We start from the raw sequence: 53,857 nt of genomic DNA, 5'->3' as shown, positions 1-53,857 counted from the left end.
TGCACAGGAGCGGGTTCGACAGATGCGTACGCACCGTGCGCGCGAGGGACTTGGGGTTCAGCGAGCCCGGCGTGAAGTGCCGGGGCGCGGGCAGCAGCGCGCGGAAGGCGACCGCGCACAGCACCGCGACGACGCCCACGACGGCGAGCGCCGCGCGCCAGCCCCAGGCCTGCGCGACCCAGCCCGTGACGATGCGCCCGCTCATGCCGCCGATGGAGTTGCCCGCCACGAACATGCCGATCGAGGCCACCAGCGCCTTGGGCCGCACCTCCTCGGCGAGGAACGCCATCGCCGACGCCGGGAGCCCCGCGAGGGCCGCGCCCTGCACGGCGCGCAGCGCGATGAGCACCTCGACGGAGGGGGCGAAGGGGACGAGAAGTCCGACCGCCACCGCGACGGTCAGGGACGCGGTCATCACCGCGCGCCGCCCGTAGCGCTCGCTGAGCGCGCTCAGCGGCAGGACGAAGAGTGCCAGTGCGCCCGTGGCCGCCGAGACCGTCCAGCTCGCCGTGCTCGCGCTCGCGCCGAAGTCGGCGGAGAGCAGGGGCAGCAGGGCCTGCGTGGAGTAGAGGAGGGCGAAGGCGGCGACGCCCGCGAGGAAGAGGGCGAAGCTCGTCCGGCGGTAGCCGGGACCGCCCGGTGTCAGACGGGAATCGGCGGCAGGGGACGACGGGGCGGGGGCGACCGCGTGGGTGGCGGACGCCCCGCTACTGGCAGGAGGCATGCCACGAACGTACGACCCCTTTTCTGATGCGTCCAATGCATGGAATCGCCATAATCGTTCCCATGCCGCATCAACAGAGGTCACAGCAGCGCCTGTCACACAACAGTGACGTGGAGGACATCGTGACGCTGCTCGCGCCACGCCTCGCGTACTTCGCGGGGGCCGCCCGCACCGAGCACGTCACGCGCGCCGCGCAGGAGATGCAGATCCCCCAGTCGACGCTCTCCCGCGCGCTCGTGCGGCTCGAACGCGACCTCGGCGTCGACCTGTTCGCGCGCCACGGCCGCACCGTCTCGCTCACCCCGTCCGGCCGCACCTTCCTCGCCTCGGTCGAGCGGGCCCTCGGCGAGGTGGAGCGCGCCGCCGAGTCGGTGCGCGCCGACGCCGACCCGGCCTCCGGCAAGGTGGCTTTCGGCTTCCTGCACACCATGGGCTCGGAGACCGTCCCCGGCCTCATCCGCGCCTTCCGCGCCGACCATCCGCGCGTCCGCTTCACCCTCGTACAGAACTACGGCGAGGCCATGATCGAACGCCTGCGCGCGGGCGAGCTGGACCTCTGCCTCACCTCACCCGTGCCCGACGCCCCCGACCTGGTCGCCCGCCGCCTCGACGAGCAGCGCCTGCGCCTGGTGGTGCCCGACGACCACCGCCTCGCCACCCGCAAACGGGTCCGCCTCGCCGAGGCCGCCGACGAGGCCTTCGTGACCCTGGAGCCCGGCTACGGCCTGCGCCGCATCACCGACGACCTCTGCCAGGAGGCGGGCTTCAAGCCCCGCGTCGCCTTCGAGGGCGAGGAGGCGGAGACCCTGCGCGGCCTGGTCGCGGCGGGCCTGGGCGTGGCCCTCCTGCCACCCCCGGCCGTACCCCGCCCGGGAGTGGTCGAACTGACGGTGACGGGCCAGCGGGCGGTACGAGAGATCGGCGTGGCCTGGCTGGACGGCCACCCGGACACACCGCCGGTGGCGGCGTTCAAGGAGTTCCTGCTGAGCAGAAAGGGAAAACTGCTGCCGGAAGTGGGCCATAGCCCGTCCGGCGATTGAGGATGAACCCGGCGAAGCCGGTGACCACCCGCATCCCACCGCCGGGCCCCCTCAGAGCGACCTCCCGAACCCGCAGGCAAGAGGCATACGCAACCCCAACGGCGGCGGCGCAGCCAACGCGTCCTCCAACGGCCGGGCGAAGTCCGCCCCGAAGAGCGCCCCCCGCACGAAATCCGAGGAGAGCGCCAGGACTTCGTCCTGGTACTGATGCAGCCGATGCCCATCGGAGTGCACCTCGAACCGGCACACATCACGGTTCGCCTTCTTCGCCCGCTCCGCCAGCCGGAACGACAGCTCGGGATCGGTCCGCTCGTCGTTCGTGCCGTGCACGATCAGGACGCGCCGCCCCGCGAGCTGCCTCACCGGCTCGGGCGCCGCCGCCACGTCGTCCTCGGGCAGCCAGGGGGCGAGCGCGAGCACCGCGTTGACCGCCGAGTGCCCGCCCGCGCGCAGCGCCGCCCGGCCGCCCATGTCCACTCCGGCCAGACAGACGGGGACATCGCCGTAGAGACGTACGATCTCGTCCGCCGCCCAGGCCGTGTCCTCGGCGAGCTGCGCCTGCGCGCCGTTCCAGCCCCGGCAGCGGTAGTGCACGACGTGTGCGGCGAGGCCCGCCGCGCGCCCGTCCTGGGCCAGTCTGCGCCCGAGCGCGCGCACCGCGCCCGCCGCCAGCGGCGAGGGTCTGCGGGCGGATGTCTCGCAGCCGCCGGGCAGCAGAAGGACCACGCCGCTCACCGCCGAAGGCGCCGTCCCGATCACGCGCCCGAGCCTGGGCGCGCCCGTGGGCCCCGCCGTCCCTTGCTGTGCCATGACAGAACAGTGTCAGAAGCCATGGTGTACGCCACCCGTCCGCAGGGTCACTGTTACGTATCGACCAGTGAGTTCTACGCGCGTAGGCGCTAGAGTGCCGAAATGACGAGCCAGACACACGCGACCGGTCACACGGACCGTGAGACGCCCAGCGCCGACCAGATCCGCCGCGCCCCCAAGGTGCTCCTCCACGACCACCTCGACGGCGGCCTGCGCCCCGGCACGGTCGTCGACCTCGCCCGCGAGTGCGGGTACGAGGGGCTGCCGGAGACCGACCCCGACAAGCTCGGGATCTGGTTCCGCGAGGCGGCCGACTCCGGCTCACTGGAGCGCTATCTGGAGACCTTCGCCCACACCTGCGCGGTGATGCAGACGAAGGACGCCCTCAAGCGCGTGGCCGCCGAGTGCGCCGAGGACCTCGCCGAGGACGGCGTGGTCTACGCCGAGATCCGGTACGCGCCCGAGCAGCACCTGGAGAGCGGCCTCACCCTCGAAGAGGTCGTCGAGGCGGTCAACGAAGGCTTCCGCGAGGGCGAGCGACGCGCGAAGGCCAATGGCCACCGCATCCGCGTCGGCGCCCTGCTCACCGCCATGCGGCACGCCGCCCGCGCCCTGGAGATCGCCGAACTCGCCAACCGCTACCGCGACCTGGGAGTGGTCGGCTTCGACATCGCGGGCGCCGAGGCGGGCTTCCCCCCCACCCGCCACCTCGACGCCTTCGAGTTCCTCAAGCGCGAGAACAACCACTTCACGATCCACGCGGGCGAGGCCTTCGGCCTGCCGTCGATCTGGCAGGCCCTGCAGTGGTGCGGCGCCGACCGCCTCGGCCACGGCGTGCGCATCACCGACGACATGGAGATCGCCGAGGACGGCACCGTGACGCTCGGCCGCCTCGCGTCCTACGTGCGGGACAAGCGCATCCCGCTGGAGCTGTGCCCCACGTCCAACCTCCAGACGGGCGCCGCCAGCTCCTACGCGGAGCACCCCATCGGTCTGCTGCGCAAGCTGCATTTCCGCGCCACGGTGAACACCGACAACCGCTTGATGTCGGGCACCAGCATGAGCCGCGAATTCGAGCACCTGGTCGACACGTTCGGCTACACGCTCGACGACATGCAGTGGTTCACAGTCAATGCGATGAAATCAGCGTTCATTCCTTTCGATGAACGGCTCGCCATGATCAATGACGTGGTCAAGCCCGGCTATGCCGAGCTGAAGTCCGAATGGCTGTTCCGCCAGACCGTCTCGACCAGCGCGTCCGTCGGCAGCTAGCGGGCACTGTCGCGTCCTCGCCCGACGCGTGGGCGGCCGGGTCTTCCGTCACCCGGCCGCTTTTCGCCGTCCGCTGCCCGTGATCCGGGGTGTACACGGTCGTTGAACCGTCAGATCCCCGTCATCGAATTCGCAAGGACGCATTGAAGATGAAGCAGTCTGCCGCCAAGACCCTCGGTGTCGCCGCCCTCGGTGCCGCTTTCGCCGCCGCCGGTGCCGGTGTCGCGAACGCCGCCCCCGCTCTCCCGGACGCGGCCTCGGCCCTGGGCCCGGTCGCCTCGGGCCTCCCCGTCGGGCAGGCCGCCAAGACGCTGCCCGCCGGCGCCCCCGAGGCGGTGGCCGCCGGTCAGAACGCCCTCGGCGGCGGCCTGGCCGCGACCGGACCCGCCCTCGACAAGGCCGCCCCTTCGGCCCTGCCGGCCGATGGCAAGGGCAAGGGCAAGAGCAAGGGCACCGGCAAGGGCAAGGGCGCCGCCAAGCCCGAGTCCCCGATCGCCGGCCTGCTCGGCGGCCTGCCCCTCGGCGGCAGCGGACTCAACGGCCTGCCGCTCGGCTGACCTCCCCCGCGCACACCGATGGGGCGCCCCTCCACCAGGAGGGGCGCCCCATCGCGCCGTCTCACCAGGCCTGACGGGCGGCCTTGTCCTCGGAGGGCAGCAGGAACCACAGGGCTATGTAGAGCAGGAACTGCGGGCCGGGGAGCAGGCACGAGGCCACGAAGATGACGCGCATCGTCGTCGCGGAGGTGCCGAAGCGCTTGGCCAGGGAGGCGCAGACTCCGCCGATCATCCGGCCGTGGGCGGGGCGGGCAAGGGCGGTCATGGCGGGCTCCTTCACGAACCGTAGGTGTGAGGCTCTCTGTGCCTCGATACTTCAAAGCTACGGTCAGCGAGCGGGCCGAGGCGTCGCTCTACGGTGCGATCCCGACCCTGGGAATCGTCGGGGTCGACCCCTGAGACCCCTGAGGGGCCTCCTCCCGCGGAAGGGCCGTGACGTGGTCGGGGCCGACCCGGCGGCGGAGCCTGGCCCTGGCCACGGGCACCAGGGCGATGTGCGCGAGGGCGACCCCGAGGGTGTTCAGAAGCAGCGAGTCGATGTCGACGACCTGCCCGGGGACCCCCGTCTGCAGCAGTTCGATGCCGAGCGAGAGCAGCGCCCCCGCGGCGACCGTGCGCACCAGGGAACCCCACGGCGACACGAGGAGCCGCCCGCCGGCCAGCGGCAGCAGCACGCCGAGCGGGGCGAGCAGCAGCAGGCCCTCACCGATGCGGCGGGCCGCCTGAAGGCCGCCGAGCGCCAGATCCGCCTTGATCCCGGCGAGCGGCCGCAGATTCGCGGCGCTCACCCAGGGGACGTCCAGTGGACGCAGCGTGATCCATCCGACGAGCAGAAGATGTGCGACGAGGAGGAATCCCCCCGCCGCACGGAAGCGGATGGCGGCAGTACGGCCGCCCGAGCCTTGACGCACGCCCCCCAAGACGCCGGAGGCGGCAGGATCGGTTCCGCGTACCCGCGCCGGTTACTCCACGGTCTTGGTGGGCAGCGCCACCGTGCCGGGCCGGGAGCGGACCTCGGGCGTGCACGCGTAGCGCCGCAGCGGGTCGTCCCCGGTGCCGCCCATGACGACCGTGCGGTCCTGTGCCGCGGCGGCGCTGTCGGCCAGCGTGCACACGATCTGCGCGAGCGCGAACGCGGACAGGTCCTGTGGCGGCGTACTGAAGCGGAGCGCTTCCTCGGGGTCACCGTCGGCGGGACCGGAGACCGTGGTGCCGCCGCGCACGTCCGTGGCGAGGCCCGCCTGCTTCTCGGACTCCGAGGGCGGCGACGCCAGCTCGTCGAGGAGTGCCTGCGCGATCCGCACCCGGTCGGTGGTCGCCTTGTCCTCGTGGACCCGCACGGTCCTGTCGACGCTCACCAGCTGCGCCGCGCACACCAGGAACACCTCCACCGGCACCCCGCTGCCCGACTGCGAGGCGATGCTGGAGCCCGACTGCACGCACGGCACCCGCGACGGCGCGGGCCCGAAGTCGGTGGGCACCTCCGTCGACCTGATCCCGCACCCGGCGAGCGCGGCGGCGAGCACGGCGGTGGCCGCCGCGGCGCGGATCCGTCGCCCCTTCATGCCTGGCCTCCCTCGGCGCGGTCCTCGGCGCCCTCACTGTCGGGATCGGCGTCGCTCTCGCTGTCGCACGGCAGCCACAGCGTGAAGACGGCGCCGCCCTTGGGACAGTTGGCCGCGGAGATCTCGCCGCCGTGGATGTGCGCGTTCTCCAGGGCGATGGACAGACCCAGGCCGCTGCCCTCGGACCGGGGCCGGGAGGCGCTCGCCTTGTAGAAGCGGTCGAAGACGTGCGGCAGCACGTCCTCGGGGATGCCGGGGCCGTGATCGCGTACGGAGATGACGAGCTTGGAGTCCTCCAGGCGCACGGAGACCTCCACAGGGGAACCGCCGTGCTTGAGGGCGTTGCCGATGAGGTTGGCCAGGATGACGTCCAGGCGGCGCGGGTCGAGGCGGGCGGTGATGCCGCGCTCGGCGTCCAGCTCGACCGCGTCCAGCCAGGCGCGCGCGTCGATGCACGCGGTGATCTGGTCGGCGATGTCGACGTCGTCCAGGACCAGACGCGCGGTGCCCGCGTCGAAGCGGGTGACCTCCATGAGGTTCTCCACGAGATCGTTCAGGCGGCGCGTCTCGCTCACCACGAGCCGTACGGCCGGCTCGATCATCGGGTCGACGGAGCCGGTCTCCGCGTCGAGCTCCTCCTCCAGGACCTCGGTCACGGCGGTGATCGCCGTCAACGGCGTACGCAGCTCGTGCGACATGTCGGCGACGAAGCGCCGGGACGCCTCGTCGCGGGCGCTCATGTCGGCGACCTTCTTCTCCAGGTTCTCCGCGGTCCTGTTGAACGTCCGTGACAGATCGGCCAGTTCATCGGTGCCGGACACGCGCAGCCGCGTGTCGAGCTTGCCCTCACCGAGCCTGCGCGCGGCCACACCCAGCCGGTGCACGGGTTTCAGTACGGTCGTCGCCGCGGCCTGCGCGAGCAGCGCGGAGCCGATCAGCGCGAGAGCCGTGGCGATGGCGAGGGACCAGCCGAGCGAACTGAGGTCCTTGGCCTCGGGCTCCAGGGACTTGAGCATGTAGCCGGTCGGGCCGCCGCCGATCACCGTGGCACCGCCGACCAGGTACGGCGTGCCGTGGTCCACGGTCCGCTGCCAGTACAGGTGGTACGGGCTGTCGTTGCCGGACGTCAGCTCCTGCTTCTTGGCCACGGCCTTCTGCAGCGAGTCCGGCACCTTGGCGAGCGTGAACGCGTCCAGGTCGGAGTAGCCGACGATCCGGCCGCCGCCCTTCTTCTCGGCGACCAGGAGCACGCTGTAGCGCTGGCTGCTGTTGGCCATCTGCCCGGCCGCCGACTGCAGTTCCTCCTGCGTCGCGTCGGCGCGCAGCGCGCCCGCGCGGGTCTGCATCTGCTGCCGGAAGTCCTTGAGCGCCGCGTCCTGGGCGCGCGTCAGCACGGCCTCGCGGTTGAGCCAGTACGCGATGCCGGACGCGGAGACGGCGGCGGTCAGCGCCACCAGGCCGAACACCACGACGAGCCGCAGCCGCAGACTGGTGAAGCGCAACCCCGCCAGGAGGGCCTTGCGCGCCGCGGGCAGGCCGCGGAGCTTGTCCTGCGGTTTGGTCACTGAGGAGTGTCCAGCCGGTATCCGACGCCGCGCACCGTGCGGATCAGCGTGGGCGACGACGGCACGTCCTCGACCTTGGCGCGCAGCCGCTGCACGCACGCGTCGACGAGCCGCGAGTCACCGAGGTAGTCGTGCTCCCACACCAGACGCAGCAACTGCTGGCGGGACAGGGCCTGTCCGGGCCTGCGGCTCAGCTCCAGGAGCAGCCGCAGCTCGGTCGGCGTGAGCTGGAGGTCCTCGCCGCTCTTCGTCACGGTCATCGCGGCCCGGTCGATGACGAGCGAACCGAACGTCGCCGCGTCATTGGCCTCCCGCTCGCCGCGACGTAGCACGGCCCGGATCCGGGCGTCGAGGACCCGCCCCTGCACGGGCTTGACCACGTAGTCGTCGGCGCCGGACTCCAGACCCACGACCACGTCGATGTCGTCGCTGCGGGCGGTCAGCAGAATGATCGGCAACTGGTCGGTGCGCCGGATGCGACGGCACACCTCGAACCCGTCGATGCCCGGCAGCATCACATCCAGCACGATCAGGTCCGGCCGCTGCTCACCGAGCAGTTTCAGGCCGTCCTCGCCGGTGGCAGCAGTGGCCACCCGGTGCCCCTGGCGCGTCAGCGAGAGCTCCAGGGCCGTCCGGATGGCGTCGTCGTCCTCGATCAGCAACAGGGAAGGCACGGACGTCATTCTGTCCCATGCTCGGCCCCAGTTCGACTGCTGGAGCGCTCCCACACCCAACCCCCACGACCGAAAGGTGTCTCCCGGCCCTGTGACAGGCCTGTGACAGTCGGCGGACACCGTCATGAAGTGGGTCCGGCAGAGTTCTGGTCACACGCAAGAAGCACGGAAGCAAGACGGAACAAGCCGGACTCCACCGATGGGGGGCGCGAGATGAATACGCTGCACAGCACCAGCTCAAGCGCAGTTGTCACGCGTCTCCACGACGTCGGACGGGGCTCTGAGAAGTCCGGTGCCGTGAGCGGGCGGGGGTGCGCTCGCGGCACCGGGCGTCAGCACACCACGTACATGACGGTGGTTGACGCGCCGCACGGGGGAAGCGCGTACGGGGAGGGCTCGGGGGAGCGGAAGACCTTGTCGGAGGCGGAGTTCACCGCCTACGTCCAGGAGCGCCGCGCCTCTCTGTACGCCACGGCCTATCACCTGACCGGCGACCGCTTCGAGGCCGAGGACCTGCTGCAGAGCGCCCTCTTCTCGACGTACCGCGCCTGGGACAGGATCAGCGACAAGGCGGCGGTCGGGGGCTACCTCCGCCGCACCATGACCAATCTGCACATCAGCGCGTGGCGCCGCCGCAAGCTGAACGAGTACCCGACCGAGGAGCTGCCGGAGACGGTGGGCGACACGGACGCGATGCGCGGCACCGAGCTGCGCGCGGTTCTCTGGCAGGCCCTGGCCCGCCTCCCCGAACTGCAGCGGACGATGCTCGTGCTCCGCTACTACGAGGGTCGAACCGACCCCGAGATCGCGGACATCCTCGACATCAGCGTGGGCACGGTGAAGTCCAGCATCTGGCGCTCCCTGCGCCGGCTGCGCGAGGACGAGGTCCTCAGCTTCGGCCGTGACCAGGAGGAGTCCTTCGGCGAGTTGGTCGCCTGAGGACCGGGGGGAACACGGGGGCCGCCGCTCCGGGGGGTGCGGCGGGAGCACGGGGGAGACAAGTAGCGGGACCGGAAGGCCGGGGGGGCCTTTCCGGTCCTTCTGCTTTTCCACAGGAGGTCGACGCGGGGCACTCAACGCGATGCCGCGACACACCGCCCGGCCGCGGCCGCGGCAACCCGGCCCAGCGCCTCGTCGGCCCCGCAGGGATACGCCCCAAGGGCGGCCTGCCGAGCCACGATCGCCCGCTCGGAGCGCATGAGCCGCCACCCCCTCCGCAGGAGAAACGGCACGGACTTGCGTCCCTCCCGCAGATCCCGGAGAAGCCGCCGCCGGAACGTGGTGGAGGGCCGCCCCCGAAGGCAGAGGGCGTCGGCGAGCACGCCGGCCTCCCGGCACCGCTCCACGATGTCCGCCGCGAAGATCCCCTCCGCGATGAACAAGGGCGTGCGCTCGATGTCGAGGGCCTCGTGACCGACGCGCGCGCTGGTCGCGATGTCGTACACAGGGACGCGCGTACGCCCCGTGCGGCACAGCTCCTCGATGGCGGCGAGCGCCACGTCCGCGTCCCAGGACGCGGGGGAGTCCCAGTCGATGTCCGAACTGCCCGGGACCTGGGGCAACGTAGGGTCGTCGCCCTCCTTGTAGAAGTCGTCCAGACACAGCACGGGCAGCCCGGAGCGGGCGGCGAAGGACGACTTGCCCGAGCCTGAGGGGCCGCAGAGCAGCACGACGCGGGTGGGTATCGGCGGATGGGAGCTCACGAGAGAACAGTGTGCGGCATCGCGCCGCGCCGGCGCTCCTCGCGGGTGGCCCTTTGCCGGTGCCGTCACGGCTCAACTACGCTGTGTGCTCGCACGATCACCCACAAATATGGGCGGTACTCATGGCACGACACGCGACACCCAGGTCACCCCGTCCCGGCTCCCGCGCGCTGCTGCGTGCGGGGCTCGCGCTCACCGCGGCGGGCGCCGCGCTCGGTGCGGGCGGTGCCGGCGCGAGTGCGGCGGAGCCGGTCGAGGGCAGCTCGGCGGTGTCGGCGCTCACGGGGGCGGTGGACAGCTCGGCGGCGGGTGGGCTCGGCCCGGTGAAGGACCTGCGCCTCGACCCGCTCGCGGGCACCGGCGTCGACCCGCTCGACAACTCGCTCGGCACACAGGTCGCGGATTTCGAGCCGGTCACCACGGCTGTCGCCACCGGCCCGATCGCCCGGGGCGGCTCTCTGGACGACATGCCGGTGGCGGGCCCCGCGACGGGGCTGCTGCCGGGCTGAGGCGCCCGGGTCAGGGCAGAGGTGGCGTGCCGAAGCCCCGGCCTCCTGGACGGAGGGGGCCGGGGCTTCGGTGCGGAGATGGCTGGTGGCCGGTGGCTAGTAGGCCGAGCCGGAGGCTCCCAGGGAGCCCGTGGGGTGCCAGACCGTCTTCGTCTCCAGGAAGGCGGTCAGGCGGCGCGTGCCGGGGTCGGCGGTCCAGTCCGTGTCCACAGGCTGTGGACGCAGGACGCGCTTGAGGTTGTCGGCGGCCGCGATCTGAAGGTCGCGCGCGAGGTCCGCGTCCGCGCCCGTCACGTCGATCGCGTTGACGTCCTGGTGCGCGGCGAGCGGAGCCGCGATCTCCGCGGTCCCGCCGGTGAGGATGTTGACCACCCCGCCGGGGACGTCGGAGGTCGCCAGGACCTCGCCCAGCGACAGCGCCGGGAGCGGGGCCTTCTCGGAGGCGATCACGACGGCCGTGTTGCCCGCCGCGATCACCGGGGCGAGCACCGACACCAGGCCGAGGAAGGACGACTCCTGCGGGGCGAGGACGGCGACCACGCCGGTCGGCTCGGGCGTCGACAGGTTGAGATACGGGCCCGCGACCGGGTTCGTCCCGCCCACGACCTGGGTGATCTTGTCGGTCCAGCCCGCGTACCAGACCCAGCGGTCGATCGCCGCGTCGACGACCGCGGCGGCCTTGGACTTCGACAGGCCCTCGGCGTCCGCGACCTCCCGTACGAACTGCTCGCGGCGGCCCTCCAGCATCTCGGCGATGCGGTAGAGGATCTGGCCGCGGTTGTACGCGGTCGCGCCCGACCAGCCGCCGAACGCCTTGCGCGCGGCGACGACCGCGTCACGGGCGTCCTTGCGGGAGGAGAGGGGCGCGTTGGCGAGCCACCTGCCCTTTGAGTCGTTCACCTCGTACACCCGGCCGCTCTCGGAGCGGGGGAACTTGCCCCCGACGTACAGCTTGTAGGTCTTGAAGACGCTCAGTCGGTCAGTGCGCTCAGACATCGAGGTACGCCTCCAGGCCGTGACGGCCGCCCTCGCGGCCGAAGCCCGACTCCTTGTAGCCGCCGAACGGCGAGGTCGGGTCGAACTTGTTGAATGTGTTGGCCCAGACGACGCCCGCCCGGAGCCTGTTCGCGACCGCGAGGATGCGCGAGCCCTTCTCCGTCCAGATGCCGGCGGAGAGGCCGTACTGCGTGTTGTTGGCCTTGGCGACGGCCTCGTCCGGCGTGCGGAAGGACAGCACCGACAGGACGGGGCCGAAGATCTCGTCGCGGGCGATGGTGTGCGCCTGCGTGACGTTCGTGAAGAGCGTCGGCGCGAACCAGTAGCCGGAGGTGGGCAGCTCGCACGCCGGCGACCAGCGCTCGGCGCCCTCCGCCTCGCCGGTCTCGGCGAGCGCGGTGATGCGGGCCAGCTGCTCGGCGGAGTTGATGGCGCCGATGTCGGTGTTCTTGTCCAGCGGGTCGCCGAGACGGAGGGTGGAGAGCCGCCGCTTGAGGCTGTCGAGCAGCTCCTCCTGGATCGACTCCTGTACGAGGAGACGCGACCCGGCGCAGCAGACCTGGCCCTGGTTGAAGAAGATGCCCGTGACGATGCCCTCGACGGCCTGGTCGATGGGGGCGTCGTCGAAGACGATGTTCGCGCCCTTGCCGCCCAGTTCGAGGGTGACCTTCTTGTCGGTGCCCGCGACCTGGCGGGCGATCGCCTTGCCGACGGCCGTGGAACCGGTGAAGGCGACCTTGTTCACGTCCGGGTGGGCGGTCAGGGCGGCGCCCGCGTCGCCGTACCCGGGAAGGATGTTGACGACGCCCTTGGGCAGGCCCGCCTGGCGGCAGATGTCCGCGAAGAACAGGGCGCTCAGGGGAGTGGTCTCGGCGGGCTTCAGGACGACCGTGTTGCCGGTCGCGAGGGCCGGGGCGATCTTCCAGGCCAGCATCAGGAGCGGGAAGTTCCAGGGGATGACCTGGCCCGCGACACCGAGCGGCGCGGGGTTACTGCCGTAGCCGGCGTGGTCGAGCTTGTCGGCCCAGCCCGCGTAGTAGAAGAAGTGCGCGGCGACCAGGGGGAGGTCCGCGTCGCGGGTCTCCTTGATGGGCTTGCCGTTGTCCAGGGTCTCCAGGACGGCCAGCTCGCGGCTGCGCTCCTGGATGATCCGGGCGATCCGGAAGAGGTACTTGGCGCGCTCGGCGCCCGGCAGCGCCGACCACTTCTCGAAGGCCTTGCGGGCGGCCCGCACCGCGCGGTCGACGTCTGCCTCGCCCGCCTGAGCGACTTCGGAGAGGACCTCCTCGGTGGACGGGGAGACCGTCTTGAAGACCTTGCCGTCGGCGGCCTCGGTGAACTCGCCGTCGATGAACAGGCCGTACGACGGGGCGATGTCGACGACCGAGCGGGACTCGGGCGCCGGGGCGTACTCGAAGGGGGAAGTCATCTGGATCAGTCCACCGTCACGTAGTCGGGGCCGGAGTAGCGGCCGGTCGCCAGCTTCTGGCGCTGCATCAGCAGGTCGTTGAGGAGCGACGAGGCGCCGAAGCGGAACCAGTGGTTGGACAGCCAGTCGGGGCCCGCCGTCTCGTTCACCAGGACGAGGAACTTCACCGCGTCCTTCGTCGTGCGGATGCCGCCCGCGGGCTTCACCCCGATCTGTACGCCGGTCTGCGCGCGGAAGTCGCGGACGGCCTCCAGCATCAGGAGGGTGTTGGCGGGGGTGGCGTTGACGCCGACCTTGCCGGTCGAGGTCTTGATGAAGTCGGCGCCGGCGATCATGCCGATCCAGCTGGCGCGCTTGATGTTGTCGTACGTCGAGAGTTCGCCGGTCTCGAAGATGACCTTCAGGCGGGCCGTGCCGCAGGCCTCCTTCACGGCGCGGATCTGCTCGAACACCGTCATGTAGTCACCGGAGAGGAAGGCTCCCCGGTCGATGACCATGTCGATCTCGTCGGCGCCGGCGGCCACGGCCTCGCGCACGTCGCCGAGCTTCACCTCGATCGCGGCGCGGCCCGCGGGGAAGGCGGTCGCGACGGAGGCGACCTGTACGCCGCTGCCCGCGACGGCCTCCTTGGCGGTGGCGACCATGTCCGGATAGACGCAGACGGCCGCGGTGCGCGGGGTCTCACGGTCGGTCGGGTCGGGATTGACGGCCTTCGCGCCGAGCGCCCGGACCTTGCCCGGGGTGTCGGCGCCCTCCAGGGTCGTCAGGTCGATCATCGAAATGGCCAGGTCGATGGCGTACGCCTTCGACGTGGTCTTGATCGAACGGGTCCCGAGCGAGGCGGCACGCGCCTCCAGGCCGACCGCGTCGACGCCGGTCAGCCCGTGAAGGAAGCGGCGGAGCGTGCTGTCGGACGCGGTCACGTCAGCGAATGCAGTGGGCATGGTCACGAGGGGAGCATATCTACGCGCGTAGCAGCTGTACAGGGGCGGGGTTCGCGCGGGGCGCGGCGGGGGCGGACAGGGGGGCCGGGGTGTTGGGGTTGCCGGAGGGCCGGGGTGCTGGGGTGCTGGGGTGTCGGAGGGCGGTGGCCCGTGGTGCCGGGGTGCTGGGGTGCCGGACGGCGGTGGTCCGGGGTGCTGGTGACGGCGGGTGGGCTCCCCCGCCTTGTCCCCTCGCCGTCCCACCGCCTCGCCTCACCCGACCATCCCGCGTCCCCGGGTCTCCGCGTCCCCGCGTCCCCGGGTCTCCGCGTCCCCGCGTCCCCGCGTCCCCGGGTCTCCGCGTCTCCGCGTCTCCGGGCCACCACCTTCCCGCCGTCGCACCACTCCACCCACCACCCGCGCGCCACTCCACCGGCGCCCTCGCCCCACCGCGCTGCCATCGGCCACCACCACAGGTGGTGGGTGGAGTGGCTCCGGGCGGGGGCGGGGTAGGCAGGGCCGGGGGCCGAGGTGGGCCGGGATGAGGGGGTGTGGTGGGCGTCAGGCAGAATCGGGGTATGAGCGACCCTCAGAACCCCGTGGCGGAGCCCGCATACAAGGACCGCGCCTTCCGGTCCCCCGCCGGCATCGCCGGTGGCGTCCTGCTGCTCGCCCTGGGCGCCTGGCTCGGCATCGACGCCGTCGTCCGCGGCGAGGGCCGCACCCCGTGGCTCGCGCTCGCGGGGCTGCTCCTCGCGGTGCCGCTGGTCGTCGCGTACACCGTGCGGCCCGCCGCCTTCGCGAACGACGACCGGCTGCGCGTACGCAACCCCTTCAGGACGATCATCCTGCCCTGGGGTTCCATCGCGACGCTCCGCTCCGGCTACTCCAACGAGGCCGTCACCAAGGCCGGCGCCAAGTACCAGCTCTGGGCCATTCCCGTCTCGCTGCGCGGCCGCAAGAAGGCGGCGCGCACGCAGTCGCGGGCCGCCGCCTCCGGGGACCCGACGGGCGGCCGCCCCTTCCTCGACCCGAACTCCCCGCCCTCGCGCTCCAGCGGCGACCAGGCCATGGACGAACTCCGCGAGCTCGCGGAGCAGCAGGCCGACGTCGAATCAGCGCAGGGCGAGCCCGTGGTCCGATGGGCCTACGAGATCCTCGCACCGGCCGCAGCGGGCGCGGTGCTGCTCGCGGTGCTGCTCGCGGTGACCTGAGGGACACGGGCGCGGGCGCGGGCCCGGTTCACGGTGGGCCGTGCCAGCCCAGGAGCATGTGGGCGTTGAGCACGGCCGAGGCGGATGCGGCTGTTGTCAGGAGTGTTGCCATTACCGGTGTTCTCGCGCGGGCCAGGGGCGCGGCCAGTGGCAGGAGCAGGGGGAAGCCGGGGAGCAGGAAGCGGGCCCGGGGGAAGTAGACGCCGCTGCTGCCCAGCACGATCAGCAGGAGCAGGCCCGTGAAGAGCAGGAGCGGGAGCGGTTGGCGGTCCGCTGCCGAGAGGGCGTAGAGGATGAGGGAGCCCAGGAGGACCGCCGTCACCATCACCAGGAACAGCGGCGGCCGCTCGACCACGAACAGTCCCTGCATACGGCGGACCGTCTCGACGCCGCCGTCCCACTTGTTGTGCCACAGCTTCTGTACGGCGAAGTAGCCGTCCCAGCGGCCGAGGCGCAGGCCCACCCAGGTCACGTACGCGAGCCAGCCCAGGGGAGCCAGGAGGGCGCCCAGGAGCGGCCGCGGCGCGAAACCGCGCCTCAGCGCGAGCAGCGCCGTCACGGAGACCGCCGCCGCCAGCGCCACCCCCGTGGGCCGGGTGAGGCCCGCCAGCGCGGCCAGGGACCCCGCCCACAGCCACCGGCCGCTCAGCACCGCGTACAGCGACCACGCGGTGAGCGCCGTGAAGAGGGACTCGGTGTAGCCCATCCACTGCACCAGCGCCACAGGCAGGCTGCCCCAGAGCACGGCGAGGACGGTCCCGGCCCGGCGGCCGTACAGCCGGTCGCCCACCGCGAAGATCCCCCACGCCGCGAGGAACGAGCAGAGCAGCGAGACGCCCAGGCCCACCGCGCCGCGCGGTAGGGCGGGGACGAGGGCGTCACCGGCCCGGACGAGCAGCGGGTACAGCGGGAAGAACGCCAGGTTGTTCGCGTCGTACGCGGTGCCCAGCGTGTGCGCGTACCCCTGCGAGGCGATCCGCAGGTACCAGTCGCAGTCCCAGGACTCCATCAGCAGATGCCGCACCCCGCGGCGCTCACTGTGCGCCCACGGAACGAAGACCAGCAGGCCGAGCACGCGTACGGCCGCGTACGCGAGCAGCGCCGGGGCGGCGTGACGCAGGGCGCGGGCCGCGCGTCGGCGGAGGCCGGGGGGCGGCGGTGCGGCGGTGAGGGGGCGCCGGGATGTCGGGACCGTGGGAGGCGCGGAGGCGGCGGTGGTCGAGGGGATCGGTCCGTACGGCACTGCGGCAGCTCCCGGAACGTGAACGTGCGCTACCGGTCGTCCCTTCCTGGGAGACCGGCAGCGCATCGTGTCGCTACGGCAACTGCGGTAGTGGAATCACCCGGATGGGGTGGGTGGCGTGGCCCGGCGGTGCCTTTTCAGTGCTTGGCGGTGCCTTTTTCAGTGCTTGTTGGGGCCATTGCCCGTTGGGTTCAGTGCCTGCCGGGTTCAGTGCCTGTTGAAGCAGGGCCTTGGCGTGGCTCAGATGCCCGCTGCCGCGGACAGGTCCCGCTTGATCGCTGCGAGGAGCTCCGTCGCCCTGGCGCGCGCCGCCGGGAGTTCCGGCTTCGACGACAGTGGAACGACCACTTCGAGGTAGCACTTGAGCTTCGGCTCCGTGCCGCTCGGGCGCACGATGACGCGGGCGCCGTCCAGCGTGTAGCGCAGACCGTCCGTCGGCGGCAGCGTGTCCGTGCCGCGCGTCAGGTCCTCCGCCTTCGTCACGGGCAGCCCCGCCAGCTCCGTCGGCGGCTGCTCGCGCAGGCGGCGCATCGCGTCCGCGATCAGGGACAGGTCCTCCACGCGGACCGACAGCTGGTCGGTGGCGTGCAGGCCGTGCTCCAGGGCGAGGTCGTCGAGGAGGTCCAGGAAGGTGCGGTTCTCTTCCTTGAGCTCGGACGCGAGTTCGGTCAGGAGGAGCGCGGCCGTGATGCCGTCCTTGTCGCGTACGCCCTCGGGGTCGACGCAGTAGCCGAGCGCCTCCTCGTAGCCGTAGCGCAGGCCGTCGACGCGGGCGATCCACTTGAAGCCGGTGAGCGTCTCCTCGTACGGGAGACCCGCCTTCTCGGCGATCCGGCCGAGGAGGGACGAGGAGACGATCGACTCGGCGAACGTGCCGTGGGCGCCGCGCTTCACCAGGTGCGCGGCGAGGAGGGCCCCGACCTCGTCGCCCCGGAGCATGCGCCAGTTCGCGCCGTCGCCGTCGCCGTCGCCGTCTCCGTCCCTGACCGCCGCGGCGCAGCGGTCCGCGTCCGGGTCGTTGGCGATGATCAGGTCGGGGGCGGGGGTCGTGCGGGCCGCCGTCGCGAAGGCCAGGTCCATCGCGCCCGGCTCCTCCGGGTTCGGGAACGCGACCGTCGGGAAGTCCGGGTCCGGCTCGGCCTGCTCGGCGACGAGGACCGGGGCGGGGAAACCGGCGCGGGCGAACGCCGCGAGAAGGGTGTCCTTGCCGACGCCGTGCATCGCCGTGTAGACGGCGCGGGCGGTGCGGGGGGAGCCGGGGGACAGGACGGCGTCCGTACGGGCCAGGTAGGCCTCCAGGACGTCGTCCGTGAGGGTCTCCCAGCCGGAGTCGGGGCGGGGGACGTCGTGGAGCGACGTGATCGCGTCGATCTCGGCTGCGATCTCCGCGTCCGCGGGCGGGACGATCTGGGAGCCGTCGCCGAGGTAGACCTTGTAGCCGTTGTCGCGCGGGGGGTTGTGGCTGGCCGTCACCTCTACGCCCGCGACCGCGCCGAGGTGCCTGATGGCGAAGGCGAGTACGGGGGTGGGGAGGGGGCGGGGCAGGACGGCCGCGCGGAGCCCGGCGCCGGTCATCACGGCGGCGGTGTCGCGGGCGAAGTCGGCGGACTTGTGGCGGGCGTCGTAGCCCACCACGACCAGTCCGTCGGGCTGACCGTTGGCCTTGAGGTACGCGGCGAGGCCGGCTGCCGCGCGGATGACCACGGAGCGGTTCATCCGCATGGGGCCCGCGCCCAGCTCGCCGCGGAGGCCCGCGGTGCCGAACTGGAGGGTGCCGGCGAAACGTGCGGTCAGCTCGGCGGTGTCCTCGGCGTCGATGAGCTTCGCCAGCTCTTCGCGGGTCTCGGGGTCCGGGTCCTCGGCCAGCCAGGACTGGGCTCGCGCGATGAGTTCGGAGTTGTCCTGCACGTGTCGTCAGCCTCTCGTTGCGGCGTCGCTTTAGCTGTTTTGCTGCGTCTGGCCCCGGGGCCGGGGGGCAGGTGCCCGAGGGTCAGGTGCTCCGGGGGCCAGGTGCCTAGGGCCAGGTGCCCGGGGGTATGCATACCCCCGGTTGGTCTTGGGGCGGGGCCGCGCCGGTATGTCCGTCCTCGCTATCTTGGCCTCGGCGCCCGTCTGCTTCGGCGCCCTGGGCTGTAGGCGACGTGCTCCGGGCGGACATACATACCGGCACGTCCCCTCGCGTCTCGATTCGGGCTGCGGGACGGTGGGCGGGTCCACCGTGGGGCGGGCGGTCGTGCCTCGCCCCCAATAGCGGCTTCAGCCGGAACGCGGGGCAAACGTGCCCTCATTCCCAGACACGGGTTTACCTCCTCCCTCACGTCTCTACCCCCCACTTGCCGACGCGGGGTAAACGTGCCCCCACCCCGGGACGCGGGTCTGGCCCCCGAGCCCCTACCCCCACCCGTCGACGCGGGGTAAACGGGTGGGTGGGTGGGAGACCCTGGCGCGGAGCGCCGGAGAACCTGGGCGGGACGCGGGGTACTGGAGGGGGACCGGTCCGAGACGTCCCCGTCAGAGCCCGTCAGATCCGGTTGAGGACCTTGCCCAGGAGTTCGCCCATGCGCGTAGCGCTGTCGCGGCCCGCCTGGAGGACTTCCTCGTGGTTCAGCGGCTCACCCGTCATGCCCGCGGCAAGGTTCGTGACCAGGGAGATGCCGAGCACCTCCGCACCCGCCTCGCGCGCGGCGATCGCCTCGAGGACGGTGGACATGCCCACCAGGTCCGCACCGATCGTGCGGGCCATGCGGATCTCCGCCGGCGTCTCGTAGTGCGGGCCGGGGAACTGCGCGTAGACGCCCTCTTCGAGGGAGGGGTCGATCTCCTTGCAGAGGGTGCGCAGGCGCGGGGAGTAGAGGTCCGTGAGGTCGACGAAGTTCGCGCCGACGATCGGCGACGTCGCCGTGAGGTTGAGGTGGTCGCTGATCAGCACCGGCTGCCCGGGACGCATGCCCTCGCGCAGACCACCGCAGCCGTTGGTCAGCACGATCGTCTTGCAGCCGGCGGCCACGGCGGTGCGGACGCCGTGCGAGACGGCGGCCACGCCACGGCCCTCGTAGTAGTGGGTGCGGCCCAGGAAGACCAGCACGCGCTTGTCGCCGATCTGGAAGGAGCGGATGCGGCCGCCGTGCCCCTCGACCGCCGGCGGCGGGAAGCCGGGCAGCTCGGTGACGGCGAAGTCCGCGTCGGGCTCGCCCAGCGCGTCGACGGCCGGCGCCCAGCCGGAGCCCATCACGAGGGCGACGTCATGGGTCTCGGCGCCCGTCAGCTCACGCAGGCGCGCGGCGGCGGCGTCGGCGGCGGCGTACGGGTCGCCCTGGATGTCGTCCGGAATAACTGAAGCGTTCACGCGGACGAGAGTAGCCGGTCGCGGCCTACGCGCGTAGATGACGATGCTCACGGGATTTTGATTGTTGTCTTGTCGTTTCCGACGAGAGACCCGTGAGGAGGCGCTCGGAGACTGCTAGCAGGGCCTTTTACGGAGTTCCATCACGTAGTCGTGCGGCGCGCCCGCCGACTCCGCCGCGTCCGCCAGCTCGCCCAGATAGCGAGCGGACGGAAGGCCACCCTCGTACCCGTTGAGGACGTACACCCATGCGGGCTCCTCACCCTCCAGGGTGTCCACGCGGACCCGCATGCGCCGGTAGATGTCCAGGCCCACGCCCTCCCACCGGTCCATGGAGTCCTCGTCCATGGGGGCGATGTCGTAGAGCGTGACGAAGACCTGGGAGCGTGGCGCCTCGACGAGCGTCGCGAGGGCGCCCTCCCACCCCATGTGCTCCCCGCCGAAGGTGAGCCGCCAGCCGGTCAGCCAGCCGGTCGCGCGCAGCGGTGAGTGCGGGGCGCGGCGTGACATGAGCCGCGGATCCAGATTGCCGGCGTACGCGGCGTAGAGCGACATGACGTCGAGGGTACGGCAGCAATCAAGGACGCAGGTCCTGTGGCGGGAGGACCGCCCGGACGGGAGCGCTCGCACGGACGGTGGGCCCCGGCGCGTCCGTACCTCCAAGCGTGCGGGACAATGGAGGACGTGACTCGGATCGTGATCATTGGCGGCGGACCCGGCGGATACGAGGCGGCCCTGGTGGCCGCCCAGCTCGGCGCGGAGGTGACCGTCGTCGACTGCGACGGTCTGGGCGGGGCGTCGGTGCTGACCGACTGCGTGCCGTCGAAGACCCTGATCGCCACGGCCGAGGTGATGACCACCTTCGACTCCTCGTACGAGGAGCTGGGGATCATCGTCGCGGACGACACCCCGCACATCGACAGCCCCGCGCGCGTGGTCGGCGTCGACCTGGGCAAGGTCAACCGCCGTGTGAAGCGCCTCGCGCTCGCGCAGTCCCACGACATCACCGCGTCCGTCACGCGTGCGGGCGCGCGCGTGCTGCGCGGCCGGGGCCGCCTGGAGGGCCAGCAGGACATCGACGGCTCGCGGAAGGTCGTGGTGCGGGCCGCCGACGGCAGCGAGGAGACCCTCGTCGCGGACGCCGTGCTCATCGCCACCGGCGGCCACCCGCGCGAGGTCCCGGACGCCCTGCCCGACGGCGAGCGCATCCTCAACTGGACCCAGGTGTACGACCTCGACGAGCTGCCCGAGGATCTCATCGTGGTCGGCTCGGGTGTCACGGGCGCCGAGTTCGCCGGTGCCTATCAGGCGCTCGGTTCGAACGTCACCCTGGTGTCCAGCCGTGACCGCGTGCTGCCCGGTGAGGACCCGGACGCCGCCGCCGTCCTGGAAGACGTCTTCCGGCGGCGCGGTATGAACGTCATGTCCCGCTCCCGCGCCGCCTCCGCCAAGCGCGTGGGCGACCGCGTCGAGGTCACGCTCGCCGACGGGCGCGTCATCTCCGGTACGCACTGTCTGATGGCCGTCGGCGCCATCCCGAACAGCAGTGGCATGGGCCTGGAGGAGGCCGGGGTCAAGCTCAAGGACTCCGGGCACATCTGGACCGACAAGGTGTCCAGGACGTCCGCTCCGGGTGTGTACGCCGCCGGTGACGTCACCGGGGTCTTCGCGCTCGCCTCCGTCGCCGCCATGCAGGGGCGCATCGCGATGTACCACTTCCTGGGCGACGCCGTGACGCCGCTGAACCTGAAGACCGTGTCGGCGAACGTCTTCACGGACCCGGAGATCGCGACCGTCGGCTACAGCCAGGCCGACGTCGACGGGGGCAAGATCGACGCGCGCGTGGTGAAGCTGCCGCTGCTGCGCAATCCCCGCGCGAAGATGCAGGGCATCCGTGACGGCTTCGTCAAGATCTTCTGCCGTCCGGGTACGGGCATCGTGGTCGGCGGCGTGGTCGTCGCGCCGCGCGCCTCGGAACTGATCCACCCCATCTCGATCGCGGTCGACAACAATCTGACGGTCGAGCAGATCGCGAAAGCGTTCACCGTCTACCCGTCCCTTTCGGGGTCGATCGCCGAGGTGGCGCGCCAACTCCACACCCGGAAGACGGCGGGCGAGGGCTGATCGGGGCGGCGGCCTGAATCAACACTTCGCAGGTCACGCACTGTTGTCGCCCATTCGCGCGGCATAGGCTGAGCGGATACGCATCTATACCACTCCCACCCCTGCCGTGCGAACAACTTCTGTAATTCGGCGCAAACTGCTGAAAGCAGACGGTCGTTGGGGTTACTGTCAGTTTCGTGTTCGCTGCAGAACGTCGCCAATTGATCCTCGAAATGGTGCGGGCCAACGGAGCGGTATCGCTCCGTGAGCTCGCCCGCGTCGTCCAGACCTCCGAAGTGACCGTACGGCGGGACGTGCGCGCGCTGGAGGCAGAAGGACTCCTCGACCGCAGACATGGCGGTGCGGTATTGCCGGGCGGATTCACGCGGGAGTCCGGCTTTCCGCAGAAATCACATCTCGCGACCGCCGAGAAGACGGCCATCGCCGATCTCGCGGCGGGTCTCGTCGAAGAAGGCGAAGCCATCGTCGTCGGGGCGGGTACGACCACGCAGGAGCTGGCCCGACGGCTCGCGCGGGTACCCGGTCTGACCGTCGTCACCAATTCCCTGCTGGTGGCACAGGCATTGGCCCACGCCAACCGGGTGGAAGTCGTCATGACCGGCGGCACCCTGCGCGGTTCCAACTACGCCCTCGTGGGCAGCGGGGCCGAGCAGTCCCTGCAAGGGCTGCGGGTGTCGCGCGCGTTCCTGTCGGGCAGTGGTCTGACCGCCGAGCGCGGCCTCTCCACGTCCAACATGCTCTCCGCGAGCGTGGACCGCGCGCTGGTGCAGGCGGCGGCCGAGGTCGTGGTCCTCGCCGACCACACCAAGCTCGGCACCGACACCATGTTCCAGACGGTGCCGACGGACGTCATCACCCGCCTGGTCACGGACGAGCCACCGGGGCACGACGACCGCGCGGCCACGGAACTGCAGGCCCTGGCCGACCAGGGCGTGCAGATCGCGGTGACGGGCGGCTCCGCCGGCCCTAGCGCGGGACCCGGTGTCGACTCCGTTCCGACGGGGCGCCAGCCGCGCCGGGACGTGCCCCTGCCGGGTCAGCGTCGCAACCACGGGGCGGGTCCTGGCCAGCAGCTGCGCAGCGCGCTCCTCGGGGAGCAGCCGCCGGGGGAGCGGACCGCGCGCGTCGCGGATCTGCGCCGCCGCTGAGGCCGCCGGGCGGGGCGGCAGGGGCGTTACGCCGCTGTCCGTCCGTCGGCCTTCAGGCCCCGCAGGGTCAGCGTGAGCAGGCGGTCGGCCAGCTCCGGGTCGTCCGGTGTCTCCTCGGCCGCCAGCGAGATCGCGTTGGTCAGCTGCAGCAGGTCGGAGATGGAGACGTCGGGCCGCACGGCCCCCGCCTCCTGCGCGCGGGCGAGCAGCGCCGCGCCCGCCTCGCGCATGGGCTTGCTGCACCGCGCCAGGTCCGAAGTGTCGTCGTGCGACGCCGACATGAGCGCGCTGGACAGGCCGCGGTATTCACCGGCGTGGGTGACGATGGCGCGCAGCCACGTCACCAGCGCCGAACAGGGCTGCGGGTCGTCGAGCAGTGCGCGTGAGCGCGCGAGGAGATCGCTCACCGCGTCCTCCCAGACCGCGCTCATCAGCGCGTGCCGGTTGGGGAAGTGCCGGTAGAGCGTGCCGATGCCGACGCCCGCGCGGCGCGCCACGTCCTCCAGGGACGTGCCCGTGCCGTGCTCGGCGAAGGCGGCGCGGGCCTCCGCGAGCAGCCGGTCGTAGTTCCTGCGTGCGTCGGCCCGCATGGCGCGCGCGGAGGGCTGTGCTCTGGCCTGGGGGTCCGTGCCGGTCGTCATGCCCGCGCCCTTCGTGAACGTACGCCTCTTCCCGGCGGTCACCGGCTTCGCCGCGTTCGTCCTCGAACGCCGGACGGGCGTTGATACCCGACCGGCGTTCGAGGAGCGAATCCGGGGCGGAGCCCCGGATCAGTCCTTGATCTCGCAGATCACCGCACCGGAGGTCAGGCTCGCGCCCACCTCCGCCGTGAGGCCCTTGATCGTGCCCGAGCGGTGCGCGTTCAGGGGCTGTTCCATCTTCATGGCCTCCAGGACGACGACGAGGTCGCCCTCGTTGACCTCCTGGCCCTCCTCGACCGCGACCTTGACGATCGTGCCCTGCATGGGCGAGGCGAGGGTGTCGCCCGAAGCGGCCGGGCCGGACTTCTTCGCCGCGCGGCGCTTGGGGCGGGCGCCGCCCGCCGCCGCCGTGCGCGCGATCGTCATGCCCAGGGAGGACGGCAGAGAGACCTCAAGACGCTTGCCGCCGACCTCGACGACGACCGTCTCGCGGCCCGGCTCCTCGTCGGCCTCGGCGTCCGCGGCGGGCGCGGTGAAGGCCGGGATCTCGTTGACGAACTCGGTCTCGATCCACCGGGTGTGGACCGTGAACGGGTCGGTGGAGCCGGTCAGTTCGGGCGCGAACGCCGGGTCCTTGACGACGGCGCGGTGGAACGGGATGGCCGTGGCCATGCCCTCGACGTTGAACTCCGCCAGAGCCCGCGCGGCACGCTGCAGCGCCTGCTCGCGCGTCGCCCCGGTCACGATCAGCTTGGCCAGGAGCGAGTCCCAGGCCGGGCCGATGACCGCGCCGGACTCGACGCCCGCGTCCAGGCGGACGCCGGGACCGGAGGGGGCCTCGAACTTCGTCACCGTGCCGGGCGCGGGCAGGAAGTTGCGGCCCGGGTCCTCGCCGTTGATGCGGAACTCGAAGGAGTGGCCGCGCAGTTGCGGATCGTCGTAGCCCAGTTCCTCGCCGTCGGCGATACGGAACATCTCGCGGACCAGGTCGATGCCGGCGACCTCTTCGGTGACCGGGTGCTCCACCTGGAGGCGGGTGTTGACCTCCAGGAAGGAGATGGTCCCGTCCGCGCCGACGAGGAACTCCACGGTGCCCGCGCCGACGTAGCCGGCCTCCTTCAGGATGGCCTTGGACGAGGCGTACAACTCCGCGACCTGGGCGTCGGACAGGAACGGCGCGGGCGCCTCCTCGACGAGCTTCTGGTGGCGGCGCTGCAGCGAGCAGTCACGGGTGGAGACGACCACCACGTTGCCGTGCTTGTCGGCGAGGCACTGGGTCTCCACGTGCCGCGGCTTGTCGAGGTAGCGCTCCACGAAGCACTCGCCGCGGCCGAAGGCCGCCACGGCCTCGCGCACCGCGGAGTCGTACAGCTCCGGGACCTCTTCGAGGGTGCGGGCGACCTTGAGGCCGCGCCCGCCACCGCCGAACGCCGCCTTGATGGCGATCGGCAGGCCGTTGGCCTCGGCGAAGGCGACGACCTCCTCGGCACCGGAGACCGGGTCGGGCGTGCCCGCGACCAGCGGGGCACCGGCGCGCTGCGCGATGTGCCGCGCGGCGACCTTGTCGCCGAGGTCACGGATGGCCTGCGGTGGCGGGCCGATCCAGATCAGGTCCGCGTCGATGACGGCCTGCGCGAAGTCGGCGTTCTCCGAAAGGAAGCCGTAACCGGGGTGGATCGCGTCCGCCCCTGAATCCTTGGCCGCCGCCAGCACCTTGGAGATGTCCAGGTAGCTGGTGGCCGGAGTGTCACCGCCCAGCGCGAACGCCTCATCGGCCGCCCGGACGTGCAGAGCGTCCCGGTCGGGGTCTGCGTAGACGGCTACGCTCGCGATCCCTGCATCCCGGCATGCCCGAGCAACGCGGACAGCGATTTCGCCACGGTTGGCGATGAGCACCTTGCGCACGATGGCTCCCTCCTTGAAACAAGCCGAGTTTAGGGACTGCCGACACGGCCTTACGACCCGTCCCCAAGGGTGAGCTTGCCCACACGGAGTGTGATGCGAGGCCCGCTCGGTCCGCGAAAACCCTTGTCGTACCACGGTACGCAAGGTCCCTGCCCGGAAGCCTAGCTCTCCGGTGTGGCCAAGGTCTCTGTGAGGCCGCGCTGCGGCGAAGCGGCATTCTTTGTCGAGTCCCTACGAATGGCCCAATGATTCTTTGCCTGCGGCAGGGCCCCTTGTCCCGTGTTTTACCCTCCCCCAAGCTCTGAACGAGCAGGGGGTGCCCCCATGTAGCCTTCGCGATGGCTCGACCGTACTAGGGGTAACAGCAGCGGAACGGAAAGAGGGTGGGCGCCGTGGCGCGCAGACCGGTGGCCTGGCTGGGCGCGATCGTTCTCCTCGCGGAGGCGGTCGGCATCGCGCTCCTCAACTGGTTCCTCGGTCTCGTCGTCGACAAGCAGGACATGTCCCTGGCCGGCCTCGACCCGCACGCGATGACCGTATCGACCTGGATCGCCGGGCTCCTCTTCGGCGGCTATCTCGCTCTGTGCGGCGCCATCCTGGCCCTCACCGGCGCCCGTGACCGCGCACCCGGCCGCTTCGGGCGCCTGCTGCTGATCAGCTGCGCCGTCGTGCACGGGGTGCTCGGCGCCTTCTGTGTCGGCCTGGTGGGCTGGCCCGCGTTCGCGTTCATGATGGTCGTACTCGGCCTGGTCGTCCTGCCGCTCGTGGCGTACGACAGGGCGGCCCGGACTACGCCCACAACTGCGTGATGCCCACGCCCAGTTGACCGAGCAGGCGGCGCAGCAGCGGCAGGGAGAGGCCGATGACGTTGCCGTGGTCGCCCTCGATGCCGTCGATGAACGGCGCCGAGCGGCCGTCCAGCGTGAACGCCCCCGCCACGTGCAGCGGCTCGCCGCTCGCGACGTACGCGGCGATCTCCTCGTCGGAGGGCTCGCCGAAGCGGACCACGGTCGACGCCGTCGCCGACGCGTACCTGCCGGAAGCGGTGTCATAGACGCAGTGGCCCGTCTGCAGGACGCCCGCGCGGCCGCGCATGGACTTCCAGCGGGCGGTCGCCTCCTCGGCGTCGGCGGGCTTGCCGAGCGCCCGGCCGTCCAGCTCCAGGACCGAGTCGCAGCCGATGACCAGGGCGCCCTTGGCCTCGGGCCGCGCGGCGACCACGGAGGCCTTGGCCTCGGCCAGGGCGAGGGCCAGCTCGGCGGGGGTCGGCGCGGAGACCTTGTCCTCGTCGACGCCGCTGACGATCACCTCGGGGGCGAGACCCGCCTGCCGGAGCAGGCCGAGACGGGCGGGGGACTGCGAGGCGAGCACGACACGGCGTGGCTGATCACTCATGCGGCCAGCCTAGCGAGCGCTTGACGCCGCGCGCCCGCGGCTCAGTGGATGCCGAGCACGAGCATCGCCACCACCATGGCCAGGGCGAGGACGAGGCCGGCACGGCGCATCTTCGCCTGCATGTCCCGCATGTCCTTGGGCGGGTTGTTCTCCGGGTCCGACCACAGCATGGCTCCGATCCTGCGGCCGGGCGGGCCGGGGGCGCCTGAGTACGCGTACTCAAGTTCCCCGGCCCGAGGCGGCTAGGCGGGCCAGTACGTGCGGCCCCACGTCGTGGGACCGGGCGCCGGCAGCCGGTGGCGGGCCACCCGCGCGGGGTCGGCCCACGCGTCGGGCGGCGCGAGCGCGCCGGACGGCTGGTTCGCCACCGCCGCGGCGCGCGCCTGGACCACCGCCAGTGCGGCGGCCAGCTCCTCCGGGGTCGGGTTGCCCCGTACGACCTTGATCATGACCGCTCCCTAGGGCTCGGGGCTAGAGGGGGATGTTGCCGTGCTTCTTCGGAGGGAGGGATTCCCGCTTCGTACGCAGCTGACGCAGCCCGCGCACGAGGTGCGACCGCGTCTCCGACGGCATGATCACGGCGTCGACGTAGCCGCGCTCGGCCGCGGTGTACGGGTTGAGCAGCGCGTCCTCGTACTCCTGGATCAGCTGCGCCCGCGCCGCCTCCTGGGCCTCCTCGTCGCCGGCCGCGGCGATGGTGCGGCGGTGCAGGACGTTGACCGCGCCCTGCGCGCCCATCACCGCGATCTGCGCGGTCGGCCAGGCGAGGTTCAGGTCGGCGCCCAGGTGCTTGGAGCCCATGACGTCGTACGCGCCGCCGAAGGCCTTGCGCGTGATGATCGTGATGAGCGGGACCGTCGCCTCGGCGTAGGCGTAGATGAGCTTCGCGCCGCGGCGGATGATGCCCGTGTGCTCCTGCTCGACGCCCGGCAGGAAGCCCGGCACGTCCACGAAGGTCAGGACCGGCACGTTGAAGGCGTCACAGGTGCGCACGAAGCGCGCGGCCTTCTCGGAGGCGTCGATGTCCAGGCAGCCGGCGAACTGCATCGGCTGGTTGGCGACGATGCCCACCGGGCGGCCCTCGACGCGGCCGAAGCCGGTGAGGATGTTCGGCGCGAACAGCGGCTGCGTCTCGAAGAACTCGCTGTCGTCCAGGACGTGTTCGAGCACGCCGTGCATGTCGTACGGCTGGTTCGCGCTGTCCGGGATCAGCGTGTCGAGGGCGCGGTCCTCGTCGGTGAGGTCCAGGTCCGCCTCCTCGGGGAACGCGGGCGGCTCGCTGAGGTTGTTCGACGGCAGGTACGACAGGAGGGACTTGACGTACTCGATGGCGTCCTTCTCGTCGCCCGCCATGTGGTGCGCCACGCCCGACGTCGCGTTGTGGGTGCGGGCGCCGCCGAGCTCCTCGAAGCCGACGTCCTCGCCGGTGACCGTCTTGATGACGTCGGGTCCGGTGATGAACATGTGCGAGGTCTGGTCGACCATCACCGTGAAGTCGGTGATGGCGGGGGAGTACACCGCGCCGCCCGCGCACGGGCCGACGACGAGGCTGATCTGCGGGATCACACCGGAGGCGTGCGTGTTGCGGCGGAAGATCTCGCCGTACATGCCGAGGGCCATCACGCCCTCCTGGATGCGGGCGCCGCCGGAGTCGTTGATGCCGATGACCGGGCAGCCGGTCTTCAGCGCGAAGTCCATGACCTTGACGATCTTCTGGCCGAAGACCTCGCCGAGCGCGCCGCCGAAGACCGTGAAGTCCTGCGAGAACACCGCCACGGGGCGGCCGTCGACGGTGCCGTAACCGGTCACCACGCCGTCGCCGTACGGCCTGTTCTTCTCCAGGCCGAACTGGGTCGAGCGGTGCTGGGCGAACTCGTCGAACTCGACGAAGGAGCCCTCGTCGAGCAGCAGCTCGACCCGCTCACGCGCCGTCAACTTCCCCTTGGCGTGCTGCTTCTCGACCGCGCGGGCCGATCCCGCGTGCGTCGCCTCCTCGATGCGGCGCTGGAGGTCCGCGAGCTTTCCGGCGGTCGTATGGATGTCGATCTCGGACATAGGGATGCGGCTCCCTGCCTGCTCAAAGGTGCGTATGGCGGCTTACGGCTGGCTACTGACCCGTAGCGTATCGGCGCGGATACCGTTCGGCAGTGCGGTGTTTACCACACCTAGGGTGGCTTGCATGACGCCGCCAGATGCTGAAGACAACCGCTGGTCCGACCTCGGTCGGCCGCCCCTGAACGCCGCCTCCCTGCGGCGGACCCTGCTGCGGGAGGGCGGGCTGTGGACCTCCCTGGACGTGGTGCCCTCCACCGGGTCCACCAACACCGACCTCGCGGCGCGGGCCGACGAGCTGCCCGAGGGCGCGGTGCTCGTCGCCGAGGAGCAGAGCGCGGGGCGCGGGCGCCTCGACCGCCAGTGGTCCGCGCCGGCCCGCTCCGGGCTCTTCTTCTCCGTGCTGCTCAAGCCCGCCGAGGTGCCGGTCGACCGGTGGGGCTGGCTGCCGTTGCTCACCGGCGTCGCCGTCGCCACGGGGCTCTCGCGGGTGGCGGGCGTGGACACGGCACTCAAGTGGCCCAACGATCTGCTGGTTACTGTCGGTGAGGAGGAGCGCAAGGCGGGCGGCATCCTCGCGGAGCGCGCCGGAGGAGCCGCCGGGGGCGTCGTCATCGGCATCGGGCTCAATGTGACGCTGCGTGAGGAAGAGCTGCCGGTGCCCACGGCCGGGTCGCTCGCGCTCGCCGGGGCCTCGACCACGGACCGGGACCCGTTGCTGCGGGCCGTACTGCGCTCCCTGGAGCACTGGTACGGGGAGTGGCGGGCGGCGGACGGGGACCCGGGCGCCTCCCGGCTCCAGGAGGCGTACGCGGCGGGCTGCGCGACGCTGGGGCGCCGGGTGCGGGCGGAGCTGCCGGGCGACCGCGCGATCGTGGGCGAGGCGGTGGCCGTGGACGGGGACGGGCGGCTGGTCCTCGCCACGGCGGAGGGGGTGCAGGAGCCGGTGGGCGCGGGGGACATCGTGCATCTGCGGGCGGCGACCCCGTAAGGGGGCGACCCCCGCGGGCCTCCGCGGGCCCCCTCGCGACGGGTCACGGGGAGTCGGGAGTGAGCTGCGGCACACCTGCCGTAAAGTTGGCGCCGGTCGATACCTGACCGCGGCAGATCGGAAGGGCAGCAGGCGTGACCGTCGACGACACGGGCTCCGGCGCGGGCGCACAGCGCGGTCCCGAGGCCGGGACGGACGCCTCCGCGATCCCCGAAGTGGAGGACGAGAAGGCGGACAGCGAGTCCGCGAAGAACCCCCTCGCCCTCCAGCTCGAACAACTCATCCTCGGCGCGGACCGCCGCTACACCCCCTTCCAGGCGGCGCGCAGCGCGGGCGTCTCGATGGAGCTGGCGTCCCGTTTCTGGCGGGCCATGGGCTTCCCGGACATCGGCCAGGCCAAGGCGCTGACGGAGGCCGACGTGCTCGCGCTGCGGCGGCTCGCCGGTCTGGTGGAGGCGGGGCTGCTGAGCGAGGCCATGGCGGTGCAGGTGGCCCGGTCGACGGGGCAGACCACCGCCCGGCTCGCCGAGTGGCAGATCGACTCCTTCCTTGAGGGGCTGACCGAGCCGCCCGAGCCGGGCATGACCCGTACCGAAGTCACGTACCCCCTGGTCGAACTGCTCCTTCCCGAGCTGGAGGAGTTCCTCGTCTATGTGTGGCGCCGTCAGCTGGCCGCCGCCACCGGGCGCGTCGTGCAGGCCGCCGACGACGAGGAGATGGTCGACCGGCGGCTGGCCGTCGGCTTCGCGGATCTGGTCGGGTTCACGCGGCTGACCCGTCGTATGGAGGAAGAGGAGCTGGGCGAGCTAGTCGAGGCCTTCGAGACCACCGCCGCGGATCTGGTGGCCGCGCACGGCGGGCGGCTCATCAAGACGCTCGGCGACGAGGTCCTGTACGCCGCCGACGACGCGGGCATCGCCGCGGAGATCTCGCTGCGGCTCATCGAGACCATGGCCAACGACGAGACCATGCCGGAGCTGCGCGTCGGCATCGCCTTCGGGACCGTGACGACGCGCATGGGCGACGTCTTCGGTACGACGGTGAACCTCGCGAGCCGGCTCACGTCGATAGCGCCACGGGACGCGGTCCTGGTCGACGGGGCGTTCGCCGAGGAGCTGACGCGCACGGGCGACGCGCCCGCCTCGGAGGCGGAGGCCGCGGAGGCGGCCGCCACGGCCGAGAAGGAGGGCGAGGAGCCGCCTTCGTACCGATTCGCCCTCCAGCCGATGTGGCAGCGGCCCGTGCGCGGCCTCGGCGTGGTCGAACCCTGGCTCCTGGCCCGCCGTACGTGAGTGTCCCCTCGGGCTCTTCCCGGGGTCGGGCCCGGCTGACATGATCCCGGGGCAACGGTCGTTAACCGGAGGAGGCGTCGGTCATGGGTGACGAGCAGCGGTACGGGGAGTATGTGGCGGTCAGGCGGCACGGTCATGTCGTCGAGCTGGTCCTGGACCGCCCGAAGGCCATGAACGCCGTCTCCTCGGAGATGGCCCGCTCCATCGCCGCCGCCTGCGCCGCCCTGTCCGAGGACCGCGACGCCCGCGTCGTCGTCGTGACGTCCACCCATGACCGGGCGTTCTGCGTCGGCGCCGACCTGAAGGAGCGCAACTCCCTCAGCGACGCCGAGTTGCTGCGGCAGCGGCCCATCTCGCGCGCCTGCTACACCGGCGTACTGGAGCTGCCCATGCCCACTGTCGCCGCCGTGCGCGGCTTCGCGCTCGGCGGCGGGTTCGAGCTGGCGCTCTCCTGCGATGTGATCGTCGCCGACCCGACCGCCGTCGTCGGGCTCCCCGAGGTGTCCGTCGGTGTCATCCCGGGCGGCGGCGGTACGCAGCTCCTGCCGCGCCGCGTCGGCGCCGCCCGCGCCGCCGAGCTGATCTTCTCGGCGCGACGCGTGGAGGCCGCGGAGGCGCGGGAGTTGGGGCTCGTCGACCTGCTGGTGGGGGAGGGCGAGGCCCGTACGGAAGCGCTCGCGCTGGGCGCCCGCATGGCCGCCAACTCGCCCGTCGGTCTGCGCGCCGCCAAGCGCGCGCTGCGGCTGGGGCACGGCCTCGACCTGCGCGCGGGCCTTGAGGTGGAGGACGCGGCGTGGCGCGCGGTGGCGTTCTCGGGGGACCGGGCGGAGGGCGTCGCGGCGTTCAACGAGAAGCGGAAGCCGGAGTGGCCCGGGGAGTAGGGCCCACTCCCGGCACCGGCTATGCCCCGAAGTTCCACATTGCCGTAAACGTCATAGCCTGGAGTGATGGGTGAGGATGTCCGGCTGCGGGCCGTGGTGGAGCTGGCGCAGGCGATGGCCGCCGCGCAGACTCCGCGTGAGTCCTGGCAGGCGGCCGCCCTCGGCGCCTGCCGCGCGCTGAGCGGCAGCTTCGCGGCGCTCTCCGTGTGGGAGCGCGACCTGGGCCGGCTGCGGGTGCTCGTGAACGCGGGCGAACGGGCCGAGGGCGAGGAGGAGTTCCCCGAGCGGGAGGCATACCCCGTCCACCAGTTCCCGGAGATCACCGAGTTCCTGCACGAGCGCTGGGTCGGCGGCGGTGAGCCCAACGCCTGGGTGGAGACCGCCGAGGGGCCGGAGGGCGGCCGGTTCGCGGGCTACTGCCACCAGCGCGTCACGGCGCTGCGCAGGCGCGGCCGGGGCTGCTGCGTGGTCGCGCCGATCGTGCTGCACGGGCGCGCCTGGGGCGAGCTGTATGTGGCCCGCCCGGTGGGGGCGCCCGTCTTCGGCCGGTCCGACGCCGACTTCGCCACCGTCCTCGCGGCGGTGGCCGCCGCCGGGATCGCCCAGACCGAGCGTCTGGAGGAGGTGCGCCGGCTGGCCTTCACGGACGCGCTGACCGGGCTCGCCAACCGCCGCGCGGTGGATCTGCGCCTCGACGAGGCGGTGGAGCGGCACCGTGGTGACGGGACCGTGGTGAGCCTGGTCGTCTGCGACGTGAACGGGCTCAAGCGGGTCAACGACACCCGGGGGCACGCGGTCGGCGACCGCCTCCTGGAACGCTTCGGGTCGATCCTCTCGCTCTGCGGCGCGATGCTGCCGGGGACGCTGGCCGCGCGGCTCGGCGGCGACGAGTTCTGCCTGCTGTCCGTGGGGCCGACCGCCGACGAGGTGGTGCGGGTCGCCGATGAACTGTGCGTACGGTCGGCCGAGTTGGAGCTGGGTGACGGGGTCGCCTGCGGGGTCGCGTCCACCGGCGACCCGATCGGCCCGGTGCACTCGGCCCGCCGCCTCTTCCGCCTCGCCGACGCGGCCCAGTACCGCGCGAAGGCCGCGCGCGCGGAGAAGCCGGTGGTCGCGGGGCGTGAGGGCCCCGCCGGCGGCCACGACCCGGTGGTCCGCCTCGCCGACTCGCCCCCGCGGGCGGACGAGCCGGGGGAGCGGCGGCGCTTCCGGGGGCGGGAACCGAGACCGCGGCCTCCGGCATCGGGCGGTTAGGGCGGCATGGCCTGTGGTCGGTCGGGGTGTGCCGGGGGCGGCGAGGCGTGCGCGGGGGCCGCGACAGGCAGCTGACGCTGGGGTGCGTGGGGCCGCGACAGGGAGCTGATGCTGTGGTCGCGCGGGGCCGCGGCAGGCCGCGCGAGAGGGGCGTCGGGCGGCGCGGGGAGCAGATGCGTCCCGTGGCGGGCCGCCGCCACGGGACGACGTTCCGCGGGGCGCCCGGCCGTGGTGACCTCGGGGTAAGTGGCTGGTGCGACCTCCACCCGTGACACCTGGCGATTCAATACGTACGCTGCTGAATATGGATATGCACAGCGTGGGCACCGTGGCCCTTGGGACGTCCGGGACGACCGCGGCGGACGTCATCGCCGTCGCGCGCGGGAACGCGCGGATCGAACTGACCGACGAGGCGCGGACCGCCCTCGCCGCGTCGCGCGAGATCATCGACGCGCTCGCGGCCAAGCCCGACCCGGTCTACGGCGTCTCGACCGGTTTCGGCGCCCTGGCCAGCCGCCACATCGGCCCCGACCTCCGCGCCCAGCTCCAGCGCAACATCGTGCGCTCGCACGCGGCCGGCATGGGCCCTAGCGTGGAGCGCGAAGTGGTCCGCGCGCTGATGTTCCTGCGCCTGAAGACGGTCTGCTCGGGCCACACGGGCGTACGCCCCGAGGTCGCTCAGACGATGGCCGACGTCCTGAACGCGGGCATCACGCCGGTCGTCCACGAGTACGGCTCGCTCGGCTGCTCCGGTGACCTGGCCCCCCTCAGCCACTGCGCCCTGACGCTGATGGGCGAGGGCGACGCGGAGGGCCCCGACGGTGTGGTGCGGCCCGCGGGCGAGCTGCTCGCCGCGCACGGCATCACCCCGGTCGAGCTGCGCGAGAAGGAGGGCCTGGCCCTCCTCAACGGCACCGACGGCATGCTCGGGATGCTGGTGATGGCCCTCGCCGACCTCGACACCCTCTACAAGTCGGCGGACATCACCGCGGCCCTGACCCTCGAAGCGCTCCTCGGCACGGACAAGGTCCTCGCCCCCGAGCTGCACGCCATCCGCCCGCACCCGGGCCAGGCCGCCTCCGCCGCCAACATGCTCGCGGTCCTCGCCGGTTCGGGCCTCACCGGACACCACCAGGACGACGCGCCGCGCGTCCAGGACGCGTACTCGGTGCGGTGCGCCCCGCAGGTCGCGGGCGCGGGCCGCGACACCCTGGCGCACGCCCGTACCGTCGCCGAGCGCGAGCTGGCCGCCGCGGTCGACAACCCGGTGGTCCTGCCCGACGGCCGCGTGGAGTCGAACGGCAACTTCCATGGCGCCCCGGTCGCCTACGTCCTCGACTTCCTCGCGATCGCCGCCGCCGACCTCGGCTCGATCGCCGAACGCCGCACGGACCGGCTCCTGGACAAGAACCGCTCGCACGGCCTGCCGCCCTTCCTCGCGGACGACGCGGGCGTCGACTCGGGCCTGATGATCGCCCAGTACACGCAGGCGGCCCTGGTCAGCGAGATGAAGCGGCTCGCGGTCCCGGCCTCGGCGGACTCCATCCCCTCCTCGGCCATGCAGGAGGACCACGTCTCCATGGGCTGGTCGGCGGCGCGCAAACTGCGTACGGCCGTTGACAACCTGACCCGCATCGTGGCCATCGAGCTCTACGCCGCCACGCGCGCCGTCGAACTCCGCGAGGGCCTCACCCCGGCCCCCGCCACCCAGGCGGTCGTCGAGGCCATCCGCAAGGCGGGCGTCGAGGGCCCCGGTCCGGACCGCTTCCTCGCCCCGGACCTGGCGGCGGCCGACGCCTTCGTACGCTCGGGCGCGCTGCTCGCGGCGGTGGAGGGGGTTACGGGGGCGCTGGCGTAACGGGTCACGCCGGGCGCCTGGTGCTCCGCCTTCACCGCCCGGCGCCATGCCGTTGCCGCCTCTCCCCGCGGCGGCGGCTCGCCGCGCGCGCTGCGGGGCCCGAAAGCCTCCGAGGGACAGCTCCGGGCAGTGGCGGGTGCCAGCCGGTCAGGGGCGCGGTGCCGGCTGGTGTCGTGGCTGGTTGCGCAGACCGGCTGTCAGGGCGTGGAGTTGGCGAGGGCCGGTGCTGAGGTTGGCTTCCGCGTGGTCTTCCGCGTCCAGGAACTCGCACCCGTGGTCGGTGTCCATGACGACGGCAGGGGATCGCGCGCTGGCTGCACGACGGCCGGGTACGGCGTCGGTACGAGACGCGGGCTGCTCGCCGGGGGAGGGCTCACCGCTGAGCCGCAAGCGCAGGGCGGCTTCCGGGACTACCAGTGCGGGGCACGACCCTGGTGGTGAATAGCGGTTATGAGGGCGTGGAGTTGGCGCGGGCCCGTGGTGAGGAGGACCTCGGGGTGGTCTTCGCTTTCCTGTAGGTGGACCGCGCCACCCGGGGCGGCGGCGACGTAGAGGCAGGCGCTGGCTTCTTGGCAGTACGAGGACTTCTGCCAGGTCAGGCCGGTCATGGCAACTCCATGAAGTTAGAGGTCGGCTGCGATGCGGTGGATGAAGTCGCGTGATGCGAGCGGGTCGAGGGCGATGTCCTCCATGCGGTCCAGGAGCAGGGCGTACTTCTTGAGCTGTGCTTCGGCGTCCAGGAGGAGGGTGCCGTGCGACTGGTCGAGCTGCACGGTGTCGAGTTGGTGCACGGGGCCCGAGTAGTAGCCGACGGATTGACCGGACCCGGGGAAGACGCCGTGCGAGAAGGGAACCACTCGTAGCGTCACCTCGTCGCGCTCGCTCATCTCCATGAGGTGCTTGAGCTGCTCCCGGGTGGTGGTGACACCGCCGAACCGCATGCGAAGGGCAGCCTCGTGGACCACCGCGCGGTAGGGCGTGGGGTTCTCTCGGTAGAGAACCTCCTGGCGTTTGATACGGAAGGAGATCCGGTGCTCCACGTCAGGGGGCGTCAGGCGGGGCACCGCCCCGTCGAAGAGAGCCCGGATGTAGCCGGGAGTCTGCAGTAGGCCGGGGATGTGGAGGGCGTTGGAGATGCGGAGCGCGACGGCGTGATGCTCCGACTCCGCCAGGTCGAGCTGGGAAGTGGAGAGGGTTTCGCGGTACTCCTCCCACCAGCCGCGCTTGCGCTGGGCGGCCATGGCTACCAGGGCTTCGATGAGCGGCTCATCCGTGCAGTCGTAATGCTGGGCGAGCGTACGAATCCGCTGTTCGCTCAGGCCGAAGCGGCCGGTTTCGATATTGCTGATCCGGGCCTGGTTGGCGCCGAGCATCTCGCCCGCCGCGCGGGCAGTCAGTCCCGCGCGTTCGCGCAGCTTGCGCAGTTCAACTCCAAGGCGCAGCTGGCGTGCTGTCGGGGCCTGCCGTGGAGGCATGCTCTTCCCTCCCTTGCGTGCGCCGTGCGGGGTCACTCACACGAGTGGAACGTCGGATAGATACGCAACTTCCGTAGAAACCATTCTACGAGCATCGTTACGGTGGAGCCCCAGCCGCTCAACTGACCCCGCCGATAAGCCGGAAGCGCACCGCGAACCTGCGGCATGCCACTGCCCGGCGCAGTTGTGGAGCGGAAGATCCCCGTCACCGCAGGAGGCATCCATGGTCACCGTATCCCCGCCGCAACCCACCGCGTCCCCGCTCGTCGAACCCGCCCCCTGGGCGTACGCCCTGCAGCTGCCGCACGACGCACGTGCCCCGCGCGTGGCCCGCGGCATGCTGCATGCGGTGCTCACCACGCACGGCCTTGCCGACCTCGAAGACGTTGCCCAACTCTTGACCTCCGAGCTGGTCAGCAATGCCTACCTGCATGCCGAAGGGGACGCCACCCTGCGGCTCCGCGCGCTGGGCGGTGGGCGGCTTCGGGTGGGCGTCTGGGACTCCAACCCGCATATCCCCCCTCCCTTCGACCGGAGGCCCGGCGTCGTCGGCCCGTGCCCGGCGCCGGGCGACGCGGACGGTGGGCGCGGGCTGTTCCTCGTATGTCACTACGCGGACGCGTGGGGAGGCTACCCGCTGGGGGGTGATCTCTTCGGGGGTGGAGGGAAGCTGCTGTGGTGCGAGCTGAGCCGCCACGCGGAGCCCGACGGAGGAGCCCCCGCTCAGTAAGCCGCGCCGCCCGCGCCCCCGGCCCGTTCTCTCCGGGCCGAGAACGCCACGAAGCCCGCCCCGAGACTCAGGAACGCCGTGCCCCCGATCACGTACGGAGTCGTGTCGAAGCCGCCCGTGTCGGCCAGGCGGCCCCCGTGCGCGGAGGCCGCGGCCGAGGTCTGGCTCCGGTCGCCGTGAGGGGACTCGTGCGACGCGGAAGCGGACGTCGCGTTCGCGGAGGGGACGAACCACAGGGCGCCGAGAAGGGCTCCGGCGGCGGTGGCGGTCAGCATGGATCGACGTGCGGACACGGAATCGGATCCCCCTTGTGGTGCTGGCGAATTGGCCGTGTGGGGCGATGGTAGTGAAAGGCGCGGGTCGCGGGAAAGTCGCGGGGGAGCCGGGCCGTACGCTCCGTCGTATGACTGGAGACGAGACATCACGGTATGTGCGGCTGCGGGTGGAAATGGTGGTGGAGGTGGATGACGTCGAAAAGCTGACCGGTACCGCTCTCGGCCGCATCGGGGAGGACGCGCGGATGCCCGCCGAGGAGCGCGCGCACGCGGAGGCCGCCGTCAAGGAGGACGCCGCTGAGGCGCTCGCCTATCTGGTGGACCCGTTCGACCTGGTCGGCGAGGTGCCCGGCGTCGATCTCACGCAGGCCTCGTGGAGCAGCGAGATGATCGACTACGACCCCGATTCGCCCGACTGGGATCTGGACGAGGACGGCGACGGTGACGAGGACGATGACGAGGTCGGCGAGGACGGCGAGGGCGACGAACTCGTCTAGTCGGCCGCGGCATCCGGATTGACGAATCCGGAATCGGGGACCCCGGACAGCGACCGCCGTCCGGGGTCCCGTCGTCCCACCCGTGCACGGTGATCGGTTTCCCCGTGGGCCGTCCCATGCCGCACAGTGGTGGCAGGGGGCGGTTCGGCGGTTCCAATACCGCGGGCGTGGTGTTCCCCACATTTCGTCCGGTAGTGGAACGGGACGAACCGGGCAGGACGTTATGCGGGGGTTACGGGGACTCCCGGGTCGGCGTTGGCCTTGGGCATTCGGCTTTGGGATTCGGCAACTATGGAGATGCGTGTGATGACGGACAGTAGGCGTCGCAAGCGGGGACGTGGACGCAAGGGCCTGGCGGCCGTGTCCGCTGTCGTCGGCGGCGTGCTCGTACTCTCGGCGTGCAACGGCGACGACGGCGACAAGGCCTCCGGTGGCAAGGAGTCGCAGAACCAGGTCGACGAGGCGGCGGCCAAGAAGACCTCCGCCGCCCAGATCCAGATCGCGCCGAAGAACGGCTCCGACAACGCCAGCATCAACAGCGCGGCCGGGGTGACGGTCAGCAAGGGCACGCTCACCGCCGTGACCATGAAGACCGCCGCCGGACAGGCCGTGGCCGGCCAGATATCCGCTGACAAGAAGAGCTGGAAGCCCAGCGCCCAGCTCGAACGCGCCACGAAGTACAAGATCTCGGCGACCGCCAAGGACTCCGAGGGCCGCAAGGCGCACGAGAACTCGTCGTTCACGACCGTCTCGCGGGCCAACAGCTTCATCGGCAACTTCACGCCCGAGGACGGCTCCACGGTCGGCGTCGGCATGCCCGTGTCGATCAACTTCGACAAGGGCATCACGAACAAGAAGGACGTCCAGTCCGCGATCAAGGTGTCGTCCGACAGCGGGCAGGAGATCGTCGGCCACTGGTTCGGCGCGAACCGCCTGGACTTCCGCCCCGAGGACTACTGGAAGGGCGGCTCCACGGTCACCCTGAAGATGGACCTCGACGGCGTCGAGGGAGCCGACGGGGTCTACGGCGTCCAGCAGAAGACCGTCCAGTTCAAGATCGGGCGCAACCAGGTCTCCATCGTCGACGCCAAGACCAAGACGATGAAGGTGACGCGGGACGGAAAGGTCGTGAAGACCATCCCGATCTCCGCGGGCTCGCCCGAGAACAAGACGTACAACGGCAAGATGGTGATCTCCGAGATGTTCAAGGAGACCCGCATGGACGGCGCCACCGTGGGCTTCAAGGACGGTGACGGCAAGGGCGAGTACGACATCAAGGACGTACCGCACGCCATGCGTCTGTCGAACTCGGGCACGTTCATCCACGGCAACTACTGGGGCTCGCCGTCGATCTTCGGCAGCGCCAACACCAGCCACGGCTGCATCGGCCTGGAGGACGCCAAGGGCGCCGGCGACAAGACCAAGCCCGGCGCGTGGTTCTTCGACAACACCATCACCGGCGACGTCGTGGACGTCCGTAACACCGGTGACAAGGTCATCGCCCCGGACAACGGCCTCAACGGCTGGAACATGGACTGGGCGCAGTGGAAGGCCGGCTCCGCCGTCTGATCCCACGCCCCGCACGGCCGTTTCCTGGCGAAAACCCACCGGCACCAACTCTGCACCTTCCCCCCACTATTGAGCAGATGTTCGACGCTCGGCATACTTCGCTGTCCAAGGAGCGAAGGCTCCTTAACCTCCAGGGGGAGAACTTGCACGGACAAGTGAAGAGAGCGGGCGGGGCCGCCGTCGCCGCGGCGGTCGCCGTGGCACTCGCGGCGGGCATGACCAGCCCCGCGGCCGCGGAGCCGATATCCGTGGGGAACGCGCTCGGCGCGCAGGCGGGTGAGGCCACCGGCAGGAACCACGTCACGCTGATCACCGGTGACCGGGCCGTCCTCGACGCCGAGGGCCGCGTGGTCGGCCTCGACCGCGCCAAGGGGCGGGAGCACATCCCCGTACAGGTGCGGCGCAGCGGCGGGCACACGCTGCTGATACCCGCCGACGCGCAGCGTCTGATAGCCGACGGCAAGATCGACCAGCGGCTGTTCGACGTCACCGAGTTGAACAAGAAGCGCAACCGCGCGGCCCAGAAGAAGGGCCTCAAGCTCATCGTCGGCTACAAGGGAGCCGCGAGCGGCGCCAAGGCCGATGTCCGCTCCGCCGGTGACACCACGGTCCGCAGGACCCTGAAGTCGCTGAACGCCGACGCGGTCACCACCCCGAAGCGGGACGCCGCCGACCTGTGGGCCGCTCTCACCAGCGGCAAGGGCGACACCCGTACCGCCGCCTCCGGCGTCGGCCACGTCTGGCTGGACGGCGTCCGCAAGGCGAGCCTCGACAAGAGCGTCAAGCAGATCGGCGCCGACAAGGCGTGGGCCGCCGGGTACGACGGCAAGGGCGTGAAGATCGCCGTCCTGGACACGGGCGTCGACGCCACCCACGTGGACCTCAAGGACCAGGTGGTCGCCGAGAAGAACTTCACGCCCTCACCGGATGCCAAGGACCGCTACGGCCACGGCACCCACGTCGCGTCCACCGCGGCCGGCACGGGCGCCAAGTCCGGCGGGAAGTTCAAGGGCGTCGCGCCCGGCGCGAAGCTCCTGAACGGCAAGGTCCTCGGCGACGACGGCTACGGCGAGGACTCCGGCATCATCGCCGCCATGGACTGGGCGGCCGCCGAGGGCGCCGATGTCGTCAACCTCAGCCTCGGCGGCGGCGACACCCCCGGTGTCGACCCGCTCGAAGCACAGGTGAACAAGCTCTCCGCCGAGAAGGGCATCCTCTTCGCGATCGCCGCGGGCAACGACGGCGCCCCCGGCTCCGTCGGCTCGCCGGGCAGCGCGGACGCCGCGCTCACCGTCGGCGCGGTCGACGGCAACGACAAGCTGGCGGACTTCTCCAGCCAGGGTCCGCGGGTCGGCGACGGCGCGATCAAGCCTGATGTGACGGCCCCCGGTGTGGACATCACCGCGGCCTCCGCGAAGGACAGTCTCCTGGAGAAGGAGGTCGGCCAGAACCCCGACGGCTATCTGACGATCTCCGGTACGTCGATGGCGACCCCGCACGTCGCGGGCGCCGCCGCGCTGCTGAAGCAGCAGCACCCCGACTGGAAGTACGCCGAGCTGAAGGGCGCCCTGACGGCGTCCACGAAGGGCGGCAAGTACACGCCGTTCCAGCAGGGCTCGGGCCGTATCGCCGTCGACAAGGCCATCAAGCAGACCGTCGTCGCCGACCCGGTGTCGGTGAGCTTCGGTGTGCAGCAGTGGCCGCACGCCGACGACAAGCCGGTCACCAAGAAGGTGACGTACAAGAACCTCGGCAAGGACGACGTCACTCTCGACCTGGCCATCTCCGCCACCGACCCGAAGGGCCGCCCGGCCCCGGCCGGATTCTTCGCCCTCGGCGCGAAGAAGGTGACCGTCCCGGCGGGCGGCACGGCCGCGGTCGACCTGACCGCCGACTCCAAGCGGGGCGCGGCGCTCGACGGCACGTACTCCGCGTACGTCGTCGCGACCGGCGGCGGGCAGTCCGTGCGGACGGCCGCGGCGGTCGAGAACGAGGTCGAGTCGTACGACCTGACGCTGAAGTTCATCGGACGGGACGGCGCTCCGACCAAGTCCTACGACGGTGACCTGGAAGGCATCAGCGGGCTCGCCACCGACAAGTCGTACAACCCGTACGACGAGTCCGGCACCGTCAAGGTCCGCGTGCCCAAGGGCGGCTACGTCCTGAACGGCAGCATCTACGTGGACCCGGCGGACTTCGCCAAGGGCGCCGACTGGATCGCCCAGCCCAAGCTGAGCGTCACCAAGGACACCACGGTGACGCTGGACGCGCGGACGACGAAGCCGGTGGACATCACCGTGCCCGCCGCCGAGGCCAAGATGCAGCTCGCCTCCGCGGACTTCAGCATCGACACGCCGAACGCGGGCTACAGCTTCGGCTGGTTCATGGACTCGTACAAGAACTTCCGCAGCGCCCACCTCGGCCCGCAGGTCACCGACGGCTCGCTGTTCCAGCAGTGGGGCGGGGCCTGGACGGACGGTGACGCCACCGAGTACGACGTCGTCACCGGCGGCAAGGTGAAGCAGGTCGCGACCGGCTACACCAAGCACTTCAAGGCGGCCGAACTCGCCAAGGTGAAGGCGGAGCTCGGCGCGTCGTCCAAGAACAAGAAGGGCGCGCTCAGCGCCATGGGCAACCTGCCGGGCAGCATGAGCGGCTTCTCGATCGGCATCCCGCAGCCGCTGCCCACGACGCGGACGCTGTACCTGTCCACCGCCGACAAGGTGAAGTGGAACCTGGACCTGGAGCAGCACGCCGGTACGAGCCCGGACGGCTGGCCCATCGTCGACGCGGTCTACACGATCGGCGCCCCGCAGACGTTCAAGGCGGGCCAGAGCTACAAGAAGACGTTCAACACGGCCGTCTTCGGTCCGCGCGTCGGCGGCGCCTTCGGCGTCTTCCGCGACGGCAACGAGATCGCGGGCTACCTGCCGCTCTTCGCGGACGGCCAGAACCACGCGGGCTCCTCGCTCTACACGTCCGTGAAGACGACGCTGTACCGCAACGGCACCAAGGTCGGTGAGAACGACGACCCGCTGATCGGCCAGAAGCCGTTCAAGGTGCCCTCGGGCGATGCCGCGTACGAGCTGAAGACGTCCGTGAAGCGGTCCGTGAAGGTGGCCGCGGCCTCCACCCGGATCGACGCGGCCTTCAAGTTCCGCTCCAAGAAGGTGGAGAGCGCGAAGCTCCCCGTCTCCACGGCGCGGTTCAGCCCGGCGGTCGACCTGAGCAGCAGGGCGGAGGCCGGCAAGACCCAGTCCGTGCCGGTCAAGGTCCAGGGCGCGGCGGCGGGGTCGAACCTCAAGTCCCTCTACGCCTACGTCTCGTACGACTACGGCCAGACGTGGAAGCAGGTCAAGGTCACCAACGGGAAGGTGTCCGTGAAGAACCCCGCGAAGGGTGAGGGGATCTCCTTCCACGCCAAGATCACGGACAAGAAGGGCAACAAGTCGACGCTGTCGATCTACAACGCGTACTACGGCAAGTGATTCTGCTACGGCAAGTAATCCTGCTACGGCAAGTGATCCTGCCTGGCTAGTGCGTTGATACCGGTGCGGCGCCGAAGGGACTGTCGATCACGTATCGCCAGTACCCGTCGGCGCCGCGTCGTGCCACGTCCGTGGCCGTGGACCGGACCACGCCGTCGCCGATCTCCCAGTCGACGACGAGCAGCGCGATGTCCTGGGCGACGTGCACGTGCCGGGGCGTCACGGTGATCGGCAGGCCGAGGGCGAGGAAGGGGCCGTTGGCGGCGGCGATCTCCGCGCTGCCGTGCACGGCGGCACCGGTGCCGGGCACGAAGGCGGCCCGCGCCTCGTACAGCTCGCGTACGGCCTCGGGGTCGCCGCTGTTGAACCGCTCGGCGAACGCCGCGGGGACGTCCTCGGCGCGGGTGGGCAGGGACGGGGTCGATATCGTCATGGGCGAGACGGTAGGAGACGGATTCGTGACTCACCGAACGGTAAGCGGCGCCGGTACGCAGGAGCCCCCGGGGCTGCCCGACGACGCGCGGGCCCGCGTCACGGCCCCGAGCCCGGCCTGCCCCGTGGAGATCACGCTCGCCGCCCTGCGCGGCCGCTGGACGACGCTCCTGGTCCGCGAGCTGCTGCGGCACGAGCGGCGCACGTACAGTGAACTGGCCGCCGCTCTCCCGGAGCTGTCCGACAAGGTCCTGACGGACCGCCTCGCGCAGCTCGTCGCCGTGGGCGCCACCGAGCGCACCCGCACCCCCGGCTGGCCCCCGGCGGTCACCTACGAACTCACCGAGCGCGGCAGGCAGCTGGGACCCGTGCTGCAAGCCCTCTGGGACTGGGGTGCGGCGCATCCGCCTCCGCGGATTACTGTGCTCCCATGACCGCCACGCCACCGCCGGACCGCCCGACCGCCCACGCCCCGCTCCCCAAGGCCGAATTCGCCTTTCCGGGGCCCCTGCGTGACCAGCTGGTGGCGGCCATCCTGGACGGTTCCAAGACGTCGACGACGGGGCTGCTCGTCGACTACGAGCGCGGCGGCGACCCGCTGCCGAAGACCGGGGAACGCTCGGTCGTCGTCGACTCCGACGACCGGCCCGTGGGCGTCATCGAGATCACCGGGGTGCGGGTCGTGCCGCTGGCCGACGTGGACCTCGCGCACGCCGAGGACGAGGGCGAGGGGTACACGTCCGTGGCCGCCTGGCGGGCCGGGCACGAGAGCTTCTGGCACAGCGCCGAGACGCGGGCCGCCCTCGGCGACGACGCGTTCACCGTGGACGACACCACCGAACTCGTCCTGGAGCGCTTCCGCCTCGTCGCCGACCTGCGGGACAAGTGACCGGCCGTGCCCTTCGCCGAAGCGGCCGACGGCGCCGCCCTGCACTACCAGCTGCACGGCTCCGGCGAGCCGTTGCTGCTGCTCGCCGGACAGTCCAACGACCACCACTGGTGGGATCCCGTACGGGACCACTTCGCCGCCCGCTTCACGACCGTCGTACTCGACCACCGCGGCACCGGCGAGAGCGACCGCCCCGACACGGACACGTACAGCACCCCGGGCTTCGCCCGTGATGTCGTCGCGGTCCTCGACCACGCGGGCATCGAGCGCGCCCACGTCTACGGCACATCCATGGGTGGCCGCATCGGCCAGTGGCTGGCAGCCGACCACGCGGACCGCGTCGGCCGCCTCGTCCTCGGCTGCACCTCGCCCGGCGGCCCGCACGGCGTCGAGCGCGGCCCCGAGGTCCGGGCGGCCCTGAGCCGGGCCGATCCGGACGCCGTGCGCCGCGCTCTGCTGGAGCTGATGTACACACCGGCCTGGCTCGCCGAGCAGGAACGCGACCGTCCGGGGCGGGAGTTCCACACCCTCGGCGATCCGACCATGCCCGCGTACGCCCGGCGCCGTCATCTGCGGGCCAGCGCCCGCCACGACGCGTGGGACGCGCTGCCGAGGATCAAGGCGCCGACGCTGGTCGTGCACGGCACGGACGACGCGTTCAATCCCGCCGCCAACGCGCCGCTGCTCGCCGCTCGCATCCCGGACGCCAGGACGTTCCTCGTCCCGGGCGCCCGGCACGCGTACTTCGAGGAGTTCGCGGACGTGGCGACCGAACCGGTGCTCGCGTTCCTGTGCGGCGGCGGCGGGGGCGGCGGGAGTGGCCCGGCTTACTCGCCGCTGCCGTAGGGCTTGGTGATGATCTCCAGTATGTGGCCGTTCGGGTCGTCCCAGTAGACGCCCCGGCCGCCGTCGTTGGTGTTGATCTCGTTGACGTGGTGGTGGTGCGGGTCGGCCCAGTAGGTGAGGCCCCGCTCCTTGATGCGTCCGAAGATCGCGTCGAACTCGTCCTCGGATACCAGGAAGGCGTAGTGCTGCGGGACGAACGGGCCGCCGTCACCCTCGTAGAAGTCGAGGGTGACGCCGTTGGGGATCTCCACCGGGAAGAACGGCCCGTACTGCGGCCCCACTTCCAGCCCCAGAATGTCCGCGAGGAACTGTGCCGACGCCTTCTTGTCCGCGGCCGTGACGATCGTGTGGTTCAACTCGATGGACATCGTGTGACCTCCTCGTATGCCTGAACTCGCGGTGTCTTGTGGTGTCCTGTGGTGTCCTGCGGTGACAACGCTAAGTCGGGCCGCCCGCGTGTCGTATCGGTCCCGGGGACCCATGCTCTGGGCCATGCGGACCAGGACCGGGGACGCAGACACGTTCAAGCCACACGGAATCCCGGCGGGAGCCCGCTCGGACCGGCGCGGACCGGCTCAGATCGTCGCGGCGTCGATCACGAAGCGGTAGCGCACGTCGCTGGCGAGCACCCGCTCGTACGCCTCGTTGATCTGGTCGGCGCGGATCAGCTCGATCTCCGAGCCGAGGCCGTGCGCGGCGCAGAAGTCCAGCATCTCCTGGGTCTCCGCGATGCCGCCGATCATGGAGCCGGCGAGGGTCTTGCCGCCGCCGATCACGGAGAAGAGGTTGAGGGAGACCGGCTCCTCCGGGGCGCCGACGTTCACGAAGGCGCCCTCCGAGCGCAGCAGCCCCAGGTACTTGTCGAGCGGCAGCGGCGCCGAGACGGTGGAGAGGATCATGTCGAAGGACCCGGCCAGCTGCTCGAAGGTGATGTCGTCGCTGGTCGCGTAGTAGTGGTGGGCGCCGAGCCGCTCGCCGTCGGCCTTCTTGCGCAGGGACTGCGAGAGGACGGTCACCTCGGCGCCCATGGCGTGCGCGATCTTGACGGCCATGTGGCCGAGACCGCCGAGGCCCACCACGGCGATCTTCTTGCCGGGGCCCGCGTTCCAGCGCTTGAGCGGGGAGTACGTGGTGATGCCGGCGCAGAGCAGCGGCGCGGCCACGTCCAGGGAGAGCCCGTCGGGGATGCGGACGGTGAACGCCTCGTCCACGACGATGTGCGTGGAGTAGCCGCCGTAGGTCGGCTCGCCGTTCTTGTCGAGCGCGTTGTACGTCGCGATGTTGCCCCGCGTGCAGTACTGCTCCAGGCCTGCCACGCAGTTCTCGCACGTACGGCACGAGTCCACCATGCAGCCGACGCCCACGCGGTCACCGACGGAGAACTTGGTGACACCGGGGCCGACCTCGGTCACGACTCCGGCGATCTCGTGGCCGGGCACCATCGGGAAGATGCCCTCGCCCCAGCCGTCACGGGCCTGGTGGATGTCCGAGTGGCAGATACCGGCGTACTTGATGTCGATCAGGACGTCGGACTCGCCGACGGCGCGGCGCGGGACGGTGGTCCGCTCAAGGGGCGCGTCGGGGGCGGGGGCGGCGTAGGCGGAAACGGTGGTGATCGGGGTGATCTGCTGAGTCATGGCTACGACACTGCCAATGACCTGCGACTTCACCCAGACACCCGTTCTGCCTACGTCCAGTGGTCCTACTACTGGCGGGGTCAGGTTCATGGGCGTATGCACGGGGGTGGCGTGCGTACGAGCCGGGATAATGGAACGTATGGACGAGAGCTGTGAGGGCCGCGAGACCCGCGACACCGCAGGGGCCGGGGCCCAGCACCCGCAAGGCCCGACGAGCGGCCCGGTGGCCATGCCGCTGGACGGTCGGGCCGAGCTCAGTGAGTTCCTGCGCACGCGCAGAGCCCGGCTGCAGCCGCAGGACGTCGGACTGCCCAGCTACGGGCGGCACCGCCGCGTGCCCGGCCTGCGCCGTGAGGAGCTGGCCCAGCTCGCGGGGGTCTCCGTCGCCTACTACACCCGCCTTGAGCAGGGCAACGGCCGCAACGTCTCCGTCGAGGTGCTCGACGCCATCGCGCGCGCCCTGCGCCTGACCGACGCCGAGCACGCCCACTTCACGCGGCTCGCGAAGCCGAAGTCCGTGAAGAAGAAGCGGGCCGCGCGCCCGCAGCACATGCGGCCCGCGCTGCAGCGGCTCCTCGACTCCATCGACGGCGTGCCCGCGTACGTCGTCGGGCGCCGCGCGGACATCCTCGGCTGGAACACGCTGGCGGCGGCGCTCTTCGGCGACTGGGGCGAGCTGGCGCCGAAGGACCGCAACTGGGCGCGGATCTGCTTCCTGGACGCGCGCTCGCGCGACCTCTTCGTGGACTGGGACCAGAAGGCGTCCGACACCGTCGGCTACCTCCGTATGGACGCGGGCTGCTACCCCAACGACCCGCAGCTTTCCGCCCTGGTCGGCGAACTCTCCGTGAAGAGCGAGGAGTTCAGGGGCCTGTGGGCCACGCACGACGTACGGGAGAAGGGGCATGGCACCAAGCGCATGCGGCACCCGCTGGTGGGCGATCTGACCTTGGCGTTCGAGACGCTGCGGCTGCCGGACGACTGCGACCAGTCGCTGATCATGTACCACGCGGAGCCGGACTCGGCGTCGGCGCAGGCGCTGCGGCTCCTCGCGAGCTGGGGCAGGGACGCGTCGTCGGTGGGCTCGGCGACGAAGTAGACGAACCAGTCGAACCAGTCGAACCAGTCGAACCAGTCGAACCAGTCGAACCAGTCGAACCAGACGGAACAGACGGACCAGCGGCCTTGCTGAGACCTTTACCCGGTACGGGATTTCGCGGGCGGCGGAACGCCTGGCGCTGCCCCGGTGACCTGATCCCTCCTAGGCTGGCGGAGTGAGCAGCCAAGAGCGGCAGATGCCGAAGCAGAAGCCGGACGAAGCCCGTGTGATTCCTCTGCGGCCGGTCAAGACCGCGCCGACCACTCGGAGCGGGGAGGCCAAGGAGCCCCTCTGGAGGGACGTCGTAGGAGACGTCCTGCGCGGTGAGCGCCTCGCGCAGGAGCGCACCCTCAAGGACGTGGCCGAGGCCGCCCGGATCTCCATGCCGTACCTCTCCGAGCTGGAGCGCGGCCGCAAGGAGGCCTCCTCCGAGGTCCTCGCGGCCGCCGCCCACGCGCTCGGCCTGCGCCTGTCCGATCTGCTCTCCCTGGCCCACGGACGCCTGGCCGGCCTCCCCCGTGCGAGGCCGGCCAGGGCGTCGTACCAGGGCGAGGTGCGCCTGGCCGCGTGACGCGCGGGGCTCGCGTCCTCAGGCGGCGACGGGTGCGACCCGCCTGCTGAGCACCTGATCGGCGAGCCCGTACGCGACGGCCTCCTGCGCGGTGAAGACCTTGTCCCGGTCCATGTCGGCGCGGAGCGTGGCGACGTCGTGGTGCGTGTGCCGGGACAGCACCTCCTCCACCTGGGAGCGAATCCGCAGCATCTCCTGCGCCTCCAGGGCGAGGTCGGACACCGTCCCCTGCCGGCCGCGGCTCGCGGGCTGACCGAGCAGCACGCGCGCGTGGTCGAGTACGAACCGCCGCCCGGGGTCGCCGCCGGCGAGCAGCACGGCGGCGGTGGAGGCGGCCTGCCCCACGCAGAAGGTGGAGATGGGCGCGGAGATGAAGCTCATGGTGTCGTAGATGGCCATGAGTGAGGTGAAGGAGCCGCCTGGTGAGTTGATGTAGATGGCCACCTCGCGCTCGGGGGCGGACGACTCCAGGTGGAGCAACTGGGCGATGACGGCGTTGGCGAAGCCGTCGTCGATCTCCGTCCCGAGGAAGATGATGCGCTCGGAGAGCAGCCGGCTGTAGACGTCGTACGCGCGTTCGCCGCCCTGTGGGGTGCGCTCGATGACGGTGGGGATCGTGTACTGACCCATTGCTGTACTCGCCGCTGTATTCACCGCTGTACCCATCGCTGTGCTCATCGCCGTACTCATTGCCCTCACCCCTCAGATCCCGAGCCCGATACGCCGCTTCGACCCGGCGGGCCGCACGTCCTCCAGGGACTCGACGACGCGGTCGACCATCCCGTACTCCTTGGCCTGCTCGGCGGTGAACCACCGGTCGCGGTCGCCGTCCCGCGAGATCGTCTCCGGGCTCTGCCCGGTGTGCTCTGCGGTGATCCGCTCGACGGCCCTCTTCGTGAATTCCAGGTTCTCGGCCTGGATGGCGATGTCGGCGGTGGTGCCGCCGATGCCCGCCGACGGCTGATGCATCATGATCCGCGCGTTGGGCAGCGCGAACCGCTTGCCGTGCGTGCCCACGCTCAGCAGGAACTGCCCCATGCTGGCGGCGAACCCCATGGCGAGGGTGGCGACGTCGTTCGGGATGAGCCGCATGGTGTCGTAGATGGCGAGCCCGGCGGTGACGGAGCCGCCGGGGCTGTTGATGTAGAGACTGATGTCGGTCTTCGGGTCCTCCGCCGACAACAGCAGCATCTGCGCGCAGACGCGGTTGGCGGAGACCTCGTCGACCTGCGTCCCGAGGAACACGATCCGCTGGTTGAGCAGCTGCGCGGCGAGATGGTCGTCGAACCGCGACGGAGTGGTGTCCCCGTCCTCCCCCCGCGGCCGCGCCACCGTGTCCCAGCCACTGCCGAGTACTGACATCGGACCTCCCTGAAGTACCGCGGCTCCCGACGCCGCGCTGTGCCTTCACTGTTGCCCGACGGGGGCGCGGCCGTCAGGAATCTCGGCTGGCGGCAGATTCGCTGACGGCAGAGGGCCTCGTACCCGGCGGATCGTCACCGGTCACCAGGCGACGCCGCGACTCCGCGCGCACGCGCCTGTTCGTGCAGCTCACGCACCACTTCCAGGAGGACCGCACGTACGTCGTGCCGTGTCCTGCCGCGGGTCTTGACGGCGTGGCAGTTCGGGCAGAGGCGATCATCTGGCTCGGGTGGTCGCGGCCGTCTCCGGCGATCTCCACTATGTGGTCGACCTCCAGCAGGGCGTCCCCGGCGTCCGTCACATCGGCGGGGTGCCCACCGCAGGCGGGGTTCTCGCGGTGCCCCGCGCTGCGGAGGAGTACGGCTCTCCGGGCCGATCCGGAACGGATGGGGTCCCGGGAAACACGCTCGCGCCGCCGACCGCGTCGGGACTCCTCGCGCCGCTCTACGAGGGCGCAGAGCCTGTCGTACCGCGCGGCCAAGGAGACAGGGTCCCCCGCTGCCGCGGACGGCACGGGGATCTGGACGTCCTCCGTCCCGCGCGGCAGATCGTCGGCCACCGACTCGTCGTAGAGACCCACCGCCTCCAGAAGCGGAACCTCGTCGAGGCCCTCGAAGAAGCGATCCGTGATCTTCTGGATCACTTCCACACGGACCTGACCGGAGGTGCGCATGAGGTCGTACAACGGGCGCGCCAGGCCCCCGGTGGGCTGCTGCGCGGCGAACCAACGGCGGCACGGCGGCATCGCCATGCGCCAGCGGGACAGCCCCCTCGTAACCCTGGAGCGTCCACAGCCCGGCGTGGTGGAGCGCAAGGACCGGGTAACCAGGACGCGCACGCTCGCCCCGCAGCCCGAACTCCTCCAGCAGCCCGCTCAGGGCCGCGCTCGTCGCGCCCCAGGGGAGGGTGCGTGACTCGCCGCGGAACGCGCGCCCGACCGCCCAGAGGAGAGTGATCGGCTGATAGAGGCGGGGGCCGGCGGGTCCGTGGGCCACGCGCAGCCGGGCGATGCGGTCGACGAGGTCGTCGGGCGCGGCATCGGTGACCGCATCCTGGGTCACCACCTGGAACCCCAACGAGCCAAGCAGCTTCGCCGCGTGATCGCGTCCGCCGGAGAACTCCGGGGCGGCCAGCGGCACTTGCCCCGCGAGAAACCCGTGGGCGGCACCGACGACCGCTTTCGAGTCGTAGTACCGCCCGTCGACCACCAACAGATAGGCGCGGGACGCCTGGAACCCGTACTGCCGAAGAAACACACTCCGACCGAGTCGGTCGAACTCCTCGACGGCCCACAGGACTTCCGCTCTGCCTATGTCACTCAGCGCCATGGCGCCACGATATGACGCGGCCGCCCGATACGCGGGTGGGCCGATTCGGGGCGGGTCGGTTCGAGGACCGGTCAGCTCTCGCTCGGAGCCGGAGCGATCCCCGTCGGGCAGGCCCGGCCCCAGTTCGTCTCCGACGGGGTGTCCAGGAGGGCGCCCGTGCCGCCGATGCCGCAGTAGCCGTCGGGGTTCTTGGCGAGGTACTGCTGGTTGTACCTCTGCTCTTCGGGCAGTATTAGAACTGCCCGACAGGCAGGGGGAGTTCGGCGTGATCAAAGGTGATCAGTTAGTCCCGGTGGTGGCCTACGCGAGGATCTCGGCTGACCTGGAGAGGGACGGCCACGGGGTCGAGGACCAGCACAACGTCAACGACGAGACTGCGGCAGCGCTCGGCCTGAGGATCGTTCACTACTACACAGACAACGATCTCTCGGCAGCGAAGGCCGCTGTCGTGCGCCCTGACTTCGAGGGGATGTTGCGGACCCTCAAGGCCGGACAGCTCCCGGACGGCCAAGAGGTACGTGGGGCGGTCGTCGTGGCGGATGACCGACTGGTGAGGCGGGTCGGTGACTACGAACGGTTCGTGGACGCGCTGACGTACGAGGATGGGCGGGTCTATGCGGACGCCAAGGGGCTCAAGGACCTCTACAACGAAGACGTTGAGTCCATGGGACTGTTCGGGGTCGTTATCGCGAAGGCGGAAGTGCGCAAGATCAAGCGGCGCACGCGACGTTCACACCGTCGCCGTGCCGAGCAGGGGATTCCCGTTGGCGGTACGCGGCCGTTCGGTTGGAAGGCGGACAAGCGGACGCTTGATCCGGAGGAAGCCGACCTGTTGGCCAAAGCGGCGCGCGAAGTGATCGCGGGAAGGTCGCTTCACTCCATCCTTGCCGAATGGAGTGATGAGGGTGTGCGGACCGTTCACGGGAACGTGTGGCGAAGCCGATCGCTGAAACTAGCTCTCTGGAATCCTCGTTTGTGCGGATGGCGAAAGCATAACGGCGATCTGGTCAGAGATGCTGGCGGTGTCCCAGTAGTGGGGCAGTGGGAACCCATCATCACGCCGAAAGAATGGATGGCAATCGATGCCCTCTTTTCTGCTCGGCTTGGCCCAAACGTCAAGGCCGATGGAGCAATCACCGACTATCGGACTCCCTCACATCTTCTGACTGGAATTCTCCGATGCGGAAAGCCGAAGGCGGACGGGCAGATCTGCAACGCTCCTTTGAGGGCGAGCACCAGGGCAGATCTCTCAGGCGGGTACCTCTATCAGTGTCCGAGTCGGTCCATGGGCGGTTGTGGGGGCAGTGCCCGTAATGGAACCAAGGTGGATGAGTACATCACGGAGGCTGTACTCGCGAAGCTGGAGGGGCGTGCCGCTGTCAAGAGTGAGACGGACTCTGTGTGGAGTGGAGAGGGCGAGCTCAATCGGTTGATGGCCAAGCAGAGGAAGACGTTGCAGGCGTGGCAGGAGGACCGGATCTCGGATGAGCTGTTCTTCCCTGAGAACCACAAGATGGAGTCCCGAATCAAGGATCTGCGCAAGGAGCGTACGCAGCATGCCTTGCGCGTTCAGAGGGCTTCGGTGGTGACTGAGGACGTTCGGGGGCAGTGGGAGTCAGGCAGGCTCGATATGGCGCAAAAGCGCGCGCTCATTCGCGAGGCGCTTCACGCTGTGATCGTCCGGCCCGTGGGCGGAGGGGGTAGGCGCCCGTTCAATCCTGACCTACTCGACCCCAAGTGGACCGAGGGATAGAGCACATGCAGATGAAGGGGGCGCAACTCTTAGAACCCCCTCCATCTGGTAGTTAGCCGAGTCGGCGTGGCCGATGGCCCTTATGGTGGATTCGCTTCCGTCACATTCATCGATTAGGTCGATTAGGTCGACGCCGAGAATCGTTGATATGTGACGCCAACGCTCTTCGCTCCAAGCTGGTGCTTTGGCCGCTTGCGCCTTCCCCCATTCCCGAGGGTTCGGGTGAGTCATTCTCTCCACCCCGACCCCTCACATACTGACCTTGAATGCGTGATGTCGTCATGGTGGCTGGCGTCGGAGGCCGGTGCCGGTGAGGCAGCCGTCGAGGATGTTGTGGCGGTACTGGAGCTGGCGGAGGCCGCGTCGGACGGCAATGATCAAGTCATCGGGGCTGGTGAAGGCACGGTTAGCCACGGTGGTGCGTCGTAGGACGGACCAGATGCCTTCGACCGGGTTGAGGTCGGGTGCGTGGGACGGCAGTTGGAAGACAGTGAGCCAGTCGCGGTCGGCGATGTAGCGGAGCATGCCGGCGGTGAGGTGGGTGTTGAGGTTGTCCCAGACCAGCACAATCGGACCACCAAGCTGCTGGTGGGCGGTCTGGATCAGGTCGCGGTAGTCCTTCCAGGAGAAGCTTTTGCGCCCATCGGGCCGGGCATCCGGGCAGGGCCGGTAGATCAGCCGCGAGAATGCGCCGGCTTTGTAGCAGGCCAGGGCGGCCACCGATAAGCGGCGACGGGA

57 protein-coding genes and 1 pseudogene (1 of these 58 cut by a window edge) are annotated in these 53,857 nt (G+C 71.0%); 26 read left to right on the top strand and 32 right to left on the bottom strand.

What is annotated here, in order from left to right; genetic code table 11:
- Positions 1–724, bottom strand: the 5' portion of a protein-coding gene (locus tag ACWDZ7_RS00290; RefSeq protein ID WP_451793633.1) for an MFS transporter. Its footprint begins 563 nt before the window's first position; 724 of the gene's 1,287 nt are visible here — the first part of the coding sequence; it begins with the start codon at positions 722–724; its stop codon lies off the left edge, out of view.
- Between the two features lie 62 nt (positions 725–786).
- Here ACWDZ7_RS00290 and ACWDZ7_RS00285 point away from each other — a divergent pair, with 62 nt between their 5' ends.
- A complete protein-coding gene (locus ACWDZ7_RS00285; protein WP_451793632.1) occupies positions 787–1,764 on the top strand; it encodes a LysR family transcriptional regulator in 978 nt (325 codons plus the stop codon).
- 51 nt (positions 1,765–1,815) lie between these two features.
- Here the strand turns inward: ACWDZ7_RS00285 and ACWDZ7_RS00280 are convergent, their stop codons facing one another.
- Complete coding sequence (locus ACWDZ7_RS00280) at positions 1,816–2,574, bottom strand: alpha/beta hydrolase (protein WP_451793630.1); 759 nt, start codon at positions 2,572–2,574, stop codon at positions 1,816–1,818.
- 102 nt (positions 2,575–2,676) lie between these two features.
- Here ACWDZ7_RS00280 and ACWDZ7_RS00275 point away from each other — a divergent pair, with 102 nt between their 5' ends.
- Complete coding sequence (locus ACWDZ7_RS00275) at positions 2,677–3,846, top strand: adenosine deaminase (protein ID WP_451793628.1); 1,170 nt, start codon at positions 2,677–2,679, stop codon at positions 3,844–3,846.
- Between the two features lie 149 nt (positions 3,847–3,995).
- Complete coding sequence (locus ACWDZ7_RS00270) at positions 3,996–4,403, top strand: ATP-binding protein (protein ID WP_451793627.1); 408 nt, start codon at positions 3,996–3,998, stop codon at positions 4,401–4,403.
- A 61-nt stretch (positions 4,404–4,464) separates the two neighbouring features.
- Here ACWDZ7_RS00270 and ACWDZ7_RS00265 read toward each other — a convergent pair whose 3' ends face one another.
- From ACWDZ7_RS00265 to afsQ1, 5 genes are all read right to left on the bottom strand, one after another.
- The gene (locus ACWDZ7_RS00265; protein ID WP_451793625.1) at positions 4,465–4,668 is read right to left on the bottom strand and encodes a PspC domain-containing protein; all 204 of its coding nucleotides are present in this window, start codon (positions 4,666–4,668) and stop codon (positions 4,465–4,467) included.
- Between the two features lie 88 nt (positions 4,669–4,756).
- Entirely contained in the window at positions 4,757–5,314 is a 558-nt protein-coding gene (locus ACWDZ7_RS00260; protein ID WP_451793624.1) for a VanZ family protein, read from the bottom strand.
- Positions 5,315–5,365: 51 nt separating this feature from the next.
- The gene (locus tag ACWDZ7_RS00255; protein ID WP_451793622.1) at positions 5,366–5,968 is read right to left on the bottom strand and encodes a hypothetical protein; all 603 of its coding nucleotides are present in this window, start codon (positions 5,966–5,968) and stop codon (positions 5,366–5,368) included.
- Positions 5,965–7,533 (bottom strand): ATP-binding protein, encoded by a 1,569-nt coding sequence (locus ACWDZ7_RS00250; protein WP_451793621.1) that lies wholly within the window; start codon positions 7,531–7,533, stop codon positions 5,965–5,967. The genes ACWDZ7_RS00255 and ACWDZ7_RS00250 overlap by 4 nt, the downstream gene beginning before the upstream one ends.
- Positions 7,530–8,207: a two-component system response regulator AfsQ1 gene (afsQ1, locus tag ACWDZ7_RS00245; RefSeq protein WP_451793620.1), complete on the bottom strand. Its 678-nt coding sequence runs from the start codon at positions 8,205–8,207 to the stop codon at positions 7,530–7,532. The genes ACWDZ7_RS00250 and afsQ1 overlap by 4 nt, the downstream gene beginning before the upstream one ends.
- A 213-nt stretch (positions 8,208–8,420) precedes the next feature.
- Between afsQ1 and ACWDZ7_RS00240 the strand changes: the two genes are divergently transcribed.
- Complete coding sequence (locus ACWDZ7_RS00240) at positions 8,421–9,146, top strand: SigE family RNA polymerase sigma factor (protein ID WP_451793619.1); 726 nt, start codon at positions 8,421–8,423, stop codon at positions 9,144–9,146.
- 134 nt (positions 9,147–9,280) lie between these two features.
- Here ACWDZ7_RS00240 and ACWDZ7_RS00235 read toward each other — a convergent pair whose 3' ends face one another.
- On the bottom strand, positions 9,281–9,910 hold the full coding sequence (locus ACWDZ7_RS00235; protein ID WP_451793618.1) for a uridine kinase family protein: 630 nt from the start codon (positions 9,908–9,910) through the stop codon (positions 9,281–9,283).
- 122 nt (positions 9,911–10,032) lie between these two features.
- Between ACWDZ7_RS00235 and ACWDZ7_RS00230 the strand changes: the two genes are divergently transcribed.
- Positions 10,033–10,419 carry a hypothetical protein gene (locus ACWDZ7_RS00230; protein ID WP_451793617.1) on the top strand — a complete coding sequence of 129 codons (387 nt, stop codon included), beginning with the start codon at positions 10,033–10,035 and terminating at the stop codon, positions 10,417–10,419.
- A 96-nt stretch (positions 10,420–10,515) separates the two neighbouring features.
- On the opposite strand, the gene ACWDZ7_RS00225 is transcribed toward ACWDZ7_RS00230, so the two are convergent.
- Genes ACWDZ7_RS00225 through deoC form a run of 3 tightly spaced genes read right to left on the bottom strand, consistent with a single transcriptional unit; the run spans position 10,516 to position 13,788 of the window.
- Positions 10,516–11,415, bottom strand: coding sequence for an aldehyde dehydrogenase family protein (locus ACWDZ7_RS00225; protein ID WP_451793615.1), 900 nt, complete (start codon positions 11,413–11,415; stop codon positions 10,516–10,518).
- Entirely contained in the window at positions 11,408–12,844 is a 1,437-nt protein-coding gene (locus tag ACWDZ7_RS00220) for an aldehyde dehydrogenase family protein (RefSeq protein ID WP_451793614.1), read from the bottom strand. The genes ACWDZ7_RS00225 and ACWDZ7_RS00220 overlap by 8 nt, the downstream gene beginning before the upstream one ends.
- A 5-nt stretch (positions 12,845–12,849) precedes the next feature.
- Entirely contained in the window at positions 12,850–13,788 is a 939-nt protein-coding gene (deoC, locus tag ACWDZ7_RS00215; RefSeq protein ID WP_451514959.1) for a deoxyribose-phosphate aldolase, read from the bottom strand.
- A gap of 557 nt (positions 13,789–14,345) precedes the next feature.
- Here deoC and ACWDZ7_RS00210 point away from each other — a divergent pair.
- The gene (locus tag ACWDZ7_RS00210; protein ID WP_451793613.1) at positions 14,346–14,981 is read left to right on the top strand and encodes a PH domain-containing protein; all 636 of its coding nucleotides are present in this window, start codon (positions 14,346–14,348) and stop codon (positions 14,979–14,981) included.
- A gap of 28 nt (positions 14,982–15,009) precedes the next feature.
- Here the strand turns inward: ACWDZ7_RS00210 and ACWDZ7_RS00205 are convergent, their stop codons facing one another.
- From ACWDZ7_RS00205 to ACWDZ7_RS00190, 4 genes are all read right to left on the bottom strand, one after another.
- A complete protein-coding gene (locus ACWDZ7_RS00205) occupies positions 15,010–16,209 on the bottom strand; it encodes a mannosyltransferase family protein (RefSeq protein ID WP_451794137.1) in 1,200 nt (399 codons plus the stop codon).
- A gap of 255 nt (positions 16,210–16,464) precedes the next feature.
- The gene (locus ACWDZ7_RS00200) at positions 16,465–18,132 is read right to left on the bottom strand and encodes a phospho-sugar mutase (RefSeq protein WP_451793612.1); all 1,668 of its coding nucleotides are present in this window, start codon (positions 18,130–18,132) and stop codon (positions 16,465–16,467) included.
- A 613-nt stretch (positions 18,133–18,745) separates the two neighbouring features.
- A complete protein-coding gene (locus ACWDZ7_RS00195; protein WP_451514963.1) occupies positions 18,746–19,570 on the bottom strand; it encodes a purine-nucleoside phosphorylase in 825 nt (274 codons plus the stop codon).
- A gap of 114 nt (positions 19,571–19,684) precedes the next feature.
- Positions 19,685–20,122 carry a gamma-glutamylcyclotransferase gene (locus tag ACWDZ7_RS00190; RefSeq protein ID WP_055568517.1) on the bottom strand — a complete coding sequence of 146 codons (438 nt, stop codon included), beginning with the start codon at positions 20,120–20,122 and terminating at the stop codon, positions 19,685–19,687.
- 120 nt (positions 20,123–20,242) lie between these two features.
- On the opposite strand from ACWDZ7_RS00190, the gene ACWDZ7_RS00185 reads away from it, so the two are divergent.
- On the top strand, positions 20,243–21,691 hold the full coding sequence (locus tag ACWDZ7_RS00185; protein ID WP_451793610.1) for an NAD(P)H-quinone dehydrogenase: 1,449 nt from the start codon (positions 20,243–20,245) through the stop codon (positions 21,689–21,691).
- Positions 21,692–21,867: 176 nt separating this feature from the next.
- The gene (locus tag ACWDZ7_RS00180; RefSeq protein ID WP_451793609.1) at positions 21,868–22,839 is read left to right on the top strand and encodes a DeoR/GlpR family DNA-binding transcription regulator; all 972 of its coding nucleotides are present in this window, start codon (positions 21,868–21,870) and stop codon (positions 22,837–22,839) included.
- 26 nt (positions 22,840–22,865) lie between these two features.
- On the opposite strand, the gene ACWDZ7_RS00175 is transcribed toward ACWDZ7_RS00180, so the two are convergent.
- Together ACWDZ7_RS00175 and ACWDZ7_RS00170 are read right to left on the bottom strand one after the other, a co-directional pair.
- Positions 22,866–23,429, bottom strand: coding sequence for a TetR/AcrR family transcriptional regulator (locus ACWDZ7_RS00175; protein ID WP_451794135.1), 564 nt, complete (start codon positions 23,427–23,429; stop codon positions 22,866–22,868).
- A 180-nt stretch (positions 23,430–23,609) separates the two neighbouring features.
- Positions 23,610–25,385 carry an acetyl/propionyl/methylcrotonyl-CoA carboxylase subunit alpha gene (locus ACWDZ7_RS00170; RefSeq protein WP_451793607.1) on the bottom strand — a complete coding sequence of 592 codons (1,776 nt, stop codon included), beginning with the start codon at positions 25,383–25,385 and terminating at the stop codon, positions 23,610–23,612.
- A gap of 392 nt (positions 25,386–25,777) precedes the next feature.
- On the opposite strand from ACWDZ7_RS00170, the gene ACWDZ7_RS00165 reads away from it, so the two are divergent.
- On the top strand, positions 25,778–26,194 hold the full coding sequence (locus tag ACWDZ7_RS00165) for a hypothetical protein (RefSeq protein ID WP_451793606.1): 417 nt from the start codon (positions 25,778–25,780) through the stop codon (positions 26,192–26,194).
- On the opposite strand, the gene ACWDZ7_RS00160 is transcribed toward ACWDZ7_RS00165, so the two are convergent.
- From ACWDZ7_RS00160 to ACWDZ7_RS00145, 4 genes are all read right to left on the bottom strand, one after another.
- A complete protein-coding gene (locus ACWDZ7_RS00160) occupies positions 26,175–26,780 on the bottom strand; it encodes a nucleoside triphosphate pyrophosphatase (RefSeq protein ID WP_451793605.1) in 606 nt (201 codons plus the stop codon). The genes ACWDZ7_RS00165 and ACWDZ7_RS00160 overlap by 20 nt on opposite strands.
- 41 nt (positions 26,781–26,821) lie before the next feature.
- Positions 26,822–26,950 (bottom strand): morphogenic membrane protein MmpB, encoded by a 129-nt coding sequence (gene mmpB / locus ACWDZ7_RS00155; protein ID WP_451514969.1) that lies wholly within the window; start codon positions 26,948–26,950, stop codon positions 26,822–26,824.
- A 72-nt stretch (positions 26,951–27,022) separates the two neighbouring features.
- Positions 27,023–27,229, bottom strand: a complete 207-nt coding sequence (locus ACWDZ7_RS00150) for an acyl-CoA carboxylase epsilon subunit (protein WP_451514970.1) — start codon at positions 27,227–27,229, stop codon at positions 27,023–27,025.
- A 22-nt stretch (positions 27,230–27,251) separates the two neighbouring features.
- Positions 27,252–28,835, bottom strand: a complete 1,584-nt coding sequence (locus tag ACWDZ7_RS00145; protein WP_451793603.1) for an acyl-CoA carboxylase subunit beta — start codon at positions 28,833–28,835, stop codon at positions 27,252–27,254.
- A 124-nt stretch (positions 28,836–28,959) separates the two neighbouring features.
- Between ACWDZ7_RS00145 and ACWDZ7_RS00140 the strand changes: the two genes are divergently transcribed.
- From ACWDZ7_RS00140 to hutH, 5 genes are all read left to right on the top strand, one after another.
- The gene (locus ACWDZ7_RS00140) at positions 28,960–29,823 is read left to right on the top strand and encodes a biotin--[acetyl-CoA-carboxylase] ligase (protein ID WP_451793602.1); all 864 of its coding nucleotides are present in this window, start codon (positions 28,960–28,962) and stop codon (positions 29,821–29,823) included.
- Positions 29,824–29,957: 134 nt separating this feature from the next.
- On the top strand, positions 29,958–31,115 hold the full coding sequence (locus ACWDZ7_RS00135) for an adenylate/guanylate cyclase domain-containing protein (RefSeq protein WP_451793600.1): 1,158 nt from the start codon (positions 29,958–29,960) through the stop codon (positions 31,113–31,115).
- A gap of 83 nt (positions 31,116–31,198) precedes the next feature.
- A complete protein-coding gene (locus tag ACWDZ7_RS00130) occupies positions 31,199–31,996 on the top strand; it encodes an enoyl-CoA hydratase/isomerase family protein (protein WP_451793599.1) in 798 nt (265 codons plus the stop codon).
- 66 nt (positions 31,997–32,062) lie between these two features.
- Positions 32,063–33,250, top strand: coding sequence for a diguanylate cyclase domain-containing protein (locus ACWDZ7_RS00125; protein WP_451793598.1), 1,188 nt, complete (start codon positions 32,063–32,065; stop codon positions 33,248–33,250).
- 319 nt (positions 33,251–33,569) lie between these two features.
- Positions 33,570–35,108 carry a histidine ammonia-lyase gene (hutH, locus tag ACWDZ7_RS00120; protein WP_451794133.1) on the top strand — a complete coding sequence of 513 codons (1,539 nt, stop codon included), beginning with the start codon at positions 33,570–33,572 and terminating at the stop codon, positions 35,106–35,108.
- A gap of 410 nt (positions 35,109–35,518) precedes the next feature.
- On the opposite strand, the gene ACWDZ7_RS00115 is transcribed toward hutH, so the two are convergent.
- Together ACWDZ7_RS00115 and ACWDZ7_RS00110 are read right to left on the bottom strand one after the other, a co-directional pair.
- Positions 35,519–35,716, bottom strand: coding sequence for a DUF397 domain-containing protein (locus ACWDZ7_RS00115; protein ID WP_451793597.1), 198 nt, complete (start codon positions 35,714–35,716; stop codon positions 35,519–35,521).
- Between the two features lie 15 nt (positions 35,717–35,731).
- A complete protein-coding gene (locus ACWDZ7_RS00110) occupies positions 35,732–36,583 on the bottom strand; it encodes a helix-turn-helix domain-containing protein (RefSeq protein ID WP_451793595.1) in 852 nt (283 codons plus the stop codon).
- Positions 36,584–36,806: 223 nt separating this feature from the next.
- Here ACWDZ7_RS00110 and ACWDZ7_RS00105 point away from each other — a divergent pair, with 223 nt between their 5' ends.
- The gene (locus ACWDZ7_RS00105) at positions 36,807–37,313 is read left to right on the top strand and encodes an ATP-binding protein (RefSeq protein ID WP_451793594.1); all 507 of its coding nucleotides are present in this window, start codon (positions 36,807–36,809) and stop codon (positions 37,311–37,313) included.
- On the opposite strand, the gene ACWDZ7_RS00100 is transcribed toward ACWDZ7_RS00105, so the two are convergent.
- Positions 37,307–37,588 (bottom strand): LPXTG cell wall anchor domain-containing protein, encoded by a 282-nt coding sequence (locus tag ACWDZ7_RS00100; RefSeq protein WP_451794131.1) that lies wholly within the window; start codon positions 37,586–37,588, stop codon positions 37,307–37,309. The genes ACWDZ7_RS00105 and ACWDZ7_RS00100 overlap by 7 nt on opposite strands.
- Positions 37,589–37,716: 128 nt before the next feature.
- Here ACWDZ7_RS00100 and ACWDZ7_RS00095 point away from each other — a divergent pair, with 128 nt between their 5' ends.
- From ACWDZ7_RS00095 to ACWDZ7_RS00085, 3 genes are all read left to right on the top strand, one after another.
- On the top strand, positions 37,717–38,085 hold the full coding sequence (locus tag ACWDZ7_RS00095) for a hypothetical protein (protein WP_451793593.1): 369 nt from the start codon (positions 37,717–37,719) through the stop codon (positions 38,083–38,085).
- Between the two features lie 306 nt (positions 38,086–38,391).
- Positions 38,392–39,654, top strand: coding sequence for a L,D-transpeptidase (locus tag ACWDZ7_RS00090; RefSeq protein WP_451793592.1), 1,263 nt, complete (start codon positions 38,392–38,394; stop codon positions 39,652–39,654).
- 155 nt (positions 39,655–39,809) lie between these two features.
- Entirely contained in the window at positions 39,810–43,142 is a 3,333-nt protein-coding gene (locus tag ACWDZ7_RS00085) for a S8 family peptidase (protein ID WP_451794129.1), read from the top strand.
- Positions 43,143–43,188: 46 nt separating this feature from the next.
- Here the strand turns inward: ACWDZ7_RS00085 and ACWDZ7_RS00080 are convergent, their stop codons facing one another.
- The gene (locus tag ACWDZ7_RS00080; RefSeq protein ID WP_451793591.1) at positions 43,189–43,575 is read right to left on the bottom strand and encodes a YybH family protein; all 387 of its coding nucleotides are present in this window, start codon (positions 43,573–43,575) and stop codon (positions 43,189–43,191) included.
- A gap of 25 nt (positions 43,576–43,600) precedes the next feature.
- Here ACWDZ7_RS00080 and ACWDZ7_RS00075 point away from each other — a divergent pair, with 25 nt between their 5' ends.
- The 3 genes from ACWDZ7_RS00075 to ACWDZ7_RS00065 are packed head-to-tail and all read left to right on the top strand — an operon-like array spanning position 43,601 to position 45,309.
- Positions 43,601–44,008: a winged helix-turn-helix transcriptional regulator gene (locus tag ACWDZ7_RS00075; RefSeq protein WP_451793589.1), complete on the top strand. Its 408-nt coding sequence runs from the start codon at positions 43,601–43,603 to the stop codon at positions 44,006–44,008.
- The gene (locus ACWDZ7_RS00070; RefSeq protein WP_451793588.1) at positions 44,005–44,463 is read left to right on the top strand and encodes an ASCH domain-containing protein; all 459 of its coding nucleotides are present in this window, start codon (positions 44,005–44,007) and stop codon (positions 44,461–44,463) included. Before ACWDZ7_RS00075 ends, ACWDZ7_RS00070 begins: the two co-directional genes overlap by 4 nt.
- A 6-nt stretch (positions 44,464–44,469) precedes the next feature.
- Positions 44,470–45,309, top strand: coding sequence for an alpha/beta fold hydrolase (locus tag ACWDZ7_RS00065; protein WP_451793586.1), 840 nt, complete (start codon positions 44,470–44,472; stop codon positions 45,307–45,309).
- Here the strand turns inward: ACWDZ7_RS00065 and ACWDZ7_RS00060 are convergent.
- On the bottom strand, positions 45,291–45,677 hold the full coding sequence (locus ACWDZ7_RS00060; RefSeq protein ID WP_451793584.1) for a VOC family protein: 387 nt from the start codon (positions 45,675–45,677) through the stop codon (positions 45,291–45,293). The genes ACWDZ7_RS00065 and ACWDZ7_RS00060 overlap by 19 nt on opposite strands.
- A gap of 207 nt (positions 45,678–45,884) precedes the next feature.
- Positions 45,885–46,946, bottom strand: a complete 1,062-nt coding sequence (locus tag ACWDZ7_RS00055) for an NAD(P)-dependent alcohol dehydrogenase (protein WP_451793583.1) — start codon at positions 46,944–46,946, stop codon at positions 45,885–45,887.
- Between the two features lie 139 nt (positions 46,947–47,085).
- On the opposite strand from ACWDZ7_RS00055, the gene ACWDZ7_RS00050 reads away from it, so the two are divergent.
- Positions 47,086–48,045, top strand: coding sequence for a helix-turn-helix domain-containing protein (locus ACWDZ7_RS00050; RefSeq protein WP_451793582.1), 960 nt, complete (start codon positions 47,086–47,088; stop codon positions 48,043–48,045).
- A gap of 196 nt (positions 48,046–48,241) precedes the next feature.
- Positions 48,242–48,616 carry a helix-turn-helix domain-containing protein gene (locus ACWDZ7_RS00045; RefSeq protein WP_451794127.1) on the top strand — a complete coding sequence of 125 codons (375 nt, stop codon included), beginning with the start codon at positions 48,242–48,244 and terminating at the stop codon, positions 48,614–48,616.
- Between the two features lie 18 nt (positions 48,617–48,634).
- Here the strand turns inward: ACWDZ7_RS00045 and ACWDZ7_RS00040 are convergent, their stop codons facing one another.
- From ACWDZ7_RS00040 to ACWDZ7_RS00030, 3 genes are all read right to left on the bottom strand, one after another.
- On the bottom strand, positions 48,635–49,246 hold the full coding sequence (locus ACWDZ7_RS00040) for a ClpP family protease (RefSeq protein ID WP_451515039.1): 612 nt from the start codon (positions 49,244–49,246) through the stop codon (positions 48,635–48,637).
- A gap of 72 nt (positions 49,247–49,318) precedes the next feature.
- Positions 49,319–49,978: a ClpP family protease gene (locus ACWDZ7_RS00035; protein WP_451793581.1), complete on the bottom strand. Its 660-nt coding sequence runs from the start codon at positions 49,976–49,978 to the stop codon at positions 49,319–49,321.
- 73 nt (positions 49,979–50,051) lie between these two features.
- Entirely contained in the window at positions 50,052–50,711 is a 660-nt protein-coding gene (locus ACWDZ7_RS00030; protein WP_451793580.1) for a hypothetical protein, read from the bottom strand.
- Between ACWDZ7_RS00030 and ACWDZ7_RS00025 the strand changes: the two genes are divergently transcribed.
- Positions 50,710–50,952, top strand: coding sequence for a hypothetical protein (locus ACWDZ7_RS00025; RefSeq protein WP_451793579.1), 243 nt, complete (start codon positions 50,710–50,712; stop codon positions 50,950–50,952). The two genes, ACWDZ7_RS00030 and ACWDZ7_RS00025, sit on opposite strands and share 2 nt — an antisense overlap.
- Positions 50,953–51,024: 72 nt before the next feature.
- Complete coding sequence (locus ACWDZ7_RS00020; RefSeq protein WP_451793577.1) at positions 51,025–51,381, top strand: hypothetical protein; 357 nt, start codon at positions 51,025–51,027, stop codon at positions 51,379–51,381.
- Positions 51,382–51,437: 56 nt separating this feature from the next.
- On the opposite strand, the pseudogene ACWDZ7_RS00015 reads toward ACWDZ7_RS00020, so the two are convergent.
- Positions 51,438–51,599, bottom strand: a pseudogene (locus ACWDZ7_RS00015) (peptide-methionine (S)-S-oxide reductase MsrA); the annotation flags it as partial.
- Between the two features lie 32 nt (positions 51,600–51,631).
- On the opposite strand from ACWDZ7_RS00015, the gene ACWDZ7_RS00010 reads away from it, so the two are divergent.
- Positions 51,632–53,119 carry a recombinase family protein gene (locus ACWDZ7_RS00010; RefSeq protein ID WP_451793576.1) on the top strand — a complete coding sequence of 496 codons (1,488 nt, stop codon included), beginning with the start codon at positions 51,632–51,634 and terminating at the stop codon, positions 53,117–53,119.
- Positions 53,120–53,398: 279 nt separating this feature from the next.
- On the opposite strand, the gene ACWDZ7_RS00005 is transcribed toward ACWDZ7_RS00010, so the two are convergent.
- Positions 53,399–53,857, bottom strand: a 459-nt coding sequence (locus ACWDZ7_RS00005; RefSeq protein WP_451793574.1) for a transposase, incomplete at its 5' end; no start/stop codon positions are given.

The organism is Streptomyces sp. NPDC003032, from assembly GCF_053591415.1.
Note: the sequence above shows the minus strand (reverse complement) of the source record. Positions and strands in the feature narration are given on the sequence as shown.

Bases quoted from the DNA above. Each gene is read 5' to 3' on its own strand.
- ACWDZ7_RS00285 (WP_451793632.1), top strand. From the start codon at position 787: ATGCCGCATCAACAGAGGTCACAGCAGCGCCTGTCACACAACAGTGAC.
- ACWDZ7_RS00280 (WP_451793630.1), bottom strand. From the start codon at position 2,574: ATGGCACAGCAAGGGACGGCGGGGCCCACGGGCGCGCCCAGGCTCGGG.
- ACWDZ7_RS00275 (WP_451793628.1), top strand. From the start codon at position 2,677: ATGACGAGCCAGACACACGCGACCGGTCACACGGACCGTGAGACGCCC.
- ACWDZ7_RS00270 (WP_451793627.1), top strand. From the start codon at position 3,996: ATGAAGCAGTCTGCCGCCAAGACCCTCGGTGTCGCCGCCCTCGGTGCC.
- ACWDZ7_RS00265 (WP_451793625.1), bottom strand. From the start codon at position 4,668: ATGACCGCCCTTGCCCGCCCCGCCCACGGCCGGATGATCGGCGGAGTC.
- ACWDZ7_RS00255 (WP_451793622.1), bottom strand. From the start codon at position 5,968: ATGAAGGGGCGACGGATCCGCGCCGCGGCGGCCACCGCCGTGCTCGCC.
- ACWDZ7_RS00240 (WP_451793619.1), top strand. From the start codon at position 8,421: ATGAATACGCTGCACAGCACCAGCTCAAGCGCAGTTGTCACGCGTCTC.
- ACWDZ7_RS00230 (WP_451793617.1), top strand. From the start codon at position 10,033: ATGGCACGACACGCGACACCCAGGTCACCCCGTCCCGGCTCCCGCGCG.
- ACWDZ7_RS00225 (WP_451793615.1), bottom strand. From the start codon at position 11,415: ATGTCTGAGCGCACTGACCGACTGAGCGTCTTCAAGACCTACAAGCTG.
- ACWDZ7_RS00220 (WP_451793614.1), bottom strand. From the start codon at position 12,844: ATGACTTCCCCCTTCGAGTACGCCCCGGCGCCCGAGTCCCGCTCGGTC.
- deoC (WP_451514959.1), bottom strand. From the start codon at position 13,788: ATGCCCACTGCATTCGCTGACGTGACCGCGTCCGACAGCACGCTCCGC.
- ACWDZ7_RS00210 (WP_451793613.1), top strand. From the start codon at position 14,346: ATGAGCGACCCTCAGAACCCCGTGGCGGAGCCCGCATACAAGGACCGC.
- ACWDZ7_RS00190 (WP_055568517.1), bottom strand. From the start codon at position 20,122: ATGTCGCTCTACGCCGCGTACGCCGGCAATCTGGATCCGCGGCTCATG.
- ACWDZ7_RS00185 (WP_451793610.1), top strand. From the start codon at position 20,243: ATGGAGGACGTGACTCGGATCGTGATCATTGGCGGCGGACCCGGCGGA.
- ACWDZ7_RS00175 (WP_451794135.1), bottom strand. From the start codon at position 23,429: ATGCGGGCCGACGCACGCAGGAACTACGACCGGCTGCTCGCGGAGGCC.
- ACWDZ7_RS00160 (WP_451793605.1), bottom strand. From the start codon at position 26,780: ATGAGTGATCAGCCACGCCGTGTCGTGCTCGCCTCGCAGTCCCCCGCC.
- mmpB (WP_451514969.1), bottom strand. From the start codon at position 26,950: ATGCTGTGGTCGGACCCGGAGAACAACCCGCCCAAGGACATGCGGGAC.
- ACWDZ7_RS00150 (WP_451514970.1), bottom strand. From the start codon at position 27,229: ATGATCAAGGTCGTACGGGGCAACCCGACCCCGGAGGAGCTGGCCGCC.
- ACWDZ7_RS00145 (WP_451793603.1), bottom strand. From the start codon at position 28,835: ATGTCCGAGATCGACATCCATACGACCGCCGGAAAGCTCGCGGACCTC.
- ACWDZ7_RS00140 (WP_451793602.1), top strand. From the start codon at position 28,960: ATGACGCCGCCAGATGCTGAAGACAACCGCTGGTCCGACCTCGGTCGG.
- ACWDZ7_RS00130 (WP_451793599.1), top strand. From the start codon at position 31,199: ATGGGTGACGAGCAGCGGTACGGGGAGTATGTGGCGGTCAGGCGGCAC.
- ACWDZ7_RS00125 (WP_451793598.1), top strand. From the start codon at position 32,063: ATGGGTGAGGATGTCCGGCTGCGGGCCGTGGTGGAGCTGGCGCAGGCG.
- ACWDZ7_RS00115 (WP_451793597.1), bottom strand. From the start codon at position 35,716: ATGACCGGCCTGACCTGGCAGAAGTCCTCGTACTGCCAAGAAGCCAGC.
- ACWDZ7_RS00110 (WP_451793595.1), bottom strand. From the start codon at position 36,583: ATGCCTCCACGGCAGGCCCCGACAGCACGCCAGCTGCGCCTTGGAGTT.
- ACWDZ7_RS00105 (WP_451793594.1), top strand. From the start codon at position 36,807: ATGGTCACCGTATCCCCGCCGCAACCCACCGCGTCCCCGCTCGTCGAA.
- ACWDZ7_RS00100 (WP_451794131.1), bottom strand. From the start codon at position 37,588: ATGCTGACCGCCACCGCCGCCGGAGCCCTTCTCGGCGCCCTGTGGTTC.
- ACWDZ7_RS00095 (WP_451793593.1), top strand. From the start codon at position 37,717: ATGACTGGAGACGAGACATCACGGTATGTGCGGCTGCGGGTGGAAATG.
- ACWDZ7_RS00090 (WP_451793592.1), top strand. From the start codon at position 38,392: ATGACGGACAGTAGGCGTCGCAAGCGGGGACGTGGACGCAAGGGCCTG.
- ACWDZ7_RS00080 (WP_451793591.1), bottom strand. From the start codon at position 43,575: ATGACGATATCGACCCCGTCCCTGCCCACCCGCGCCGAGGACGTCCCC.
- ACWDZ7_RS00070 (WP_451793588.1), top strand. From the start codon at position 44,005: ATGACCGCCACGCCACCGCCGGACCGCCCGACCGCCCACGCCCCGCTC.
- ACWDZ7_RS00060 (WP_451793584.1), bottom strand. From the start codon at position 45,677: ATGTCCATCGAGTTGAACCACACGATCGTCACGGCCGCGGACAAGAAG.
- ACWDZ7_RS00055 (WP_451793583.1), bottom strand. From the start codon at position 46,946: ATGACTCAGCAGATCACCCCGATCACCACCGTTTCCGCCTACGCCGCC.
- ACWDZ7_RS00050 (WP_451793582.1), top strand. From the start codon at position 47,086: ATGGACGAGAGCTGTGAGGGCCGCGAGACCCGCGACACCGCAGGGGCC.
- ACWDZ7_RS00045 (WP_451794127.1), top strand. From the start codon at position 48,242: ATGCCGAAGCAGAAGCCGGACGAAGCCCGTGTGATTCCTCTGCGGCCG.
- ACWDZ7_RS00040 (WP_451515039.1), bottom strand. From the start codon at position 49,246: ATGGGTCAGTACACGATCCCCACCGTCATCGAGCGCACCCCACAGGGC.
- ACWDZ7_RS00035 (WP_451793581.1), bottom strand. From the start codon at position 49,978: ATGTCAGTACTCGGCAGTGGCTGGGACACGGTGGCGCGGCCGCGGGGG.
- ACWDZ7_RS00025 (WP_451793579.1), top strand. From the start codon at position 50,710: ATGAGGTCGTACAACGGGCGCGCCAGGCCCCCGGTGGGCTGCTGCGCG.
- ACWDZ7_RS00030 (WP_451793580.1), bottom strand. From the start codon at position 50,711: ATGCGCACCTCCGGTCAGGTCCGTGTGGAAGTGATCCAGAAGATCACG.